Source organism: Cupriavidus sp. 01L43 (assembly GCF_056399925.1).
The window spans coordinates 621,596-677,923 of the sequence record NZ_JBFTSH010000002.1 but is presented as its reverse complement, the minus strand read 5'-3'; the positions used below and the strand labels follow the sequence as shown (position 1 = coordinate 677,923).

At 66.0% G+C, this 56,328-nt stretch carries 55 protein-coding genes, 1 tRNA gene and 1 riboswitch (2 of these 57 only partly in view); of the genes, 31 read left to right on the top strand and 25 right to left on the bottom strand.

What is annotated here, in order from left to right; translation table 11 throughout:
- Positions 1–1,944, top strand: the 3' portion of a protein-coding gene (locus AC1DP9_RS06260) for an NADP-dependent malic enzyme (protein WP_477106863.1). Its footprint begins 378 nt before the window's first position; the window shows 1,944 of its 2,322 coding nt (coding positions 379–2,322); its start codon lies beyond the left edge, outside the window; its stop codon occupies positions 1,942–1,944.
- A gap of 130 nt (positions 1,945–2,074) precedes the next feature.
- Here the strand turns inward: AC1DP9_RS06260 and AC1DP9_RS06255 are convergent, their stop codons facing one another.
- The 8 genes from AC1DP9_RS06255 to AC1DP9_RS06220 form a co-directional block, all read right to left on the bottom strand.
- Positions 2,075–2,320: a hypothetical protein gene (locus AC1DP9_RS06255; RefSeq protein WP_092292299.1), complete on the bottom strand. Its 246-nt coding sequence runs from the start codon at positions 2,318–2,320 to the stop codon at positions 2,075–2,077.
- A gap of 183 nt (positions 2,321–2,503) precedes the next feature.
- Positions 2,504–3,121 (bottom strand): hypothetical protein, encoded by a 618-nt coding sequence (locus tag AC1DP9_RS06250; RefSeq protein WP_255370738.1) that lies wholly within the window; start codon positions 3,119–3,121, stop codon positions 2,504–2,506.
- A 40-nt stretch (positions 3,122–3,161) separates the two neighbouring features.
- On the bottom strand, positions 3,162–3,839 hold the full coding sequence (locus tag AC1DP9_RS06245) for a VIT1/CCC1 transporter family protein (RefSeq protein WP_092292303.1): 678 nt from the start codon (positions 3,837–3,839) through the stop codon (positions 3,162–3,164).
- Between the two features lie 246 nt (positions 3,840–4,085).
- A complete protein-coding gene (locus AC1DP9_RS06240) occupies positions 4,086–5,201 on the bottom strand; it encodes a porin (protein ID WP_092292305.1) in 1,116 nt (371 codons plus the stop codon).
- A gap of 145 nt (positions 5,202–5,346) precedes the next feature.
- The gene (uraD, locus tag AC1DP9_RS06235) at positions 5,347–5,868 is read right to left on the bottom strand and encodes a 2-oxo-4-hydroxy-4-carboxy-5-ureidoimidazoline decarboxylase (RefSeq protein WP_477106862.1); all 522 of its coding nucleotides are present in this window, start codon (positions 5,866–5,868) and stop codon (positions 5,347–5,349) included.
- The gene (gene puuE / locus AC1DP9_RS06230) at positions 5,865–6,809 is read right to left on the bottom strand and encodes an allantoinase PuuE (RefSeq protein WP_477105065.1); all 945 of its coding nucleotides are present in this window, start codon (positions 6,807–6,809) and stop codon (positions 5,865–5,867) included. The genes uraD and puuE overlap by 4 nt, the downstream gene beginning before the upstream one ends.
- A gap of 228 nt (positions 6,810–7,037) precedes the next feature.
- Positions 7,038–8,444: a nucleobase:cation symporter-2 family protein gene (locus tag AC1DP9_RS06225; RefSeq protein ID WP_092292311.1), complete on the bottom strand. Its 1,407-nt coding sequence runs from the start codon at positions 8,442–8,444 to the stop codon at positions 7,038–7,040.
- A gap of 171 nt (positions 8,445–8,615) precedes the next feature.
- Positions 8,616–9,362, bottom strand: coding sequence for a GntR family transcriptional regulator (locus AC1DP9_RS06220; protein ID WP_441591938.1), 747 nt, complete (start codon positions 9,360–9,362; stop codon positions 8,616–8,618).
- 355 nt (positions 9,363–9,717) lie between these two features.
- Between AC1DP9_RS06220 and uraH the strand changes: the two genes are divergently transcribed.
- Together uraH and AC1DP9_RS06210 are read left to right on the top strand one after the other, a co-directional pair.
- On the top strand, positions 9,718–10,071 hold the full coding sequence (gene uraH / locus AC1DP9_RS06215; protein WP_092292315.1) for a hydroxyisourate hydrolase: 354 nt from the start codon (positions 9,718–9,720) through the stop codon (positions 10,069–10,071).
- A 31-nt stretch (positions 10,072–10,102) separates the two neighbouring features.
- Positions 10,103–11,311 carry a urate hydroxylase PuuD gene (locus AC1DP9_RS06210; protein WP_454756904.1) on the top strand — a complete coding sequence of 403 codons (1,209 nt, stop codon included), beginning with the start codon at positions 10,103–10,105 and terminating at the stop codon, positions 11,309–11,311.
- A gap of 128 nt (positions 11,312–11,439) precedes the next feature.
- On the opposite strand, the gene AC1DP9_RS06205 is transcribed toward AC1DP9_RS06210, so the two are convergent.
- The 7 genes from AC1DP9_RS06205 to xdhA form a co-directional block, all read right to left on the bottom strand.
- Entirely contained in the window at positions 11,440–12,018 is a 579-nt protein-coding gene (locus AC1DP9_RS06205) for a TMEM165/GDT1 family protein (protein ID WP_092292319.1), read from the bottom strand.
- A 63-nt stretch (positions 12,019–12,081) separates the two neighbouring features.
- Positions 12,082–12,289: riboswitch (yybP-ykoY riboswitch) on the bottom strand.
- Between the two features lie 68 nt (positions 12,290–12,357).
- Positions 12,358–13,527: a fatty acid desaturase gene (locus AC1DP9_RS06200; RefSeq protein WP_092292321.1), complete on the bottom strand. Its 1,170-nt coding sequence runs from the start codon at positions 13,525–13,527 to the stop codon at positions 12,358–12,360.
- A gap of 150 nt (positions 13,528–13,677) precedes the next feature.
- Complete coding sequence (gene guaD / locus AC1DP9_RS06195; RefSeq protein ID WP_477106861.1) at positions 13,678–15,000, bottom strand: guanine deaminase; 1,323 nt, start codon at positions 14,998–15,000, stop codon at positions 13,678–13,680.
- Positions 15,001–15,057: 57 nt separating this feature from the next.
- Positions 15,058–16,113: an adenosine deaminase gene (locus AC1DP9_RS06190; protein ID WP_477106860.1), complete on the bottom strand. Its 1,056-nt coding sequence runs from the start codon at positions 16,111–16,113 to the stop codon at positions 15,058–15,060.
- Between the two features lie 48 nt (positions 16,114–16,161).
- Positions 16,162–17,172, bottom strand: a complete 1,011-nt coding sequence (gene xdhC, locus AC1DP9_RS06185) for a xanthine dehydrogenase accessory protein XdhC (protein WP_477106859.1) — start codon at positions 17,170–17,172, stop codon at positions 16,162–16,164.
- Between the two features lie 13 nt (positions 17,173–17,185).
- Entirely contained in the window at positions 17,186–19,531 is a 2,346-nt protein-coding gene (gene xdhB, locus AC1DP9_RS06180) for a xanthine dehydrogenase molybdopterin binding subunit (RefSeq protein WP_477106858.1), read from the bottom strand.
- Positions 19,532–19,545: 14 nt separating this feature from the next.
- Positions 19,546–21,051 (bottom strand): xanthine dehydrogenase small subunit, encoded by a 1,506-nt coding sequence (gene xdhA / locus AC1DP9_RS06175; RefSeq protein WP_092292329.1) that lies wholly within the window; start codon positions 21,049–21,051, stop codon positions 19,546–19,548.
- A gap of 277 nt (positions 21,052–21,328) precedes the next feature.
- On the opposite strand from xdhA, the gene AC1DP9_RS06170 reads away from it, so the two are divergent.
- A complete protein-coding gene (locus AC1DP9_RS06170) occupies positions 21,329–22,276 on the top strand; it encodes a LysR substrate-binding domain-containing protein (RefSeq protein WP_092292331.1) in 948 nt (315 codons plus the stop codon).
- Positions 22,277–22,289: 13 nt separating this feature from the next.
- On the opposite strand, the gene AC1DP9_RS06165 is transcribed toward AC1DP9_RS06170, so the two are convergent.
- Entirely contained in the window at positions 22,290–23,120 is an 831-nt protein-coding gene (locus AC1DP9_RS06165) for an ABC transporter substrate-binding protein (protein WP_477106857.1), read from the bottom strand.
- 145 nt (positions 23,121–23,265) lie between these two features.
- Between AC1DP9_RS06165 and AC1DP9_RS06160 the strand changes: the two genes are divergently transcribed.
- The 7 genes from AC1DP9_RS06160 (at position 23,266) to AC1DP9_RS06130 (ending at position 30,061) form a co-directional block, all read left to right on the top strand.
- Complete coding sequence (locus AC1DP9_RS06160) at positions 23,266–24,363, top strand: substrate-binding domain-containing protein (protein ID WP_477106856.1); 1,098 nt, start codon at positions 23,266–23,268, stop codon at positions 24,361–24,363.
- A gap of 83 nt (positions 24,364–24,446) precedes the next feature.
- Positions 24,447–25,028, top strand: coding sequence for a DUF4126 domain-containing protein (locus tag AC1DP9_RS06155; protein WP_092292335.1), 582 nt, complete (start codon positions 24,447–24,449; stop codon positions 25,026–25,028).
- Positions 25,029–25,058: 30 nt separating this feature from the next.
- Complete coding sequence (locus AC1DP9_RS06150; RefSeq protein WP_477106855.1) at positions 25,059–27,623, top strand: ABC transporter permease; 2,565 nt, start codon at positions 25,059–25,061, stop codon at positions 27,621–27,623.
- Positions 27,624–27,653: 30 nt separating this feature from the next.
- Complete coding sequence (locus AC1DP9_RS06145; RefSeq protein ID WP_092292339.1) at positions 27,654–28,076, top strand: group II truncated hemoglobin; 423 nt, start codon at positions 27,654–27,656, stop codon at positions 28,074–28,076.
- The gene (locus tag AC1DP9_RS06140; RefSeq protein WP_477106854.1) at positions 28,063–28,662 is read left to right on the top strand and encodes a DUF924 family protein; all 600 of its coding nucleotides are present in this window, start codon (positions 28,063–28,065) and stop codon (positions 28,660–28,662) included. The genes AC1DP9_RS06145 and AC1DP9_RS06140 overlap by 14 nt, the downstream gene beginning before the upstream one ends.
- A 104-nt stretch (positions 28,663–28,766) precedes the next feature.
- Positions 28,767–29,480 (top strand): TetR/AcrR family transcriptional regulator, encoded by a 714-nt coding sequence (locus tag AC1DP9_RS06135; RefSeq protein ID WP_092292343.1) that lies wholly within the window; start codon positions 28,767–28,769, stop codon positions 29,478–29,480.
- Positions 29,477–30,061 carry an LOG family protein gene (locus AC1DP9_RS06130; protein WP_092292345.1) on the top strand — a complete coding sequence of 195 codons (585 nt, stop codon included), beginning with the start codon at positions 29,477–29,479 and terminating at the stop codon, positions 30,059–30,061. The genes AC1DP9_RS06135 and AC1DP9_RS06130 overlap by 4 nt, the downstream gene beginning before the upstream one ends.
- Before the next feature lie 47 nt (positions 30,062–30,108).
- On the opposite strand, the gene AC1DP9_RS06125 is transcribed toward AC1DP9_RS06130, so the two are convergent.
- The 8 genes from AC1DP9_RS06125 to AC1DP9_RS06090 all read right to left on the bottom strand — a co-directional run bounded on the left by AC1DP9_RS06125 (position 30,109) and on the right by AC1DP9_RS06090 (position 36,212).
- Positions 30,109–30,567: a diacylglycerol kinase gene (locus AC1DP9_RS06125; protein WP_477106853.1), complete on the bottom strand. Its 459-nt coding sequence runs from the start codon at positions 30,565–30,567 to the stop codon at positions 30,109–30,111.
- Positions 30,524–31,612 (bottom strand): glycosyltransferase family 4 protein, encoded by a 1,089-nt coding sequence (locus AC1DP9_RS06120; protein ID WP_092292349.1) that lies wholly within the window; start codon positions 31,610–31,612, stop codon positions 30,524–30,526. The genes AC1DP9_RS06125 and AC1DP9_RS06120 overlap by 44 nt, the downstream gene beginning before the upstream one ends.
- A 53-nt stretch (positions 31,613–31,665) precedes the next feature.
- Entirely contained in the window at positions 31,666–32,661 is a 996-nt protein-coding gene (locus AC1DP9_RS06115) for a UDP-2,3-diacylglucosamine diphosphatase (RefSeq protein ID WP_092292351.1), read from the bottom strand.
- Between the two features lie 72 nt (positions 32,662–32,733).
- Positions 32,734–33,750 (bottom strand): lipase family alpha/beta hydrolase, encoded by a 1,017-nt coding sequence (locus AC1DP9_RS06110; protein ID WP_477106852.1) that lies wholly within the window; start codon positions 33,748–33,750, stop codon positions 32,734–32,736.
- The gene (locus AC1DP9_RS06105) at positions 33,747–34,316 is read right to left on the bottom strand and encodes an RDD family protein (protein ID WP_477106851.1); all 570 of its coding nucleotides are present in this window, start codon (positions 34,314–34,316) and stop codon (positions 33,747–33,749) included. Before AC1DP9_RS06105 ends, AC1DP9_RS06110 begins: the two co-directional genes overlap by 4 nt.
- An 81-nt stretch (positions 34,317–34,397) precedes the next feature.
- Entirely contained in the window at positions 34,398–35,207 is an 810-nt protein-coding gene (locus tag AC1DP9_RS06100; RefSeq protein ID WP_441591965.1) for a DUF3106 domain-containing protein, read from the bottom strand.
- A 1-nt stretch (position 35,208) separates the two neighbouring features.
- A complete protein-coding gene (locus AC1DP9_RS06095; RefSeq protein WP_092292359.1) occupies positions 35,209–35,649 on the bottom strand; it encodes a DUF3619 family protein in 441 nt (146 codons plus the stop codon).
- The gene (locus AC1DP9_RS06090; RefSeq protein ID WP_092292361.1) at positions 35,646–36,212 is read right to left on the bottom strand and encodes an RNA polymerase sigma factor; all 567 of its coding nucleotides are present in this window, start codon (positions 36,210–36,212) and stop codon (positions 35,646–35,648) included. Before AC1DP9_RS06090 ends, AC1DP9_RS06095 begins: the two co-directional genes overlap by 4 nt.
- Before the next feature lie 348 nt (positions 36,213–36,560).
- Between AC1DP9_RS06090 and AC1DP9_RS06085 the strand changes: the two genes are divergently transcribed.
- The 7 genes from AC1DP9_RS06085 to AC1DP9_RS06055 all read left to right on the top strand — a co-directional run bounded on the left by AC1DP9_RS06085 (position 36,561) and on the right by AC1DP9_RS06055 (position 44,299).
- Positions 36,561–38,324 (top strand): acetolactate synthase 3 catalytic subunit, encoded by a 1,764-nt coding sequence (locus AC1DP9_RS06085; RefSeq protein ID WP_092292363.1) that lies wholly within the window; start codon positions 36,561–36,563, stop codon positions 38,322–38,324.
- Positions 38,324–38,815, top strand: coding sequence for an acetolactate synthase small subunit (gene ilvN / locus AC1DP9_RS06080; protein WP_008643328.1), 492 nt, complete (start codon positions 38,324–38,326; stop codon positions 38,813–38,815). The genes AC1DP9_RS06085 and ilvN overlap by 1 nt, the downstream gene beginning before the upstream one ends.
- A 128-nt stretch (positions 38,816–38,943) precedes the next feature.
- The gene (ilvC, locus tag AC1DP9_RS06075) at positions 38,944–39,960 is read left to right on the top strand and encodes a ketol-acid reductoisomerase (protein ID WP_092292365.1); all 1,017 of its coding nucleotides are present in this window, start codon (positions 38,944–38,946) and stop codon (positions 39,958–39,960) included.
- A 263-nt stretch (positions 39,961–40,223) separates the two neighbouring features.
- Positions 40,224–40,886 carry a phosphatidylserine decarboxylase gene (locus AC1DP9_RS06070; protein WP_477106850.1) on the top strand — a complete coding sequence of 221 codons (663 nt, stop codon included), beginning with the start codon at positions 40,224–40,226 and terminating at the stop codon, positions 40,884–40,886.
- A gap of 34 nt (positions 40,887–40,920) precedes the next feature.
- A complete protein-coding gene (gene pssA / locus AC1DP9_RS06065) occupies positions 40,921–41,826 on the top strand; it encodes a CDP-diacylglycerol--serine O-phosphatidyltransferase (RefSeq protein ID WP_144201580.1) in 906 nt (301 codons plus the stop codon).
- A gap of 113 nt (positions 41,827–41,939) precedes the next feature.
- Positions 41,940–42,443, top strand: a complete 504-nt coding sequence (gene lysM, locus AC1DP9_RS06060) for a peptidoglycan-binding protein LysM (RefSeq protein ID WP_477106849.1) — start codon at positions 41,940–41,942, stop codon at positions 42,441–42,443.
- A 317-nt stretch (positions 42,444–42,760) separates the two neighbouring features.
- Positions 42,761–44,299, top strand: coding sequence for a 2-isopropylmalate synthase (locus tag AC1DP9_RS06055; RefSeq protein WP_092292373.1), 1,539 nt, complete (start codon positions 42,761–42,763; stop codon positions 44,297–44,299).
- A 127-nt stretch (positions 44,300–44,426) separates the two neighbouring features.
- On the opposite strand, the gene AC1DP9_RS06050 is transcribed toward AC1DP9_RS06055, so the two are convergent.
- Positions 44,427–44,963: a hypothetical protein gene (locus AC1DP9_RS06050; protein ID WP_092292375.1), complete on the bottom strand. Its 537-nt coding sequence runs from the start codon at positions 44,961–44,963 to the stop codon at positions 44,427–44,429.
- A gap of 155 nt (positions 44,964–45,118) precedes the next feature.
- Between AC1DP9_RS06050 and AC1DP9_RS06045 the strand changes: the two genes are divergently transcribed.
- The 13 genes from AC1DP9_RS06045 to nuoF all read left to right on the top strand — a co-directional run.
- Positions 45,119–46,411 (top strand): branched-chain amino acid ABC transporter substrate-binding protein, encoded by a 1,293-nt coding sequence (locus AC1DP9_RS06045; RefSeq protein WP_441591969.1) that lies wholly within the window; start codon positions 45,119–45,121, stop codon positions 46,409–46,411.
- A 172-nt stretch (positions 46,412–46,583) separates the two neighbouring features.
- On the top strand, positions 46,584–46,847 hold the full coding sequence (rpsO, locus tag AC1DP9_RS06040; RefSeq protein WP_092292379.1) for a 30S ribosomal protein S15: 264 nt from the start codon (positions 46,584–46,586) through the stop codon (positions 46,845–46,847).
- A 442-nt stretch (positions 46,848–47,289) separates the two neighbouring features.
- Positions 47,290–49,452: a polyribonucleotide nucleotidyltransferase gene (gene pnp, locus AC1DP9_RS06035; RefSeq protein ID WP_092292381.1), complete on the top strand. Its 2,163-nt coding sequence runs from the start codon at positions 47,290–47,292 to the stop codon at positions 49,450–49,452.
- Between the two features lie 148 nt (positions 49,453–49,600).
- Complete coding sequence (locus AC1DP9_RS06030) at positions 49,601–50,605, top strand: NAD(P)H-quinone oxidoreductase (protein WP_477106848.1); 1,005 nt, start codon at positions 49,601–49,603, stop codon at positions 50,603–50,605.
- Between the two features lie 130 nt (positions 50,606–50,735).
- Complete coding sequence (tpiA, locus tag AC1DP9_RS06025; RefSeq protein WP_477106847.1) at positions 50,736–51,473, top strand: triose-phosphate isomerase; 738 nt, start codon at positions 50,736–50,738, stop codon at positions 51,471–51,473.
- A gap of 49 nt (positions 51,474–51,522) precedes the next feature.
- Entirely contained in the window at positions 51,523–51,888 is a 366-nt protein-coding gene (gene secG / locus AC1DP9_RS06020; protein ID WP_092292387.1) for a preprotein translocase subunit SecG, read from the top strand.
- 189 nt (positions 51,889–52,077) lie between these two features.
- Positions 52,078–52,162 (top strand) — tRNA-Leu (locus AC1DP9_RS06015).
- 173 nt (positions 52,163–52,335) lie between these two features.
- Positions 52,336–52,695: an NADH-quinone oxidoreductase subunit A gene (locus AC1DP9_RS06010; protein WP_092292389.1), complete on the top strand. Its 360-nt coding sequence runs from the start codon at positions 52,336–52,338 to the stop codon at positions 52,693–52,695.
- Positions 52,696–52,701: 6 nt separating this feature from the next.
- Positions 52,702–53,184: a NuoB/complex I 20 kDa subunit family protein gene (locus tag AC1DP9_RS06005; protein WP_008643342.1), complete on the top strand. Its 483-nt coding sequence runs from the start codon at positions 52,702–52,704 to the stop codon at positions 53,182–53,184.
- A 1-nt stretch (position 53,185) separates the two neighbouring features.
- Positions 53,186–53,788, top strand: a complete 603-nt coding sequence (locus AC1DP9_RS06000; RefSeq protein WP_092292391.1) for an NADH-quinone oxidoreductase subunit C — start codon at positions 53,186–53,188, stop codon at positions 53,786–53,788.
- Between the two features lie 10 nt (positions 53,789–53,798).
- Positions 53,799–55,052, top strand: coding sequence for an NADH-quinone oxidoreductase subunit D (locus tag AC1DP9_RS05995; protein WP_092292393.1), 1,254 nt, complete (start codon positions 53,799–53,801; stop codon positions 55,050–55,052).
- A 225-nt stretch (positions 55,053–55,277) separates the two neighbouring features.
- The gene (gene nuoE, locus AC1DP9_RS05990; protein ID WP_092293283.1) at positions 55,278–55,775 is read left to right on the top strand and encodes an NADH-quinone oxidoreductase subunit NuoE; all 498 of its coding nucleotides are present in this window, start codon (positions 55,278–55,280) and stop codon (positions 55,773–55,775) included.
- Between the two features lies 1 nt (position 55,776).
- Positions 55,777–56,328, top strand: the 5' end (the start) of a protein-coding gene (gene nuoF, locus AC1DP9_RS05985; RefSeq protein ID WP_092292395.1) for an NADH-quinone oxidoreductase subunit NuoF. 744 nt of this gene lie beyond the right edge of the window; only the first 552 of its 1,296 coding nucleotides appear in the window; its start codon is at positions 55,777–55,779; the stop codon falls past the right edge of the window.

Below are 56,328 nucleotides of genomic sequence, written 5' to 3'. Positions count from 1 at the left end.
CTCGATGCCCGCGACCCGGACAAGATCGTCGAGATCGTTGCCGCGCTGGAGCCTACGCTCGGCGGTGTGAACCTCGAGGACATCAAGGCGCCCGAGTGCTTCTATATCGAGAAGAAGCTGCGCGAGCGCATGAACATCCCCGTCTTCCACGACGACCAGCACGGTACGGCCATCATCTCGGCCGCGGCGCTGCTGAACGGCCTGAAGGTGGTGGGCAAGGAAATCGGCAGCGTGAAGGTGGCCGTGTCGGGCGCCGGCGCCGCTGCCATCGCCTGCCTGGACACCATGGTGAGCCTGGGCCTGAAGCGCGAGAACATCTCCGTGGTGGACTCGAAGGGCGTGATCTATGTGGGCCGCGACGCCAACATGGAAGTCAACAAGGCCCGCTACGCGCAGGACACGTCCAACCGCACGCTGGCCGACATCGTCAACAACGCCGATGTGTTCCTGGGCTGCTCCACCGCCGGCGTGCTGACCGGCGAGATGGTCAAGACCATGGCCAACAAGCCCATCATCCTGGCGCTGGCGAACCCGGAACCGGAAATCCGCCCGGAAGTGGCCAAGGCCGCGCGCCCGGACTGCATTATCGCGACGGGTCGGTCGGACTATCCGAACCAGGTCAACAACGTGCTTTGCTTCCCGTACATCTTCCGTGGCGCGCTGGACTGCGGCGCGACGAAGATCACCGAGGAAATGAAGCTGGCCTGCGTAAAGGCGATTGCCGAGCTGGCCGAAGCCGAGCTGAACGACGCCGTGGCCGCCGCCTACGGTGGCCGTGAGCTGAAGTTCGGCCCGGACTACATCATCCCGACGCCGTTCGACCAGCGCCTGATCGAGAAGATCGCGCCGGCCGTGGCGAAGGCCGCCGAGGAATCGGGCGTGGCGACGCGTCCGATCCAGGACCTGGAAGCCTATCGCCAGCAACTGACGCACTACGTCTACCACACCGGCCTGATCATGAAGCCGGTGTTCTCGGCCGCCAAGGCTGCGCCGAAGCGCGTGGCCTACGCCGAGGGCGAGGAAGAGCGCGTGCTGCGCGCCGTGCAGGGCGTGGTGGACGAGGGCCTGGCCAAGCCGATCCTGATCGGCCGTCCGCACGTGATCCAGATGCGCATCGAGAAGGCCGGCCTGCGCCTGCGCCCGGGCGTGGACTTCGAGCTGATCAACCCCGAGGATGATCCGCGCTACCGCGCCTATCACGAGGCCTACCACACGCTGCGCGGCCGCGATGGCGTGACGCCGGACATGGCCAAGGTGGCGCTGCGCCGCTCGAACACGCTGATCGGCACCATGCTGATGCATATGGGCGATGCCGATGCACTGCTGTGCGGCACCGTGGGCCGCTTCGAAGCCCACCTGGAGCACGTGCGCGACGTGATCGGCCTGGCGCCGGGCGCCAAGGTGTTCGCCGCGATGAACGCGCTGATGCTCGAGAAGTACACGCTGTTCATCACCGACACGTTCGTGAACGAGGATCCGACCGCCGAGGAACTGGCCGCCATCACGCAGCTGGCCGCCGAGGAAATCCAGCGTTTCGGCCTGCACCCGAAGGTGGCGATGATGTCGCACTCGATGTTCGGCTCGTCGAACCGCCCGTCGGCACGCAAGATGCGCGACGCCGCCGCGATCCTGGCCAAGGTGGCGCCGCAACTGGAAGTGGAAGGCGAGATGCAGGGCGACGCCGCGCTGGTCGAGGACGTGCGCCGTCACTTCCTGCCGAACACCAAGCTGGCCGGCAGCGCCAACCTGCTGGTCATGCCGACGCTGGATGCCGCCAACATCGCCTTCAACCTGCTCAAGATCACGGGCGGACAGGGCGTGACGGTGGGCCCGATCCTGCTGGGCGCGGCCAAGCCGGTGCACATCCTGAACCCGCAGGCCACCACGCGGCGTATCATCAACATGACGGCCGTGGCCGTCGCGGAGTCGAGCGCGGTGCGCTAAGCCGCGCTACCTGCCGAAACCGCCGGTACCAAAGAAAAACCGGGCCTGAGGAAACTCAGGCCCGGTTTTTTCATGTCGGTGCGCTGGCAGCGTCTGCCGGGGTTGCCAGCGCGTCGGCGGGGCGATTGCACTATTGCAGCACGTTGTACTGCTCCCGCATTACCACGATGATCGAGCGTGCCGCTGCCATGCGATGGGACAAATCGTCGAAGGTATCCTCGCGAAAATCAACCTCAGCGCTCCAGTTGCAACCCGTATGGTCCGGCTGGTGCACGCGCATCGCGTGAAGTTCCGCCTCGCCGCATTCAGGGTTGTTGTCCAGGCACTGGCTCAGGATAGCCATCAATTCCGACCGGGTCTTCGCATAGCGCCTCATGAGTCACCTCTTTGGTTCGCCGCGGGATTCGCGCTGGTTCGTGGTCCGGCCCACAGTCCGGACAATTAATCTATGCAGCGGGCGGGGCAGTCGCCAATTGAATCCGCCTATGGAGCGTCGGCTTCCGATCCTGGCATCTATCCCGCAGCGCAGCAATCGCCGCCGTCCTGGCCATCCGCTGCGCTAGAACGCGATTCCCATCGACACCACCACCACCTGCGCCGACGATGCAGGATTGAACCAGTACACGCCCGCGGTGACCCGCTTGAACGTCACCTGCGCAAACGGGCCGCGTTGAATGTCGCGATCCGACTGATAGGCGCGCGTCCGCTGCACCGCCAGGCCGAGCCGGAGCCAGTCCGCCGGCCGATAGGCGAGTTCGCTCCACGCGTAGACGTAGCTCGATTCGCGCTCGCGCTGGTCATGCACGTATTCGATCTCGATGTAGTAATCGAACTTCCGCCAGGCAAGACTGGCCTCCAGGCCGCCGATCGGGCCTCGGACGTCGCCGCCGACCCAGCCCACGATCGGCGTAGCGGAGTAGGTGAGGGCTTCGCCGCCGGCGAACGTCCACCCGACGAAGGCCGACATTGCGCGTCGCGCCTCGTAGTTGACCCGCGTCTCCAGACGCAGCGCGCCAACATTCGCGCCGACGATGCCGGTCACATACTGCTCGCCATGACGCGGTATGTTCCAGTAGGCCGTGGCGGCGAGGCTTTTCTCCGGGCCGCCGGCTTCCTTCTCGTTTTCCCCCGCTTCGGCATGCGCGTCCTGGCAGGCCATGGCGATTGCCATTGCCATGCCGACGCCGCCGACTATCGCCCGGCATCGGGGGCCCATGTCAGCCACCCAGTGCGATGACCGCCATGGTCAGCGCCAGACCCAGCGCCAGCATGCCGATGCCAGCGCGTATGGCGCCAAAGCCTGCATAGTGCCCGAGCGCCATGCCACCCACGAACAGCATGATCATCGAGAGCGCGCGTGAGATCAGCAGCGCAAGCGGCACGTGGTCGATCAGAACGAACGGCAGTGCCACCGGGAACGTCGACAGCACGACGATGAAGAAAATGCGCACCGCGCCAAGCCAGTCGGCGGCGTCGAGGGCGGGGCGCGACGGCAGGGTGGTCGCGCCGGCCAGCCGGGTGCGAATGGCTTCGAGTTCGGCGTCGTCGACCAGCGTCCTCATCACCGGCGGCAGCGTGTCGCGGATGATCCGCACGGCTTCCGCGGGATCGGCGGCGTGCTGTACCGCCAGCGCCAGCTTGATCCGCTGGCCGCGGTTGGCCAGCGTCCGCACGAGGAACATGACCGCGTCGACGAGCCCCCAGGCAAGGTTGCAGCCCAAGGCCGCGCGTAGCATCAGGTGCCCCGCGTCTGGACCGACCGAAGTGGAGACGGCGCCCACAAACGTCAGGGCCATGAACAGTCCAAACAACATCTCTGACACGCGATCGACGACATCGAGCACGGGCTCGCGTGTTTCCGCTGCGTTCTCGATGGCGATCTGATTCGGATTCATGAGGCGTCGTTCCTCGCAAAGTGCCGCCAGCCTGACCTATTTATAGGCGGATTTTTGCAAGGATTCGCTTGGCCGAAAGGCCCGATCGCGCCAATCGCCGCTGGTAGCCGGAACGAGGACGCGATGAGGACGCGATGGGGCGTGCATCATGATGCACCGTCCGTGTGCGGCCAAAAAAAATGCCGTCCAGCACCTGGCTGGACGGCATCGCCGCCGAAACGGCCTCTTACTGACCGGTGACCTGGATCAGAACTTGTGGCGCATGCCCACGCCAAAGGTATCGCCGTGCTCGAGGCCGGTGATCTTGTCGTAGAAATACGCGGCGTACACGTCGGTGCGCTTCGACAGGTTGTAGTCGTAGGCCACCGCGAACGTGTTGCGCTTGAAGCTGGCCACTTCGTTCAGCGTCTTCACGTAGCCGTACGACGCCAGCACGTTACCCGCGCCCACCGGCACCGAGACGCCGGCCTGGCCGTCCATGTGCTTGATGTCGCCGTTGACGTTGGCGTTGACGTCGCTCTTGATGTACTGGCCCTGGGCGAACACCTTCACGACCTTGAAGTCGTACGACAGGCCGACCTGCACGGCGTTCTGCTTGTCGAAGCCCTGGATGTACGGGCTGTTGGGGCTGCCGGTGGAGCCGGTCAGGTCGCCCGGCGTGCTGTCGAACTTGACCTGCTGGTAGGCCACCGTCGCGGCGAAGTTGCCGGCGAAGTACGTCAGGTTGGCGCCGAACTTGTTCTTGCTGTTGTTGCCGGCCGACTCACCCAGGCTGTAGATGAAGTTGGCGGTCAGGCCGCCGAACGTCGGCGTGGAGTAGACGATCGAGTTGTTCCAGCCCGAATCGCCGATGATGCCCGGATCGTACAGCCGKCCGTTGTTGACCGTGAAGTACGTGTGGAAGATCTGCGGCGAGAACACGTACGAGTCGACGAGCGGGTTGAACAGGATCGTCGAGACGAAGTACGGCGTGGTGTTGCGGCCGAGCTTGACCGAGCCGTAGGTGTTGTTCTGCAGGCCGACGTAGGCATTGCGGCTGAACATCGAGTCGCCGTTGAAGCGGCCCATCGAACCGGTGTCGGTGCGGAAGAAGCCGTTCAGGTCGAAGATGGCCTTGGTGCCCATGCCCAGGTCCTCGACACCCTTGATCCCCCAGTACGACGTCTGCATGCCGCCCGAATTGGCCACAAAGGCCCGGTCGCCGTTGCCCGGGCTCTTGACGCCACCGACGAACATGTCGGCCTGGCCGTACAGCGTGACGCTGGACTGGGCCATGGCCGCGCCGGAAAAGAGCATGGCGGCGACGGCCGCCAGCTTGATCGCCGGCTTGGACGCCGGCTTGTAGTTGTACTGCTTCTGCATGGTAAAGACCTCCGTGGTTGTGATGCCTGCTCAGAACGTTTCTTGTGTGTGCCGGAACCCTTCTGGGTCTCTCTGGTGTGCCGAACGTTGCTGCCTATCTTTCTCTCTCTCTTCTCCAGTTGCCGCGCGATGGGTGACGCGGCGACTAAGTCGCGGATACTAAGTCGTTCAGCCGGAACTGCGCAATGCGATGAATCTGATTGATGCAACTTTGCAACTCCACCTCGGGCGGGTTTTCGAGGCGGCTTGCAAAAGCGTCGATGATGCCGTGGCGGTCATAGCCGCGAACGGCCAGGATGAACGGGAAGCCGAACTTCTGGTTGTAGGCGGCGTTGAGCGCCTGCAGTCGTTCGAACTCCTCGGCCGTGCATTGGTCGAGTCCCGCGCCGGCCTGCTCGCGCGTGGATTCCGCAGTCAGCTCGCCGCGCACCGCGGCCTTGCCGGCCAGCTCCGGGTGGGCGCGCACCAGCTTGAGTTGGGCGGCCTCGCCCGCGGCATCGACGGCAGCGCGCAGCGCAGCGGCCAGCGCGGCGGCATCGGCGAACGGGCGCTGCCGTGCGGCCGTCTCGGCGAACCAGGGCGAATGCTCGTAGATCCCGCCTAGTACTTCGACGAATTCGGCCTCGGGCATCGCATTCAGTTGGGCGAGGGTGTAGGTCGTGCTCATGCCTGGCTCCCGTGCGGATGGGTCTCGATCCAGTGTCGGGCGATGTCCACGCGCCGGCAGATCCATACCTTGTCGTGCGCTTGCACGTAGTCGAGGAAGCGTTGCAGCGCGCGGAAGCGCCCCGGGCGGCCGAGCAGCCGGCAGTGCATGCCGATCGACAGCATCTTGGGACGGTCCTGGCCCTGGGGGTCGCCCTCGGTATAGAGCACGTCGAACGCGTCCTTCAGGTACTGGAAGAACTGGTCGCCCGTGTTGAAGCCCTGCGGCGTGGCGAAGCGCATGTCGTTCGAGTCGAGCGTGTACGGCACCACCAGATGCGGCTTCTTCTCGCCGCCGGTGACTTCCACCTCGGTCCAGAAGGGCAGGTCGTCGCCGTAGTAGTCGGCGTCGTACAGCAGGCCGCCGTGCTCCACTACCAGCCGGCGCGTGTTGGGGCTGTCCCGGCCTGTGTACCAGCCCAGCGGCATCTCGCCAGTCAATTCCTTGATGATTTCCATCCCGATGCGCATGTGCTCGCGCTCGGTGGCTTCGTCGATGTTCTGGTAGTGAATCCAGCGCCAGCCGTGGCAGGCGATCTCGTGGCCCAGCTCGACGAACGCGCGCGTCAGCTCAGGATGGCGCTGGAGCGCCATCGACACGCCGAAGATCGTCAGCGGCAGCTTGCGCTGCTCGAACTCGCGCAGGATGCGCCAGACCCCGGCGCGCGAGCCGTACTCATACACGCCTTCCATGCTCATGTGCCGCTCGGGATAGGCCGCGGCACCGATGATCTCGGACAGGAACTGCTCGGAGCCGGCGTCGCCGTGCAGCACGTTGTTCTCGCCGCCTTCCTCGTAATTGAGCACGAACTGCAGCGCGATGCGCGCGCCGCCCGGCCAGCGGGCGTGCGGCGGGTGGGCGCCGTAGCCGATGAGATCGCGTGGATAGTTATCGTGTGTCATCTCTTATATGTCTGCTTCAGGAGAAATCTGCTGCTCGCATGAGCGAAGGTTTCGATTGTTGTCATCGCCCCTGGCTGAAGCGACTTCACTTACGCAAAGCGCGTGCCAGAGGCGTCTCATGCGAGTCCGGCGTTGTTGACATGTTTTAGCGATGGTTGCGTGCCAAATACCGTCAAGAACTGTCGGACAAAAATGTTGAATACGATTGTTGGATCAGGATTGTCGGGCTCACTCCGTGCCGTGGGAGTTGGCCGCCGCGTTGCGCATGGCCTCGTCGGCGGACTGCATGCCGTTGAAGAACAGGTTCAGCACGACCGCGACGATGGTGCCCAGCACGATGCCGCTATGCGTGAACGGATCGGTCCACTTGGGCAGGTACTGGAACAGCGTGGGCGAGAGCGTCGGGATCATGCCGAAGCCGATGGAGATCGCCACGATGAACAGGTTGTGCCGGTTGCGCGTGAAGTCGCAGCTACCCAGGATGCGGATGCCCGATGCGGCCACCATGCCGAACATCACGATGCCGGCGCCGCCGAGCACGAACTGGGGCACCGACGCCACGATGTGCGCCATCTTCGGGAACAGGCCGAACGCGATCAGGATCACGCCGCCGGCCGCCGCCACGTAGCGCGAGCGCACGCCGGTCACGGTGACCAGGCCCACGTTCTGCGAGAACGAGGTGTACGGGAAGGTGTTGAAGATGCCGCCGATCACGGTGCCCAGGCCGTCGGCGCGCAGGCCGGCGGTCAGGTCGTTGCGGCTCAGCTTGCGGCCGGTGATGTCGGAGAGGGCCAGGAACATGCCGGTGGACTCCACCAGCGTGATCAGCATCACGATGCACATCGACAGGATGGCCGTGATCTCGAACGTCGGCATGCCGAAGTGGAACGGCGTGATGACGGCCACGAAGCTGGCGTCGCCCAGGCCCTCGAACGAGACCTTGCCGAACGCGGCCGCCACCACCGTGCCGATCACGATGCCGAGCAGCACCGCGCAGTTGGCGATCAGCCCCCGGCCATAGCGCGAGAGCAGCAGGATCACCAGCAGCACCAGGCCGGCGATGGCCAGGTTGCCGAGGTCGCCGTAGGCGAGGTTGGGCACGTCCTTGACCACGCCGTCGATCACGCTGCGCGTGGTCGGCTGCCCGCCGCCGGCCCAGTTGATGCCCACCCGCATCAGCGACACCCCGATCAGCGTGATCACCGTGCCGGTCACCACGGGCGGAAACAGCCCGAGCATGCGCCCCATCATCGGCGCAATCAGCACGCCGAACACCCCTGACGCGATCACCGCGCCGTAGATGCCGAGCAGGCCCACGTTGGGGTCGTTGCCGATGGCGATCATCGGCGCCACCGAGGCAAACGTCACGCCCATCATCACGGGCATGCGGATACCGAACTTCCAGAAGCCGATGGCCTGGATCAGCGTGGCGAGCCCGGCCGCGAACAGGTCGGCATTGATCAGGAACGCCAACTGGTCCTTGGGCAGCTTGAGCGCCCCGCCGACGATGAGGGGCACGGCAACGGTGCCGGCGTACATCACCAGCACGTGTTGCAGGCCCAGCGCCAGCAGGCGCCCGGAGGGCAGCCGCTCGTTGGTGAGGTCCGTGGGGACCGTGGTGCTTGCGGAAGTCATGGGTGTGTCTCCTCTCCTTTGGTTTTGATGGGAACGCGCGCCGGGGTCCATGGCCTCTTGTTGTTATGAGGGTCTCGCGCCGTGCCTCTGGCGGGCGTTGGGGGCGTCGAGATTTGTGGGCCTGGCATCGGCAACAGGGGTGTGCTGTTGTCCGGCGGCGGGAACATCGCGCTAGGTGGAGCGGCCCAGCACGCTGCGAAGATCGAAATTGCCGGGTTCGTCCGGCTGCACGCGGTCCGCGCAGGCGCCAAGGTGGTGCGCCATGCGTGACTGGGCGAGGGCGGCGTCGCCCTGTTCCAGTGCGTCGAGAATGTCGTCGTGTTCGTCGAACGAGCACGCGTTGTGGCCGGGGGCCTCCACGCTGGCGATCATCAGCGTGGTGCGCGAGACCAGCCGGCGCATCATCGTCACCAGCAGGGCATTGCCGGACAGCTCGGCCAGCGCGGTGTGGAATTCAGCCGAGAGCCGGATCCAGCGCGGGCGCTCATGCGTCAGGAAGGCCTGCCGCTCGGACTCCACCATCTTGCGCAGCGGGGCGATCACGGTGCGGACGTTGGGCAGGCTGGCGAGCTTCTCCAGCACGGCGCGCTCGAGCATCTGGCGCAGCTCGAACATGTCGTGCGCCTCGTCGGTGGACGGGCTGGCGATGAAGGCGCCCCGGTTCGGTTCGAGATCGACCATGCCGTCCGCGGCCAGCCGGGAGAGCACCTTGCGCACGGTGTGGCGCGCGGTGGCATAGATCTCGCAAAGCGAATGCTCGGTCAGCTTGGTGCGGGGCGGCAGCCGGTGCTCCATGATCGCGTCGTAGATCTCGTGGTACATGCGCTCCTCCACGGAGCCCTTGCGGGCTGGCTTGTTGTCGGAGGGGGTGGACTGGGCTTCGGCCACGGCGGCAATCAGTTTGAGATTCTTGGACATCCAGGGCACTCGCAAGGGAGACAGAGGGGATGATCGGGAGGCGCAACGATCCTGGCGAGTGGGTATCAAGCCGACATCAGGCGTCTTGATACTGGTCATGTCATCGCGTGGATCTAAAAATTGTTGACAATTATTTGGATATGCAAGCACTATTGTCAACAAAACCCGAGAAGGTTTTCGACAAGTACGGGAAATCCCCGAGTTGTCATCCGGGTTGGGCGGGCGCATTGTCGCCACGCACCAATCCAGCGCCGGGATGCGTTAAATGACGTACCGAGCGGGCATCATTCCCACAAATGGTGCTAGTGAAGGCAGCGGCGCCCCTCACAACCCACACCCGCAAAGGAAGAACAGGATGGGACGCTTGACCACTCACGTTCTCGACACGGCCGCCGGCACGCCCGGCAAGGCGATGTCGGTCACCCTTCATAAAATTGTCGACAATCGCCGCGAGACGCTCAAGCGCCTCGTGACCAACCACGATGGCCGTTGCGACCAGCCGCTGCTGGAAGGCGATGCGCTCGTGGCAGGCGTGTACGAACTCGAGTTCGGCGCCGGCGACTATTTCCGTGCCCAGGGCGTGCAGTTGCCCGAACCGGCATTCCTCGACGTGGTGACGCTGCGCTTTGGCATTGCCGACACCGCTGCGCACTACCACGTGCCCCTGCTGGTGTCGCCGTGGTCGTACTCGACCTACCGCGGCAGCTGAGTACCAGGCGGACGGGAAAAGGAGACAAGTCATGGAAGGTTACATTCTCGACTGGGCCAACATGCTGTTGCGCTGGGTGCACGTCATCACGGCCATCGCGTGGATCGGTTCCTCGTTCTATTTCGTCTGGCTCGACAACAGCCTGACGCCCCCCGGCGATCCGGCCCTGAAGGAGAAGGGCGTCGGCGGCGAACTTTGGGCCGTGCACGGCGGCGGGTTCTACAACCCGCAGAAGTACATGAGCGCGCCCAAGTCGCTGCCCGAGAACCTGCACTGGTTCTATTGGGAGTCCTACTCCACGTGGATGACCGGCTTCGGCCTGCTGGTGGTGCTGTACCTGTTCAACGCCAGCACCTACCTGATCGACAAGAACGTGTTCGACATGTCGCCCGGCGCGGCGGTCGGCTTCGCGGTCTCGTACCTGATCATCGGCTGGGTGGTCTACGACTCGATCTGCCGGCTGTTCGGCAAGAGCGACCGCCTGGTGGGCATCCTGGTGGCGGTGTTCGTGGGTGTGGCGGCGTACGCGGCCTGCCACATCTTCTCGGGCCGCGCGGCGTTCCTGCTGACCGGCGCGATGATCGCCACGATCATGAGCGGCAACGTGCTGATCTGGATCATCCCGGGCCAGCGCAAGGTCGTGGCGGCGCTGAAGGCCGGCCAGCCGGTGGACCCGATCCACGGCAAGCGCGGCAAGCAGCGTAGCGTGCACAACACCTACTTCACGCTGCCGGTGCTGTTCGCGATGCTGTCGAACCACTACAGCATGACGTACGCGCACAAGCAGAACTGGCTGGTGCTGATCCTGATCATGCTGGCCGGCGTGCTGATCCGCCAGTTCTTCATCCTGAAGCACAAGGGCAAGATCAACGTGGCGTGGCCGGCTGCCGGGGTGGCGCTGCTGGGTGTGGTGGCGGTGATGATTGCGCCGCAGCCGCGTCCGCAAGTGGCCAGCAACGCCGCGGGCGACGCCGCCAACGCGGTGAGCTTCGCCAAGGTGCAGGAAATCGTGAACGCCCGCTGCGTGCAGTGCCACGCGGAGGCGCCCAAGATGATGCCGACTGCCGCCAAGGGCATCAAGCTCGATACCGTCGACGAAATCAAGGCGCATGCGCAGCTGATCTACCAGCAGGCGGTGCAGCAGAAGGCCATGCCGCTGGGCAACGTCACGCAGATCACGGAAGACGAGCGCGCGCTGCTGGGCCAGTGGTTCGAGGGCGGCGCCAAGACCACCAACTGAATTTGACCGGGCATCGGTGATCGACGGTCCGGGGCTGTGCAGTCCCGGCGGCCGGCAGTACCGGACCGGCGAGGGTTTGAACGGGGCGCAAGCCCCGTTTTTTTATAGCGCGACGACTCTGGCTTGTCTCAGTGGCCGCCGACGTTGAACAGCGCCAGCAACCCGAGCACGAGGAAGATCACCGCGGCGATCTTGTGCACGAGGGCGATCGGCATCCGGTTGGCGAAACGGTCGCCGAGCAGCACGGCGGGCGCGTTGGCCAGCATCATGCCGAACGTGGTGCCTGCCACGACGGCCAGCACTTCGCCATGGAAGCGTGCTGCCAGGGCCACAGTGGCGATCTGCGTCTTGTCGCCCATTTCGGCGAAGAAGAAGGCGACGATCGTGGTGCCGAGGATGCTCAGGGCACCGTTGGCCGGCTTGGCTTCCTCTGCCTCGTCGAGCTTGTCCGGAATCAGCATCCAGCCGGCCATGGCGATAAAGCCGAGGCCGAGGATCCAGCGCAGCAGGTTGGCGCCGAGCACCTGCGTAATCCAGCCGCCGAGCGCGCCGGCGAAGCCATGGTTGACGAGGGTGGCGATCAGGATGCCGGCGATGATCGGCAGGGGTTTGCGATAGCGTGCGGCCAGCACGAGCGACAGCAATTGCGTCTTGTCGCCCATTTCTGCGAGCGCGACGATACCTGTGGAGACGAGGAACGATTCCATTCTTATAGGATTGATACCGGGCCGCACACGCATCGCGAGATGCCAATGACGCACACCTTTCCCGGCCCGGCCAGAAAGGTATGGTCATCGGTCTCGCCAGGCGTTGGACATAGGAGTCAGGCACGAAGCCCGCTCGGGTCCTGCGCTGCGTACGCCATAACCGTTGATGCTGGACACCACGGTCAAGTCTGTTGACGTACGCCCCTGTCTGCCGTGTGCCGCATTGCGCGGCGCGGTGAGACGAGGGCGGCTACTCCCCAATGGAAGTCGTAATTGTACTAAAAGGCGGCGGACACTGTCCACCGCCTTTGGCATGGCTGTTGGGAAATGCGGGTCAGGTCAGACCGGCACGGGCGAGTTGTCGCTGGTCTGGCGGCCGCGGAAGTCGGTCCAGCACAGGGCCTTGAAGTCGTACAGCTTGCAGCGGCGCGCCGTGCGGAAGTACCAGCGCCACGAGAAGTTCTCGATGATGATGCGGCCCGGCAGCGCATGCTCCAGCAGGGCCTGGGCGCGCTTGAGCCGGTACAGCGGCACGCTCATGTCCACGTGGTGCGCGGTGTGCTCCATGATGTGGTGGAGCGCGGCGCCGATGCCGAAGCGGAAGCGCAGGTGCACGGTGGTCGAGACGAACGGCTGGGCCTTGGCCCACATCGGCTTGGTGTCGTACCACGCCACGCTCGTGTGCGTGTGGTGGACATACAGCACGAAGCCCACGGTCAGGTTCCAGATCAGGAAGGGCAGCACGAAGCCGGCGCCGACCAGCCCCAGGACCGACTGGTCCGTGGCCACGGCCAGCCAGGCCAGCGCACCGATCCAGATGGCGCCGAAGGTGGCCACCAGCGTGCAGTCCCACATGAAGATCGCGCGGCGCGTGGCCATCTGGCGCTTGCTCGGGAAGAACAGCTTGAACCACCAGATCTCGATCAGGTAATAGAGTCCGGCGCCGAAGCCATTGCGGTAGACCCGCTCCATCACCCGGCGCCAGCGCGGCAGCGCGCGGAATTCCTCCAGCGAGTAGGGCGCCCAGACGAAGTCGAAGCCCTTGAGGTTGGTGTACCCATGGTGGACCACGTTGTGGCCGACTTCCCACAGGCTGTAGGGCGTGAGCGACGGCAGGAACGTCAGCCGGCCGAGCCATTTGTTCAGGCCACGGCGGTCCGTCAGGCTCTGGTGGCAGGCATCGTGGCCGATGATGAACAGCCGGGCGATCACCAGACCCAGCAGCACGCCGAGGCCGAGCTTGGCCCACCACTGCGGCGCCAGGACCACGCCGGCCAGCACCGCGGCGAAGATCGCGTAGTCGAGCGCGAACAGCGTCAGCGCGCGTGCCACGCTGCGCTCGCCGAGCGGAATCAGCCAGCCACGGATGGTCTTGCGGTTAGGGAAGGGGGCCTCGAAGGCGATGGGTTCCGGCAGGGGAACGCCGGCGAGCTTGCGGGGCGGGTGGGCAGGGTGGGAAGCCGGCTCAGCAGTCTGGGCCGGCGATACATCCAGAGATCGGGCAGTCATGTCAGTCTTTTTGGGTCTGTCTTGGCGCACCCGATAGCCGGGGGCGGGCAATGCGACAGCCTAGAAGGCTTTGATGACGGTTGTGTTGATGCTGGTCAAGGCGGACGGGCGACAACACGTATTTGCCTGCCGTCCGTCGCCCAAAAGCGATCAACCCGCCAGTTCCCGCGTGGCTTCGCCCATGATGTAGACGTTGTCCACTACGCGGTCGTCGCCGAGCATGGCGAAGGCGAACAACTGCTCTTCGAGCGTCTCGGAGCGGCTGCTGCGGCGGGCGATCAGCGGCGTGGCCTCGGGGTCCAGCACCAGGAAATCGGCCTCGCAGCCCACGGAGAAGCTGCCGATGCGGTCCGCCCAGCCCAGCGCCTCGGCCGCGCCGCGCGTGGCCAGGTAGAACATGCGCAGGGCGGTCAGGTGGTAGCCGCCCATGCGCGCCACCTTGTGTGCCGCGTTCATGGTGCGGAACATCGAGAACGAGGTGCCGCCACCCACGTCGGTGGCCAGCGTCACGTTCAGGCGGTGGGCATCGGACTGGTGGAAGTCATAGAAGCCGCTGCCCAGGAACAGGTTCGAGGTGGGGCAGTGCGCCACGGCGGCGCCGCTGTCGGCCAGCCGGCGGCGGTCGTCCTGGTCGAGGTAGATCGCGTGGCCGTAGAACGCGCCGGGGCGCAACAGGCTGTAGCGGTCGTACACGTCCAGGTAGCTGCGGGCGTCGGGGAACAGCTCGGCCACCCATTTCACCTCGTCGCGGTTCTCGGCCACGTGGGTCTGGATGAAGGCGTCCGGATGCGCGCGCGCCAGTTCGCCGCAGGCCGCCAGTTGCGCCTCGGTGGAGGTCGGCGCGAAGCGCGGCGTGATCGCGTAGGCGAGCCGGCCCTTGTTGTGCCACTTCGAGATCAGGTCGGCGGAGTCCCGCGCGCCGCTCTCGGCCGTATCGCGCAGGAAGTCCGGGCAGTTGCGGTCCATCATCACCTTGCCCGTGATCATGCGCAGGTTGCGGTCCTGGCTCGCGGCGAACAGGGCGTCGGCGGAGGTGGCGTGCACCGTGCTCCAGACCATCGCCGTGGTGGTGCCGTTGCGCAGCAGTTCGTCGGCGAAGAACTCGGCCACGGCCCGCGCGTAGGCGGGCTCGCTGAAGCGGCGTTCCTCGGGGAAGGTGTAGGTGTCGAGCCAGTGCAGCAGGCCCGGCGACGGCGACGCGATGATGTCGGTCTGCGGATAGTGCACGTGCGTGTCGATGAACCCCGGCACGAGCAGCTTGCCGCGATGGTCGACCACCTCGGCACCGGCCGGGATGTCGCGCGCCAGGTCCTCGTACAGCCCCACGGCGGCGATGCGGCCGTCCGTGACGAGCATCAGGCCGTCTTCCCAATATTGATACGCCTCCTCATGGAACTGCGGATCGCGCAGGAAGTGGAGGATGCGGCCGCGAATGGCGCGGGTCTTGGCGGGATTGGGGGAAGTGGTGGTCATCTTCTCGTCTCAGGGGCGGCCGGACCTGGGGGTCCGGCGTCTTGTTTATGCGCCCGGTCAGGTCGTGGGAGCCGTCGCGGGCGGGTTCTCGGGCGTGGCGGACCAGAAATGGTCCACCTCGGCCAGGTAGTCGGCCTTCTGCTTGGCGGGCAGGAAGGCCGCTTCGAAGCTGTTGCGGGCCAGCTTGTAGGCGTCGGCGGCGTCCAGCGGCAGCGCGGCGAACGAGGCTTCCCAGTTGGCGTTCATGTAGCCGCCGAAATAGGCTGGATCGTCCGAATGCAGCGTCACGGCCACGCCGGCATCGAGCAGGCGCTTCATCGGATGGTCGCGCAGGTCGGGGTAGACCATCAGCTTCTGGTTCGACAGCGGGCATACCGTCAGCGCGATGCGCTCGCGCGCCAGCCGCTGCACCAGGGCCTCGTCCTCGACGGCGCGCACGCCATGGTCGATCCGCTCCACACCGAGGATGTCGAGCGCATTGATCACGTACTGCGGCGGGCCCTCCTCGCCGGCATGGGCCACGCGATGCAGGCCGAGCGCCTTGGCGCGGGCGAACACGCGCGCGAATTTCTCGGGCGGATGGCCCTTTTCGGACGAATCCAGCCCCACGCCGACAAAGCGGTCGCGGTAGGGCAGGGCCGCCTCGAGCGTCTCCAGCGCGGCGTCTTCGGACAGGTGGCGCAGGAAACAGAGGATCAGGCTGCTGGAGAAGTCGTACTGGGTGCGGGCCTGGGCCAGCGCGTCGGCAATGCCGTCGATGATCACGCCCATCGGCACGCCGCGCTCGGTATGGGTCTGCGGATCGAAGAAGATCTCAGCATGGCGGACGTTGTCGGCGGCGGCGCGCTTGACGTAGTCCATCGTCATGTCGAAGAAGTCTTCCTCGGTCAGCAGCACGCTGGCGCCGGCGTAGTAGATGTCGAGGAAGGACTGGAGATCGGTGAACGCGTAGGCTGCGCGCAGCGCCTCCACGTCGGGGTAGGCCAGCTTGACCTGGTTGCGCTGGGCCAGCCGGAAGATCAGCTCGGGTTCGAGCGTGCCTTCGATATGCACGTGCAGTTCGGCCTTGGGAGTACGGCGGATGCTGTCCGCGAGCGCGGCATCGATGGTCATGGGGCCTCTTTTATGTCTTGGGCGGCTGCCGGATCGCGGCGGCCGAAGTTACGGATGCATCGCTTCCGCCTGGCTGGCGGCCAGCGCCGCAGCGCGCTGGTCGCGCACCTGAAGCAGCTGGGCGACGATGGCTACCGCAATCATAGCCGGTGCCTTGTCCGTAATGCCGGAGACTCCCATGGGACACGTCATTTCCGGGAAGCGGGCCGGGTCGATCCCGTGCTCCGCCATCCGGTGTTCGAACTTCGCGCGCTTGGTTTTCGAGCCGATCAGGCCGAAGTAGGCGTAGTCCGTGCGGCGGAAGATGCGCTCGCAGAGCGCCTGGTCCAGCGCGTGGCTGTGGGTCATGACCAGGAAATACGCGCCGGGCGGGGCCTGGTCGGCCACGGCCTCGGGGGTATCGGAAGCCTCGGCCTCGACGTTCTCGGGCAGGCCGCCCGGGAACAGCGTGTCGCGCTCGTCCACCCAATGCACGCGGCAGGGCAGCGTGGCGAGCACCTTGACCAGCGCATGGCCGACGTGGCCGGCGCCGAACAGCACCACGTGCATGTCGTCGGGCACCAGCGTGTCGATCCAGGCGCCGTCGGGGCGCAGGGTCACGGACGGCAGCAGCGCGCGGCTCGGCGCCACGGTGACGGGACCGGCGGCCGGCACGGTCCGCTCCAGCGCCTTGCCACTGGGGAAGGCGGCCTCCACGGCCTCGAGCCAGCCCAAGTCCTCGGCGTCGAGCACCTCGAACGCCAACTGCACCACGCCGCCGCAGCACTGGCCCAGCGACGGGCCGAGCGGAATCCGCTCGATGCGGCGGGCGGCGGTGCCGGCGCCATGGGCACCCTCGCCGGCCATCATCGACCGGGCGATGTCCATCCCGCGCCATTCAAGGTGCCCGCCGCCGATCGTGCCGACCAGATCGCCGGCCGTGACCAGCATGCGGATGCCGGGCTCGCGCGGCGCGGAGCCCTTGACCTCGACGATGGTGACCATCGTCACAGGCACGCCGGCGCGCACCCAGCGGGCGGCGTCGGCGAAGCGGAAGGGTTTGAGCGGGGCGTCCTGCATGATGATGACCGCCTCAGGCGCGCGCCGCCTGCACCGCTTCCACGGCATCGAGGATGGCCTCGCTCGTGGCCGGGGCGCGCAGCGGCGGGTTGATGCGATAGTCGCCTACCGCCGCGATGGCGTCGCGGATCGCGAAGAACACCGAGAACGGCAGCAGCAGAGGCGGCTCGCCGACGGCCTTCGAGCGGTGGATGCTGTCCTCCACGTTGCTGTTCTGGAACAGCCGCACGTTGAAGTCCTCCGGGCAGTCGTTGATGGTCGGGATCTTGTAGGTGGACGGCGCGTGCGTCATCAGCTTGCCGTTCGGGTTCCACCACAGCTCCTCGGTGGTCAGCCAGCCCATGCCCTGGATGAATGCGCCCTCCACCTGGCCGATGTCGATGGCCGGGTTCAGGGACTTGCCGGCGTCGTGCAGCGCATCGGCGCGCAGCAGCTTCCATTCGCCAGTCAGCGTATCGACGAGCACTTCCGAGCATGCCGCGCCGTAGGCGTAGTAATAGAACGGCCGGCCCTGCAGGGCCTTCTGGTCCCAGTGCAGCTTGGGCGTGGTGTAGAAGCCATCCGACCAGAGCTGCACGCGGGCCACGTAGGCTTCGCGGGCCAGGTCGCCGAAGGACAGGCGCAGCTCGCCGGCGACCACGAGGTCATCGCCGAAGCGCACCGCGTCGGCCTCCACGCCGGCCTTGCGCGCCGCGAAGGCGGCCAGCCGCTCGCGGATCTGGCGCGCGGCGTCCTGCGCGGCCTTGCCGTTCAGGTCGGCCCCGGTGGAGGCGGCCGTCGCCGAGGTGTTGGCCACCTTGCTGGTATCGGTGGCGGTCACGCGCACGCGTTCCAGGCGGATGCCCAGCTCGTGCGCCACCACCATCGCCACCTTGGTGTTCAGGCCCTGGCCCATCTCCGTGCCGCCGTGGTTCACCAGCACCGAGCCGTCGTTGTACACGTGCACCAGCGCGCCGGCCTGGTTGAAGTGCGCCACGTTGAACGAGATGCCGAACTTCACCGGCGTGATGGCGATGCCCTTCTTGAGCACCGGGCTCGTCGCGTTGAACGTGCGCGTGGTGGCGCGCCGGGCCTGGTACTCGCTTGATGCCACCAGCTCGTCGATCAGCTCGTGGATCACGTTGTCTTCCACGGTCTGGCCGTACGGCGTGACGTTGCGCTCGCCCTTGCCGTAGAAGTTGGCGCGGCGCACGTCCAGCGAGTCCTTGCCGACGTTGCGGGCGATGTTGTCGAGGATGTATTCCACCGCGAACGCGCCCTGCGGGCCGCCGAAGCCACGGAAGGCGGTGTTGCTCTGCGTGTTGGTCTTGCCGCAGTAGCCGTCGATCTGCACGTTCGGCAGCCAGTAGGCATTGTCGAAGTGGCAGATCGCGCGGGTCATCACCGGGCCGGACAGGTCCGCCGAGAAGCCGGCACGCGACACCATCTCCACCTGCACGCCCTCGATGCGGCCCGCGTCGTCGTGGCCGACCTCGAAGTCGAACACGAAGTCATGGCGCTTGCCGGTGATCATCATGTCGTCGTCGCGGTCAGGACGCAGCTTCACCGGGCACAGCAGCTTCCAGGCCGCCAGCGCGGCGCAGCAGGCGAACATGGCCGACTGCGACTCCTTGCCGCCGAAACCGCCGCCCATGCGCCGGCACTCCACCAGCACCTGGTGCGCGTGCCAGTTGAGCATATGCGCCACGGCGTGCTGCATTTCGGTGGGGTGTTGCGTCGAGCACCAGACGTGCATGCCGTCGTTCTCGCGCGGCGCGGCGTAGGCGATCTGGCCTTCGAGGTAGAACTGCTCCTGCCCGCCGAGCTGGATCTTGCCGGCATCGCGATGGGTGGCCCCGTCGATGTGCGCGCGCGGCGCGCCACGCGTCAGGTGCATCGGCGGCAGCACATAGCTGCCGGCGGCGTGGGCGGCCTCGGGCGAGAGCACCGGCGGCAGATCTTCGTAGTCGATCTCGGCCAGGCGGGCGGCGCGGCGCGCGGCGTCGTGCGACGACGCCACCACCACGAAGATCGGCTGGCCGATGAACTGCACCACGTCGCGCGCCAGGATCGGGTCGTCGTGGATGATCGGGCCGCAGTCGTTCACGCCGGGGATGTCGTCCACGGTCAGCACGGCCACCACGCCGGGCGCGGCGCGCACCTTGTCGAGCGACATGGCGCGCAGCCTGGCATGGGCGCGGGCGCTCATGCCCAGCGCGGCGTGCAGCGTGCCGGCCAGCTCGGGGATGTCGTCGGTATAGGTGGCGGTGCCGGCCACGTGCAGGTGGGCGGATTCGTGCGGGCGCGAGATGCCGACTTGCGGCGAGGCTTCGGCGGCCACGCTGGCGTCGAGCAGGAAGGGTTCGGTCTGCTTGTTCATGGTGCGGGCTCTCCTCAGGCGCTCACGGGTTCGCCGGCGCCGAGGGCGCGGACGTTGACCACGGCGGCGGGCAGCGCGTCGGCGCGCGTTTCCAGCCAGAAGCGATAGAGCAGGTTGGCGGCGCCGCGCGCGCGGTAGGCGGCGGTGGCGCGCATATCGGTCAGCGGCTGGTAGTCCTGGCCGAGTGCGGCCATGCCGGCGCGGGCGGTGGCTTCGTTCCACGGCTGGCCGACCAGGGCGGCTTCGGTGAGGGCGCCGCGCTTGGGCGTGGCGGCCATGCCGCCGAAGGCGACGCACGCCGCCGTGACGATGCCGCCTTCCACGGTGATGGCAAACGCGGCGCAGACGGCCGAGATGTCCTCGTCGAACCGCTTCGACAGCTTGTACGTCCGGAAATGCTGCGGGCCCCGGGAGCCCTTCGTCGGCACGCGCAGCCCGGCAACGAACTCGCCCTCGGCCATCGCCGTCTTCTGGTAGGCGAGGTAGAGGTCCTCGAGCGGCATGGTGCGGCGCGTCTCGCCGCGCTGGAGCACCACCTCCGTGCCGAGCGCGATCAGCGCCGGCATCGAGTCGCCGATCGGCGAGCCGTTGGCGATATTCCCGCCCAGCGTGCCGGCATTGCGGATCGGCAGCGAGGCAAAGCGCTTCCACATCTCGTCGAGTTCCGGGTGGGCGGCGGTCAGCGCCGCGTAGGCGCGCTCCAGCGTCACGGCGGCGCCGATCTCGAGGAAGCCGTCGCGCTCGGCCACGGTGTTCAGGTCTTCCACCTGCCCCACGTAGAGCAGGTTGCCGAGTTCACGGAACTGCTTGGTTACCCAGAGACCCACGTCGGTGCTGCCGGCCAGGATGCGGATGCCGGGCTCGGCGGCCTTGATCGCCCCGAATTCGGCGGCGGTGCGCGGGGCGTAGAAATGCTGGCCGCGCACGCTGTAGTGGAAGGTCTCGCCGCGCTTGAGGTTGCGCAGCGTGTCGGCGATCTGCTTCGGATTGAGCTTGCTGGCGGCGGGCGCGGGCAGCGCCATCATGCGCTGGCCGGCGTCGATGATCGGCCGGTAGCCGGTGCAGCGGCACAGGTTGCCGGTCAGGGCGTCGCAGATCTCCTGGCGCGCCGGGGGCTCGCCGCCGGGCGTGTGCTGCTGGTACAGCGCCCACAGTGACATCACGAAGCCGGGCGTGCAGAACCCGCACTGGGAGCCGTGGCACTCCACCATGGCCTCCTGCACCGGGTGGAGCGTGCCGTCCGCCTGGCGCAGGTCTTCCACGGTGATCAGGGCCTTGCCGTCGAGCGTGGGCAGGAACTGGATGCAGGCGTTCACGGCCTTGAAGGCCACGTCGCCGCCATCCTGCAACTCGCCGATCACGACGGTGCAGGCACCGCAGTCACCTTCGGCGCAGCCTTCCTTGGTGCCGGTGCAGCGCACGTCCTCGCGCAGGTACTGCAGGACCGTGCGGGTCACCGGGGCGTCGGACACTTCCTGGACCTGGCCGCGGTGGAAAAAGCGGATGGTTTGCGTCTCCATGGTCTTCTCTCTTTCGGGGATGGCGGAAACATAGCACCGGCCACTTTCATGCAATATTCGGCCCAGGTGATATGCCCCATCAATGCGCGACCGCTGGCGCGGTCCGGCGCCGTCTTCCCCGCCTGGAACCCAGCGCGGGCGCGGCTTGCCGGCGGACTCCGGGTCTTCCCGTAGTGCGCCGGCATTTGACCGCCCGTGGGGTGCCTGACATACACTATGCGCCGTTCCCATCCCCCACGCCAGCCACGCCCGCCCCCGGGTGCCGCCGGTTCTCGCCATGCACGGACGCGACCATCTCGATACCTATTTGCTGCGGGTGCTGCACACCCTGCTCACCGAGCAGAGCGTGACCCGCACCGCCGTGCGCCTGGGCCAGTCGCAGCCAGCCATCAGCAACACGCTGAAGCGGCTGCGCGAGATCACCGGCGACGCCATTCTGGTGCGCGGCAAGAGCGGCATGGTGCCGACCGAGCGCGGCCGCGAGCTGCTGGCGCTGGCCGAGCAGAGCCTGGCGGCGATGGACCGCATCGCCCGGCCGCCGCAGCAGTTCGACCCCGCCACCACCACGCGCACCTTCCACCTCGGCGCGCCGGATTATCTGGATGCCTTCTTCCTGCCGAATATCGTCGAGCGGGTGCGGCGGCTGGCGCCGGGGGCCAAGCTGTTCGTGCATCCGATGACGCAGGCGAGCGATTTCCTCGATGCGCTGGAGCAGGGCCATCTGGACATCGTGGTCGGCAACTGGCTGTCGCCGCCCGAGCACCTCCATATCTCGCCGCTGTTCGACGACGAAGTGGTCTGCATGCTCGGCGCCCAGCACCCGCTGGCCCGCAACGGGCTGACGCTGCGCCACTACCTGGAGATGCCGCACCTGGCCCCGGCGCCGTACGCGTCGATGCAGCGCAGCATGATCGACCAGGCGCTGGCCGAGCAGGGCTACAAGCGCAACATCCAGGTCACGCTGCCGTACTTCGGCCTGGTGCCCTACGTGCTGATGAAGACGGATATGGTGTTCACCACGGGCCGCCAGTTCGCCGCGCATTACGCGCAGTACCTGCCGATCCGGATGGTGGCGTCGCCGGTGCCGTTCCCGCGCATGCGGTTCTACCAGCTATGGCACGAGCGCTGCCACGCAGCGCCCGATGTGATGTGGATGCGGCGGATGATCGCCGAGGTGGCCGCCGACCTGCCGCAGCTGCCGCGGCTGGAGGCCACGGCAGTCTGAGCAATGGGTGGGTTTACTTCCCTTCGTAGCTCGGGAAGAACAACTGTTCGCCGTCCACCTTGTAGCTGGCGATGGTCTGCTGGCCTTCCTTCGATGTGACCCACTCCACGAACTTCATCGCGTCCGTGTAGTTCGTGCCCGGGTGCTTGGCCGGGTTCACGGCGATCACGCCGTACGGGTTGAACATCTTCGGATCGCCCTCGATGGCAATCGCCAGCCCGGTCTTGGCGCGATAGGCGCCATAGGTGGCGCGGTCGCTCAGGGTGTAGCCGGGCATCTGCGCCGCCATGGTCAGCACCTCGCCCATGCCCAGGCCGGCATTCACGTACCACGGCTGGCCCTTCGGCTCGATGCCGGCACGCTTCCAGTAGTCCTTTTCCATCACATCGGTGCCCGAGTTGTCACCGCGCGAGATGAACTTGCTGCCGCTGGCGGCCAGTTTCTTGAACCCGGCGATGACGTCCTTGCCGCCCTTGACGTGGGCCGGGTCGCTGGCCGGGCCCACGACGATGAAGTCGTTGTACATCACGTCGCGCCGGTTCACGCCGTAGCCGGCGGCCACGAATTCATCCTCCATCTTGCGGGCGTGCACCAGCAGCACGTCCACGTCGCCCATCTCGCCCATCTTCATCGCCTTGCCGGAGCCGACCGCGATGACCTTTACGTTGACGCCGGACTTCTGCTCGAACTTCGGCAGCAGGTATTTCAGCAGGCCGGAATTCTCGGTACTGGTGGTGGTGGCCATCTTGAGTTCGCCGGCCTGTGCAGCGGAAAGTGCCGACGCCAGCACAAGCACGGCGGCGACGTGGATCGCGCGGGGGAGGGGGAAGCCAGTGCGGGACATCGATCGTTCCTTTATTATGTTTTCGAAAACATAATTGCCACGACGCTGATGCTTCGTGGAGAATGCGTGGACAAACATCGTGAAACACAGGGCACACGATTGTTATCCGGCCACATTGTTCCTGTAAATATGCAAGGTATTTCATATGACGTTCAGGTTTGACCTGTTCCCGGTCATTGCCGCCGATGACAATCCGCGTGCCAACGGCAAGGTGTTCCAGTTGCTGAAGGCCGTACGCGAGACCGGCTCGCTGCACCGCGCCGCGCAGGAGATCGGGCTGTCGTACCGGCACGCCTGGGGCGTGATGCGTAACTGGGAAGAGATGCTGGGCCGCAGCATGCTCGACATGGAGCGCGGGCGGGGCGCCTCGCTGACGCGCTTCGGGGAGCGGCTGCTGCGCGCCGAATCGCGGCTGCGGGAGACTATCGATCCCGCCGTGCAGAAGGCCATGGCCGATTTCCTGCTCGAACTCGACGACGCCGTGCAGCCGCAAACCGTGGTGCATTTCTCCGGCAGCCACGATCCGGCCATGGAAGTGCTGTCGACGGCACTAAAGGACGCGCCGAGCGCGCTCCAGCTCGACACCGTGTTCTGCGGCAGCGTGGAAGGGCTGATCTGCCTCCAGGAGCGCCAGTCGGAATTGGCCGGCTTCTATGTCTCGCCGATCCAGACCGCCGGGTCGGTCGCCCATGTGACGCTGCGCAAATGGCTGCGGCCCGCCACGGTGCGGCTGGTGCGGCTGGCGTGGCGCGAGCAGGGGCTGATCGTGGCGCCCGAGGTGGCGCGCGAGATCCGCGACCTGCGCGACCTCGTCCGCACCGGTGCACGCTTTATCAACCGCCAGCGCAGTTCGGGCACGCGCATGCTGTTCGACCAGCTGCTGGCCGCGCAGGGGCTCTATCCGGACCAGATCACCGGCTATGAAGACCCCGAGTTCAGCAATGACAAGGTGGCCGAGGCCGTGCAGGCCGGCCGCGCGCAGGTGGGTTTCGGGCTGCGGATGAACGCCGAGCAGCACGGGCTGGGCTTCGTGCCGCTCACGCGCGAGGCGTACTACCTGGCCCTGCGCAAGAACGATGCGACCGCGCCGTGGATGGGCGCGCTGCTGGCGCTGCTGGCCGATCCGGCCTTCGCGCGCCGCATCGAGGCGCTGCCCGGCTACACGGCTGCCGAGCCGGCCGGCATCCTCACCCCGCAGGAAGCGCTGCCCTGGTTCGGCGCGGACGGCAAGGAAGGCGCCTGAGCGGGGCCATCGCCCGGTCCGCCGATCCCCATTCCCCGACCGTATTACACTCCTCCCCAATTACCCACGAGGAGTCCCGCCCCATGCTGGAAACCGCCGCGCTGGCTGCAGGCATGTCCTGGGCCAGCGGCCTGCGTCTCTACCTGGCCGTGCTGGCGGCCGGGGTACTGGCGCGCCTGGGCTGGCTGGACCTGCCCACGGGGCTCCAGGTGCTGTCGTCGTGGTGGGTCATCGGCGTGGCCGGCGTGCTGGCCCTGGCCGAGTTCATCGCCGACAAGGTACCCGGCTTCGATACCGCCTGGGACGGCATCCAGACCTTCATCCGCATTCCCGCCGGCGCGATCCTGGCCGCCGCGGCGTTCGGCGAACTCGATCCCCAGTGGATGGTGGCCGCCGGGCTCGTGGGCGGCACGCTGGCCGGGGCGGCGCATGCCACCAAGGCTGGCACGCGGGCGCTGATCAATGTCTCGCCGGAGCCGTTCTCGAACTGGGCGGCCTCGTTCACCGAGGACGTCGGCACCATAAGCGGCCTGCTGCTGGCATTTTTCCTGCCCGTGGTGTTCCTGATCCTGCTGGGCGTGTTCCTGATCCTGGCGATCTGGCTGATCCCGAAACTCTGGCGCGGCGTGCGACGCCTGCACGCCAGCCTGCGCGGCCCGCGCTGACTCCCTCTCTGCCTCCTTAGCGATTTTCCGATGCCGACCGACTCCCCCGCCGTGCCCGCCGCTCACCGTTTCTCCGCCTGGCACCATGCGCTGCGCATGGCCCGGCGCGACTGGCTGGCCGGCGAGCTGACGCTGCTGCTGTTCGCGCTGGTGCTGGCCGTGGCCGCGCTGACCAGCGTCGGCTTCCTCGCGGATCGCATGCGGCTGGGCTTGGAGCGCGACGCGCGCCAGATGATCGGCGCCGATGTGCTGCTGGTATCCGACCAGCCCTTCGACCCCGCATTTGCCGAGCGGGCCCGGCGCGACGGCCTGCGCGTGGCGCAGACGGTAACGTTCCCCAGCATGGCCACCGCCCGCATCAACGGTGCACCCACGAACGGGGAGGCACCGAGCCAGCTTGGCGCCCTGAAGGCGGTGACCGATGGCTATCCGCTGCGCGGACGGCTCAAGGTGCTGCCGCCCGATGGCGGTCCGGAGCAGGAGGCCGAAGGCATCCCCGCGCCGGGCACGGTCTGGGCGGATCAGGCGCTGCTGGACGGCCTCGGCTTGCGCCTGGGCGATAGCGTCCAACTCGGCAGCAAGACCTTCCGCATCGAGCGCGTGATCACGCAGGAGCTGGACCGTGGCGCGGGCTTCATGAACTTCGCGCCGCGCGTGATGCTGCCGCTGTCCGATCTCGACGCCACCAAGCTGATCGGCTGGGGCAGCCGCGTGACCTACCGCCTGCTCGTGGCCGGCCCGGACGCCGGTGCCGCCGCCTACCAGCGCTGGGCGACCGACGAGATCGAGCGGCGCCACCTGCGCAACACGCGCGTGGAATCGCTTGATTCCGGCCAGCCGCAGATGCGCGCCACGCTGGATCGTGYCGAGCGCTTCCTGTCGCTGGTGGCGGTGTTGTCTTCGATGATCGCGGCGGTGGCCATCGCCATGTCTGCGCGCCGATACATGCAGCGTCATACCGATGCGTGTGCTGTATACAAATGCCTGGGTCTGTCGCGTGCGCAGCTGCTGGCCGCGTTCGGCATCGAATTCCTCCTGCTTGGCGCCGGGGGCGCGCTCGTCGGCGTGGCGCTGGGCTACCTCGCGCATTACGGGCTGCTGCTGTCGCTGGGCGGATTGCTGCGCGTGTCGCTGCCGCAACCCTCGGTCATTCCGGCGCTGACCGGCGTGGCGGCGGGGCTGGTGCTGCTGGTGGGCTTCGCGCTGCCGCCGCTGCTGGCGCTGACGCGCGTGGCGCCGCTGCGCGTGCTTCGGCGCGACATCGGCCTGCCGCCGATCTCGGCCTGGGTGGCCTACGCGCTGGGGCTGGGCGCCTTTGTGGCGTTGTTGATGGTGGCCGCGCGCGACCTGAAGCTCGGCCTGACCACGGCAGGCGGGTTTGTCGGCGCGGGGGTGGCCTTCGCGGTGCTGGCCCTTGGGCTGCTGCTGGCGCTCTCGCGCGGCATGCGCGGCCGGGCGCGCGGCAGTGTGGGATGGCGCTTCGCGCTGGCCGTGCTCGAACGCCGGCGCGGCGTGACCGTGCTCCAGACCGTGGCGCTGGCCGTGGGGCTGATGGCGCTGCTGCTGCTCGGCATGACGCGCAACGATCTGGTCGATTCCTGGCGCAACGCCACGCCGGCCGACGCGCCCAATCGCTTCATCATCAATATCCAGCCCGACCAGCGCGACCCGCTACGCGCGATGCTGGCCACCAATGGCATCCGCGACCTGCTCTACCCGATGGTGCGCGGCCGGCTGACGCATATCGACGATCGCCCGATCCAGGCCAGCACCTACCCGGACGGCCGGGCGCGCAATCTGGTCGAGCGCGAATTCAACCTCTCGTATACAGACAAGCTGCCCGAGGGCAACGAAGTGATTGCCGGGCGCTGGACCGGCGACGCCGGCGGGGCATCGGTGGAGGAGGGCATCGCCAAGACGCTCCATATCAAGCTGGGCGATACGCTGCGCTTCGACGTGGCCGGCCAGAGCGTGGAGGCGCCGGTCACCTCGCTGCGCAAGCTGGATTGGGGCTCGATGCGCGTGAACTTCTTCGTGATCCTGCCCACGGACAAGATGCAGGGCCTGCCCGAGACCTACATCACCGCCTTCCACCTGCCGCCGGCCAAGGCGGCGCTCGGCAACCGGCTCACGGCCAGCTTCCCGAACATCACCGTGGTCAACACGGATTTGATCCTGCGGCAGATCCAGGCCGTGCTCGATCAGGTGATCGCCGCCGTGGAGTTCCTGTTCGTCTTCACGCTGCTGGCTGGGGTAACGGTGCTGTATGCGGCGCTTTCCGGTGCGCGCGACGAGCGCAGGCGCGATGCCGGCCTGCTCAAGGCCCTCGGCGCGACGGCCGCCACGGTGCGCCAGACGCAATACGCCGAATTCCTGGTCGTGGGCGGGCTGGCGGGGCTGCTGGCCAGCTTCGGCGCCATCGTGGTGGGCTGGGCGCTATCCCAGTTCGTGTTCGACTTCCCCTACCGCTTCAACCTGTGGATCGTACCGGTGGGGGTGGTTTCTGGCATGCTGTGCGCTTTTGCCGGCGGCTACCTGGGCCTGCGCGAGGTGCTGCGGCAGCCTGCGCTGGCCACGCTGCGCGATGTGCAGTGACCGCCGAGCCGCGAATTCTCTCGAATTGACATGATTACCGAACCTTCCGAACCCACCGACGCCACGACCCAGGAGGTGACCGCCTACGAACTGGTCGGCGGCGAGGCCCGCGTGCGCGAGCTGGTGGACCGCTTCTATGACCTGATGGACCTGGAGCCCGAGTTCAAGCAGCTCCGCTCCATCCATCCGCCGTCACTCGATGGCTCCCGCGACAAGCTGTTCTGGTTCCTGTGTGGCTGGCTGGGCGGCCCGAACCACTTTATCGAGCGCTTTGGCCACCCGCGCCTGCGCGCGCGCCACATGCCGTTCGAGATCGGCACGACGGAGCGCGACCAGTGGATGCGTGCCATGGCGCTGGCGATGCAGGACATCGGCCTGCCCGAAGACCTGCAGATGCGGCTGATGCAGGCGTTCTTCCAGACCGCCGACTGGATGCGTAATGTGCAGCGATAGGCGCATTTTGGGCGCGCGGGATGTACTGGACTTCTGGTTCGGCACGCCCGACGCGGCCATCTGGAAGACGTCGCGGCGCGAATGGTTCACCAAGCGCGACGCCTTCGACGCCACCGTCCGCGACACCTTCCTGCCGACCTGGCAGGCCGCACATGAGGGCGCGCCGGACGACTGGTCCGCCACGCCCGAAGGCACCTGCGCCCGCCTGATCCTGCTCGACCAGTTCCCCCGCAACATGTTCCGGGGCGATCCGCGCAGCTTCGCCACGGACGCGCAGGCCCAGGCGCTGGCCCGCCGGATGCTCGCCCAGGGCTGGGACCGCGAACTGCCCACGCCGTGGCATCGCATGTTCTGCTACCTGCCGTTCGAGCACGCCGAGTCGCCCGAGGCGCAGGACATCGCCGTGCGCGAATACACCGCGCTGCGCGAAGACACCGGCGGCGAGGTCGATGGCATGGAGTGGGCCATCAAGCATCAGGAAATCATCGCGCGCTTCGGCCGATTTCCGCATCGCAATGCCGTACTGGGCCGCGCCAGCACGGACGACGAACTGGCGTTCCTGAAGCAGCCCGGTTCCTCGTTTTGAGGGGTGCCGGCCCCCCAGTGGCGTTTTCGCCGCTTGGCGGGTCGGCCGCCCGACCCGATTGCTTATAATCCCAATCCTGCCGATTCGAGAGTCCGCCCGACCCCATGGAAGCCAAACCGCAAGCCGGCCCGCGCCGAACCCGAGACCGCATCCTCGACGTCTCGCTGCGCCTGTTCAATGAGCTTGGCGAGCCCAACGTCACCACCACGACGATCGCGGAAGCCATGGAGATCAGCCCCGGCAATCTCTACTACCACTTCCGCAACAAGGACGACATCATCAACTCCATCTTCGTGCGCTTCGAGCAGGAGATGGAGCGCCGCCTGAAGATGCCGGAGGACCACAAGGCCACGCTGGGCGAAAGCTGGGGCTACCTCCAGTACATGTCCGAGTTCCTGTGGAACTACCGCTTCCTGTACCGCGACATCAACGACCTGCTGGCGCGCAACCGGATGCTGGAAACCAACTTCAAGCGCATCGTGGAGCAGAAGAAGCGCTTCGCGCTGGAGATCTGCCGCCAGTTCCAGGAAGACGGCGACATGGAAGCCACGCCGGAGCAGGTGGACGCGATTTGTACCAATATTGTTGTGATTGCCACGTACTGGCTGTCGTTCCAGTTCGTGCAGCATCCGCGCCAGTACAACGATCCCGATCAGATCCGGGGCTACCTGCACGGCTCGAGCTATCACATCTTCTCGATCCTGGCCCCGTACCTGCGCGGCAAGGCGCGCGAGGCATTCGATCAACTGGCGCGCGAATATGCCGTCACCAAGGCGGAGGCCGAGGCCGCCGCTGCCGCGAAGAAGGAAAGACAGTGAAATCGGTTTGTGTCTATTGCGGGTCCAGCCCCGGCTTCCGTCCGGAATACGCCGAGGCGGCCCGTGCGCTGGGCGCCACCATGGTTGAACAGGGGCTGGCGCTGGTCTACGGCGGCGGCAAGGTCGGGCTGATGGGGATCGTGGCGGACAGCGTGCTGGCGCACGGCGGCACGGCCATCGGCGTGATTCCCGATGCGTTGATGCAGAAGGAAGTCGGCCATCGCGGCCTGACCGAACTGCACGTGGTGCGTAACATGCACGAGCGCAAGCAGATGATGGCGGACCGCTCGGACGCGTTCATAGCCATGCCGGGCGGCGTCGGCACGTTCGAAGAGCTGTTTGAAACGTTCACCTGGGCCCAGCTCGGCTACCACGACAAGCCCGTGGGCCTGCTGAACGTGGCCGGCTTCTACGACGGCATGCTGGCTTTCCTGAACCACGCCGTGGGCGAAGGGTTCCTGAAGCAGGTGCACGCCGACATGCTGCACGTGTCCGACACGCCCAACACGCTGCTCGGCAAGCTGGTCGCCGCGCCGCGCGTACGCGTGGACAAGTGGATCGAGAAGCGCGAAGAGACCTGACCCGTCGGGACTGGCGCCCGCCAGCCCCGACTCGCCCTGATTAGCGGCTAACTACCCAGCCAGCCGCCGATCCACCGCACCACGTGCGGCCCGCCGATGGCGATCCAGGTGCCGCCGCAAAGCACGAGCGCCAGCATGACCGCCGCGCTGCCAAAGTCCTTGGCGCGCTTCGACAGGCTGTGCCGCTCGAGCGAAATCCGGTCCACGGCGGCCTCCACGCTGGAATTCAGCAATTCCACGATCAGCACCAGCAGCAGCGTCCCCAGCAGCAATATCCGTTCGACCGCCGAGATCGGCAGCAGGAACGCGCATGGCGTGAAAATCACCACCAGCGTCAGTTCCTGCCGGAACGCGCTCTCTTCGAGCACCGCGTAGCGCAGGCCGGACAGCGAGTTGATCGCCGCGTGCCAGGCGCGGCGGATACCGCGATTGCCCTTGTGGGGGTTGTTCTCGACCGAGTACTCAGTCTCCGGAGCGGACGGCAGCGGGGGATGCGGTTTTGGCATGATCGTGCGCAGCGGTGGGAGCCGTGGTGTCTTGGGGGGCTGCCGACGCTGGCAACGGCCGCAGGTGAGCGAGGAACTGCTCGGACGCCGCGCGCCACGAGAACTTCTCGGCGTGGGCGCGAGCGGTGACGCGGTCGATGCGCAGCGCCTCGAGGCAGGCTTCGCGCAAATCCTCGTGCATCACGCCGGCCGGGCTGTCGCCCAGCACATCGATCGGCCCGGTAACCGGGTACGCCGCCACGGGCAGGCCGCTCGCCAGCGCTTCCAGCAGCACCAACCCGAAGGTATCGGTGCGGCTCGGGAACACGAAGACATCGGCAGAAGCATACACCTTGGCCAGATCGGGCTGCTCGAGCACGCCGAGATAGCTGGCGGACGGATAGCGCGCCTTCAGGCCGGCCAGCGCCGGGCCATCGCCCACCACCCATTTCGAGCCGGGCAAGTCGAGTTGGAGGAAGGCCTCGACGTTCTTCTCCACGGCCACGCGGCCCACGTAGAGGAAGATCGGGTGGGCGGTGTTGAGCACGTTGGCGCGCTCGGCGGTGAAGACGTCGAGGTCCACGCCGCGCGTCCACAGCACGCCGTGGGTGATGCCGTACTGGTGCAGGTCGTGCAGCACCACCGGCGTGGGCGCCATCACAGCACGCGCTGGACCATGGAACCAGCGCAGGAAGCGGTAGGTCCAGGCCAGCGGAACGCCGAAGCGGGCCTGCACGTACTCCGGGAAGCGCGTGTGGTAGGCCGTGGTGAACGGCAGGCCGTGGCGCATGGCGTAGCGGCGCGCGGCCAGGCCGAGCGGGCCTTCGGTGGCGATGTGCAGGGCCTCCGGGCGGAAGGCGTCGATGCGGGCGCGTACCTTGGCCGTCGGCAGCAGCGACAGGCGGATTTCCGGGTACGTCGGGCATGGCACGGTGCGGAATTCCAGCGGCGTCAGCAGGTCCACCGTGTGGCCCATCGCCTCCAGTTCGCGGCGCGTGGACTTGAGCGTGCGCACCACGCCGTTGACCTGGGGCTCCCAGGCATCCGTGACAATCATGACTCGCATCGAATCTCCTTGCGGCAGTGTGGCCGGGTGAGGTGTCGTGGGGGCGGGGCGTGTCAAAGCGCCATCTCGGTGGCGCGGCGGCGCCGGCGTCCCACTGGCTCGGGCGGATCGAGCAGCGTGGTCCAGTAGACGATCTTGAGCTCGCCTTCCATGGTCTCGACCAGCGCCGAGAGGCTTTCCACCCAGTCGCCGTCGTTGCAGTAGAGCTGGCCGTCCACCTCGCGGATCTCCGCCTTGTGGATGTGGCCGCAGACCACGCCGTCGCAGCCGCGCCGGCGCGCCTCGTCCACCATCGCGTGCTCGAACGAGTTGATGTAGCTGACCGCGTTCTTGACCTGATGCTTCAGGAATTGCGAGATCGACCAGTACTCGAAGCCGAGCCGGGTGCGGATGCGGTTGAAATGGCGATTCAGCGCCAGGATCATCGTGTACAGCGAGTCGCCCAGGTACGCCAGCCAGCGCGCGTGCTGCACCACGCCGTCGAACAAATCGCCATGCACCACCCAGAGCCGGCGGCCGGTGGCGGTCACGTGGATGGCGTCCTCGCGCACGGTGATGTCGCCGAAGGCCATGCCGTCGAACTGGCGCGCCACTTCGTCGTGGTTGCCGGGCACGTAGATCACTTCCGTGCCCTTGCGCGCCTTGCGCAGCAGCTTCTGCACCACGTCGTTGTGGCTCTGCGGCCAGTACCAGCCACGGCGCAGCTGCCAGCCGTCGATGATGTCGCCCACCAGATAGAGCACGTCGGACTCGTTGTGCTTCAGGAAATCGAGCAGATACGTGGCCTGGCAACCGGGCGTGCCGAGATGGATATCGGACAGCCAGATGGCGCGGTAGCGATGTGTGGGAGGTTCCGAAGCGGAGGCGGGGCGGTTGCCCGATTCGGCGTGGAAGGCTGGGGCGGCGGGAGCGGCCGGTGACAGTTCCGTCGGCGGCGGCATGAAGGCCGCCAGTGCGGCGGACAGCGAGAGCGTGGTGTCAGGCTTGCCGCGCAGGCGTTGCGCGGCCCTCGACAGACGCCCCCGAGCAAACTGGAGAGCTTGAACCATGGCGGCCCCGGTATCGGCGATGGGTGCATTGAGCCCTTGCCGCGTGACGGTGCCGTGACGGAAACATGAATGTCACATGAAGATCGAGGTGCGCTGCGGGGTTTGTTGTGGGGTTTGTTGTGGCGCCGGGGTGCGTAGCGAGGCGAGGGCGGCCAGCGTGGCGTCCACGGCGCGCGGGTGGCGCAGCAGGGAAACATGGCCGATGCCGGCCAGCGGCACGTTGCGCGCGCCGTCGAGCCAGGAGGTGCCCGGCGGCCCGGCGATGGAGTCATGCCAGCTGAACACCGAGACGATGCGCGCGCGCAAGGCCGGCGTCTCAGCCAGCGCCAACGCCTTCAGCCACGGGCTGTGCCAGCGCATCTGCCGCGCATTGCGGCCGCCGCCGAAGCGGGCGAGGGCGCAGCCGTGATGGGGCGAGCCAAGGGTGACGATGCCTGAGCAGGGCGGATCATCGCTCTCCCGCAACGCTAGCACCTGCGCGGCCCGTGCGGCGAGTCCGCCCATGCTGTGGCAGACCACGAGCGGCGCCTGGCCCGTGCGCGCGGCGATCTCGTGCATGCGGGCGAGCAGGGTCGGCGCGTAGTCGTCGATATCGCCCAGCACGGGTTCGAGGTCGATCCCTTCGCAGCGATAGCCGGCGGCGGCCAGCGTGGGCGCCATGTCAAGCCAGATCGCGTGATTGCAGCCGTAGCCGTGTACGAGCAGCACCGTCGGCGCGTCGGCATTGGCGGGCGAGTCAAAGGTGATGCGCGAGCGGAATGGCTGGAGCCAGTTGAACATGCGGAAGACCGCGCGGCATTCCGAGAGATAGCAGGCGAGCGCGCCGGAGAGGCCGAGCGGCTGGCGCGGGGGCGTGTCGGAGGGATGGGGAAGGCGTGCATCCAGCGCGATGCCGGCGCCGCCCAGCGTGGCGATAAAAGCAATCCCGACGCCGATACCGAAGCCCACCAGCACGGCCAGCAGCGCCGCGCCGATGGCGAGCGGCCAGGGACAGCCGGCCCCTTCGGCCAACCCTGCCGCGATGCCGCCGGCCGCCAGCGTCTGCGCGGCCACAGCCACGCGGCGCAGGGCGGCCGCCGTCAGGCTCATGACTTCGCGGCCGGGCGCGGGTCGCGCAGATCACGCAGGTCAATCAGGCGCGTGCCGGCCAGCCGGTCATGCAGGAACTGGCGGCGCGGGTCGAGCCACGCCAGCGCAATCCACACCAGCAGACCGGCCACCAGCGCGCCGACGAACGGCCCGCGCGTGAGCCCGAGCGCATGGCCGACCGCCGCCGCGGGCGGCAGCCACAGCCACGCCAGCACATAGCGCGACAGCGCGCGGGTCCAGTGCGGCGGCTGGCCGGCAGCTGTCTCGAGGCGGATGCGCCACGTCTGCATCGCCAGCGTCTGGCCGTTGCGCTGCCAGAACCACGTGAAATAGCAGGCCAGTACGACGAACATCCAGGCCTGATCGACATAGGGCTGGTCGATACCGAGGCGCTGGAGCAGCGGGCGCGCCAGCAGATAGACCGCGCTGGCGGCCATCAGCACGCCGAACAGCAGCACGCCCTCATAGAGCATGCAGGTCAGGCGGCGGCGCAGCGTGGGCGTGCGCGGGGCGCGCGACGGCATGGAAGCGGGAGAAGCGGGGGAGGCAGGGCTGGCGGCAGGCATGGCGCGGGTTCCGGGTGAGCGGCAATTATGCCAAATCCGGGGCGGCGCGCCGCGCGGCCGGGAAGGTGGCCGGGAAAGGTGTTACTGGCGGGGGGAGTCGGGCGGACTGATCGGGATGTCGGTCGCCGCCTCGCCGGTGACCGGCGGCGAAAGCGACTCGGTGGCCGGTTGTGCTGCGGGTGCCGAAGCCGCAACTTCCGGCGGCGTTGCGGGCGTGACCGGCACGGGTGCGGCGGCGACCGGTGCCGAGGCCGGCGACGCCGGTGTCGATGCTGTCAGCGCTGGGGGCAGCGCGGCGGCACCGCTGGCGGGTTTATTGACGCGGATCTGGTGGCCGGAATCGGTCGGCAGACGCTTGCCGGAAGGCAGGCCGCTCACTGCGCCGGGGCGGCGCGGCACCTTCTCGGCTGCCGCCAGTTCCTTCTTCTGCGCCTCGGGAAGCTGTTGATAGCGATCCCACGCATCGGCCTTCTTCTCGGCCGGCACCGTACGGGTGATCTGGTAGTTCTCGCGCGCCACGCGGCGTTCCTGCGGCGTCATCTTGACCCATTCGGCCATCCGTTCCTGCAGCCGGGCCTGTTCCTCGGGCTTCAGCGACGGGTAGCGATCGGCAATACGCTGCCACTTGCGGCGGTTGAGTTCGGGGATGGTGTCCCAGAGCGGGCGCAGCGGGGCGAGGATCTGCTGGTGCGTCGGGGTCAGTTCGACCCAGGTCGGATGCACATGGACCACGGCCGGCGCCGAGGCGCCCGCACGGACCTCGTGGGCTTCGGCGGCCTGCGTCAACTCGCCCGAGGCCAGCGCAACCACGGCGCCAAGGCTGGCGCACAGCGCGGTGAATCGGGCCAGCCGGCGCGGGGCGGCGTCGGAGCGGAAGTGAGCGCGCGCCATCCTATTGATCGCGGTCGTGCTTGAGGAACACGTGGAAGCCCTGGTCGGCGTAGGCCGTGGGCGGCAGGTCGTCCAGCAGCATGGCGGCGTCCACGTCGGCCAGCTCCTCCACGCGCTTCTGCTGCTGCCACTGGTAGATGCCGGTCACGCCGACCACCAGCGCCACCAGCGTCCAAAGCAGGGCGAGCCGGCGCAACCATGCGCCAGCGCGGTGCAGCGGCGAGTCGTCTTCATCGTCGAAGATGGCGCCATGGCCGCCGGGCAGGGCGAATTGCGGCACCGTGGCCGGTGCGGCGGCTTTCTTCGCGGCCAGCGCCATGCGCCGCGCGGCGGCGAGCCGTTCGGCAATGTCCGCCGGCACGGCATCCGCCGAGGCATCGAGTGCCGAGCGGATCTCGCGGGCGAAGCGGCGTTCCTGTATATCTCGTTCGTTTCGGCTCATAGTCGGACCCCCCGTGCGCGCAAGGCCTGCGCCAGTGTGTGCGTTGCACGGGAACAGTGCGTCTTGACGCTGCCTTCCGAGCAGCCCATCGCGGCTGCCGTCTCGGCCACGTCCATATCCTCCCAGTAACGCATCAGGAAAGCTTCGCGTTGACGCGTGGGCAGACGCTGGATTTCCTGCTCGATGATGTGCATGACCTGTGCCCGCTCGACCTTGTCAGCGCTGCTTTCGGCGGATTCTGACCCAGCCTGGGCCTCGAGAGTTTCCAGCAGGTCGTTGTCATCGCCTTCGCGGTCGTCGCGCAGGTTCGAGAACAGGGTTACCCACGTGTTGCGTACTTTCTGGCGGCGGAAATAGTCGTGGATCGTGTTCTGCAGGATGCGCTGGAACAGCGGCGCCAGCTCGGCGGCATGCTTGTCGCCGTACTTTTCGGCCAGCTTGATCATGGCGTCCTGCACGATGTCCAGCGCGGCTTCGTCATCCCGCACGGCGAATACGGCCTGCTTGAAGGCACGTCGTTCCACGCTGGAGAGAAAGTCTGAGAGTTCCTGGTCAGTGGCCATGCAGGCAGGAATGTGCCGCGAAAGTCGCGCGGCGGGTCGCAAATGTCTGCGATGCTAGCAAAAAACAGCCGGCTTGGGCGATGCTGTATTAGTTTGCAGACAATATGACGGAGGGGTCGCTTGCGGCCGTTGCGCCATCGTGGTGCGTCTGCAAAAAAGTCTCCAGGGGGCCATAGACCACGCTGGTGCATTGCAGTATCATCATCGGTTCACACGACATCAGTGGTTGTCTCATCAGACCGCTTATAAGGCGGTCTCTTCATGCAGACGCGCACCGCTTGAACCCGAGCCACAAGCCCGGCAGAGAGCATCCAAACAATTTTTTGCCGAAAATTGCAAAGGACTGAAATGAACATGCCCAGCGCGGAATTCTCCCACGCAGACAGCAATTCATCTGCCGCACCCGAAATGATCGGTGCGGAAATTCTCTGTCACGCACTCGCCGAAGAAGGCGTCGAATACGTCTGGGGCTACCCCGGCGGCGCGGTGCTGTACATCTACGACGAACTCCACAAGCAAAAGAAGTTCGAGCACATCCTGGTGCGCCACGAGCAGGCTGCGGTCCATGCCGCGGATGGTTACGCGCGCGCCACGGGCAAGGTCGGCGTCGCCCTGGTGACTTCCGGCCCGGGCGTGACCAATGCCGTGACCGGCATCGCCACCGCCTACCTGGACTCGATCCCGATGGTGGTGATCACCGGCAACGTGCCGACCCATGCCATCGGCCAGGATGCCTTCCAGGAATGCGACACCGTCGGCATCACGCGCCCGATCGTCAAGCACAACTTCCTCGTGAAGGATGTGCGCGACCTCGCCGCGACGATCAAGAAGGCGTTCTTCATCGCCGCCACCGGCCGTCCCGGCCCCGTGGTGGTCGACATTCCGAAGGACGTGTCGCGGAACTCGTGTAAGTACGAGTACCCGAAGACGATCGACATGCGCTCGTACAACCCCGTGAACAAGGGGCACTCGGGCCAGATCCGCAAGGCTGTCGCGCTGCTGCAGGGCGCCGAGCGTCCGTATATCTATACGGGCGGCGGCGTGGTGCTGGCCAATGCCAGCGACGAGCTGCGCCAGTTGGCCGCCATCACGGGCCATCCGGTCACCAACACGCTGATGGGCCTGGGCGCGTTCCCGGGCACGCACAAGCAGTTCCTCGGCATGCTCGGCATGCACGGGACGTATGAAGCCAACATGGCCATGCAGAACTGCGACGTGCTGATCGCCATCGGCGCCCGCTTCGACGACCGCGTGATCGGCAACCCGGCGCACTTCACCGCGCAGGCGCGCAAGATCATCCATATCGATATCGACCCCTCGTCGATCTCGAAGCGCGTGAAGGTCGACATTCCCATCGTCGGCAACGTCAAGGACGTGCTCCAGGAACTGATCGCCCAGCTGCAGGCCAGCGACGTCAAGCCCAAGCGCGAGGCCCTGGCCAAGTGGTGGGACCAGATTGAGCAATGGCGCTCGGTGGACTGCCTCAAGTACGACCGCAAGAGCGAGATCATCAAGCCGCAGTACGTGGTGGAAAAGATCTGGGAACTGACCAAGGGCGACGCCTTCATCTGCTCCGACGTGGGCCAGCATCAGATGTGGGCCGCGCAGTTCTACAAGTTCAACGAGCCGCGCCGCTGGATCAACTCCGGCGGCCTGGGCACGATGGGCGTGGGCCTGCCGTACGCCATGGGCATCAAGAAGGCGTTCCCGGACAAGGAAGTGGTGACCATCACGGGCGAAGGCTCGATCCAGATGTGCATCCAGGAACTGTCCACCTGCCTCCAGTACGACACCCCGGTCAAGATCTGCTCGCTGAACAACGGCTACCTGGGCATGGTGCGCCAGTGGCAGGAGATCGAGTACGACAACCGCTACTCGCACTCCTACATGACCGCGCTGCCTGACTTCGTCAAGCTGGCCGAGGCCTTCGGCCACGTGGGTATCCGCGTGGAAAAGACGGCCGATGTGGAGCCGGCGCTGCGCGAGGCGTTCCGCCTCAAGGACCGCACCGTGTTCCTGGACTTCCAGACCGACCCCACGGAAAACGTGTGGCCGATGGTCCAGGCCGGCAAGGGCATCTCCGAAATGCTGCTCGGCGCGGAGGACCTGTAATGCGACACATTATTTCGGTCCTGCTGGAAAACGAACCCGGCGCGCTGTCGCGCGTGGTGGGGCTGTTTTCGGCGCGCGGCTACAACATCGAGACGCTCACGGTGGCCCCCACCGAGGATGCGTCGCTGTCGCGGATGACCATTGTCACCACCGGTTCGGACGACGTGATCGAACAGATCACCAAGCACCTGAACCGCCTGGTGGAAGTGGTCAAGGTGGTGGACCTGACGGAAGGCGCGCATATCGAGCGCGAGCTGATGCTCGTGAAGGTGCGCGCGGTGGGCAAGGAGCGCGAGGAAATGAAGCGCACCGCCGACATCTTCCGGGGCCGCATCATCGACGTGACCGAGAAGACGTACACCATCGAGCTGACCGGCAACGGCGGCAAGCTGGATGCGTTCCTCGATGCCATCGACCGCACCGCGATCCTGGAAACCGTCCGTACGGGCGGTTCCGGCATCGGCCGCGGCGAACGCATCCTGAAGGTCTGACCGGCGCACCCGGCAGCGGCCACAAGCCAATCGCAGTATCCCCGGCGGCGCGACGCGTGAATCGGAACCAACGCCCGCGCCACGCCGCCACCCCTTATACGCAGACTTAGAAAATCGAAGGAATCATCATGAAAGTGTTTTACGACAAGGACGCCGACCTCTCCCTGATCAAGGGCAAGAACGTCACCATCATCGGCTACGGCTCGCAAGGCCACGCCCACGCACTGAACCTGAAGGATTCGGGCGTGAACGTGACGGTCGGTCTGCGCAAGAGCGGCGCGTCGTGGAACAAGGCCGTCAACGCCGGCCTGCAGGTCAAGGAAGTGGGCGAGGCCGTCAAGAACGCCGACGTGGTCATGATCCTGCTGCCGGACGAGCAGATCGCCGACGTGTACAAGAACGAAGTGCACGGCAACATCAAGGAAGGCGCCGCCCTGGCCTTCGCGCACGGCTTCAACGTGCACTACGGCGCCGTGATCCCGCGTGCCGACCTGGACGTGATCATGATCGCCCCGAAGGCCCCGGGCCATACGGTGCGCTCGACGTACTCGCAAGGTGGCGGCGTGCCGCACCTGATCGCCGTGCATCAGAACAAGTCCGGCGCCGCCCGTGACATCGCGCTGTCGTACGCTACCGCCAACGGCGGCGGCCGTGCCGGCATCATCGAGACCAACTTCCGCGAAGAAACCGAAACCGACCTGTTCGGCGAGCAGGCCGTGCTGTGCGGCGGTACCGTCGAGCTGATCAAGGCTGGCTTCGAAACGCTGGTGGAAGCCGGCTACGCGCCAGAAATGGCCTACTTCGAGTGCCTGCACGAGCTGAAGCTGATCGTCGACCTGATCTACGAAGGCGGCATCGCCAACATGAACTACTCGATCTCGAACAACGCCGAATATGGCGAATACGTCACCGGCCCGCGCGTCGTGACGGAAGAGACCAAGAAGGCCATGAAGCAATGCCTGACCGACATCCAGACCGGCGAATACGCCAAGAGCTTCCTGCTCGAGAACAAGGCCGGCGCCCCGACCCTGATCTCGCGCCGTCGCCTGACGTCCGAGCACCAGATCGAGGAAGTGGGTGCCAAGCTGCGCGCGATGATGCCGTGGATTGCCAAGAACAAGCTGGTCGACCAGTCGAAGAACTAAGCTGCCGACAGCTGGCAGGGCGGGGCCCCCGGGCCCGCCGCCCTCGGCCGTCCAGCCCGCCGCCGGCCCCGCGCAGTGTTGCGTGAGGCATTTTGGCGGAGGCTGGACGGCTTTTTGTTATCCTTGTCGGACTTTTTTCGGGCGTTGGCTCGAATCTTTCTTATTATTCGCGGCGATACCCCTGAAATGCCCACGGCGGCCAGCCCCTGGCGCCGGCGCGGCATGGCGTATCGTTTCTACCTGAACTTCAGACCAAGTCTTGCATGAACTATCCTCATCCGCTGATCGCCCGTGAAGGCTGGCCATTCCTGGCCGGCGCATTCGTCATCTCGCTGCTGGTGCATGTCAGCGCAGGTTTCTGGTGGGCGCTGCCGCTGTGGATTCTCACGATCTTCGTGCTCCAGTTCTTCCGCGATCCGCCCCGGCCGATTCCGTCGGCGCCCAACGCCGTGCTGGCACCCGCCGACGGCCGCATCGTCGTGGTCGAGAAGACCCAGGACCCGTACGCCGGGCGCGAGGCGCTGAAGATCAGCGTGTTCATGAACGTGTTCAACGTGCATTCGAACCGCGCGTCGGTGGATGGCAAAGTCGAGAAGCTCGAGTACTTCCCGGGCAAGTTCGTCAATGCCGATCTGGACAAGGCGTCGGTGGAGAACGAGCGCAACGCCATCGTGATCCGCCGCGCGCAGGACGGCCAGGTGGTCACACTGGTCCAGGTGGCCGGGCTGGTGGCGCGCCGGATCCTGTGCTACACCAAGGTGGGCGACGCGATCTCGCGTGGCCAGCGCTACGGCTTCATCCGCTTCGGCTCGCGCGTGGACGTGTACCTGCCCGTGGATGCCCGGCCGCGCGTGACGATTGGCGAGAAGGTGTCCGCCTCGTCGACCGTGCTGGCCGAACTGGACGTGCAGGGCGCGCAGCAGTAAGCCGCCGCCATCCACACTGATAGGAGAGGCTGGCATGGGTGCCTTCAATCGACGGAACAAGCGCGTCAGCATCGGCAACGTAACGCATCTGCGACCGTTCCGCCGCAACCAGTTGCGCAACGACCCTGGCTACGACGAGGCCGAGGAAGGGCCGGACATCGAGTACGTGCGCCCGCGCCGGCGCGGCATCTACCTGCTGCCCAATGCGTTCACCACGGCCGCGCTGTTCGCCGGCTTCTACGCCATCGTGGCGGCGATGAACGGCCATTTCGACTCGGCCGCCATCGCCATCTTCGCGGCCATGGTGCTGGACGGCATGGATGGCCGCGTGGCGCGCATCACCAACACGCAGAGCGCATTCGGCGAGCAGTACGACTCGCTCTCGGACATGACCTCGTTCGGCGTGGCGCCGGCGCTGGTCATGTACACCTGGATCCTGCGCGACCTCGGCAAGTGGGGCTGGATCGCCGCGTTCGTCTACTGCACCTGCGCGGCGCTGCGCCTGGCGCGCTTCAACGCCAATATCGGCGTGGTGGACAAGCGCTTCTTCCAGGGCCTGCCGAGCCCGGCCGCGGCGGCCCTGGTGGCCGGCTTTGTCTGGCTGGTCATCGATAACAAGCTGCCGGTCAGGGAGCTGTGGATGCCGTGGGTCGCCTTTGCGATCACGCTCTATGCGGGCCTGTCGATGGTCTCCAACGCCCCGTTCTACAGCGGCAAGGCGCTGGACGTGCGCTACCGCGTGCCCTTCGGCATGATGGTGCTCGTGCTGGTGCTGTTCGTGGTGGTTTCCACCGATCCGCCGGTAGCGCTGTTCGGGCTGTTCGTGGCCTATGCCGTGTCGGGCTACCTGCTGTGGGCCTGGCGCGCGCTGCACGGCGAGCCGGGCGGGGTACGCAAGGCACGCGCCGGCGGACCCGACGGTCTCGGCGGCGGTAACTAGCAAGCATGGCAACAGGGCGTCTTCGGGCGCCCTGTGTCGTTCCAGCGGTATCCCAATCCGCATCACGCATCACGCGTTACGCATTACGTTCCACTCACCGTCAGGAGAATGTCATGGGTATGTTTGACTTCATCAAGGAAGCGGGCGAAAAGCTGTTCGGCAAGGGCGAGGCCAAGGCTGCGCAGGATGCGGCCAAGGCGGATGCCTCGACAGAGAAGCTGGAGGCCGCCAACCGCGCCGCCGGCGATGCCATCGAAAATTACATCAAGCAGATGGGGCTCGACGCCACCGGGCTGATGGTCCAGGTGGATGGCTCGCAGGGCAAGGCGACGGTGTTCGGCGTGGCGCCGGACCAGGCCACCCGGGAGAAAATCATCCTGTGCGCCGGCAATGTGGAGGGCGTGGAGTCGGTGGAGGACAAGATGTCCGTCAACGTGGAGTCCACCGAATCGCAGTGGCATACCGTGGTCAAGGGAGACACGCTCTGGGCCATTGCCCAGGCCGCCTACGGCAACGGTGCGGACTACAACAAGATCTTCGAAGCGAACAAGCCGATGCTTTCGCACCCGGACAAGATCTACCCGGGTCAGAAACTGCGGATTCCGCCGAAGGGCTGAAACCGGCCCGGGTCAGCCCGCCTTGCACGCGCGCGCCAAACCGGATATAGTCCCCGACATGATTTCGCGCCAGTCCCTACTCGCCCGCACCACCCTAGGTGGCCTACTAGGCCATCGGGTCGGGACGCGCGCGCGCTAAGGGACGCTATCGCCCTAGCGCGGAATCACCAGGAATTTTCCTAGTTTTCAAACGCCCCGGCCTGCAACCATGCACGCCGGGGCGTTTTGCATTTCGATTTCGAGGACTGCGACGCCCGACGGCAAGAAGGACGGGACGGCACGGCACACAACAAGGTACAGCCCAGGAGCTCCACAAAATGTCTGACAAACTCATCATTTTCGATACCACCTTGCGTGACGGCGAGCAGTCGCCCGGCGCCTCGATGACCCGCGAAGAGAAGATTCGCATCGCGCGCCAGCTGGAACGCCTGAGGGTCGATGTGATCGAGGCCGGCTTTGCGGCCAGTTCCAATGGTGACTTCGAAGCCATCCGCTCGATCGCCCAGGTGATCAAGGATTCGACGATCTGCTCGCTGGCCCGCGCCAACGACAAGGACATCGCCCGTGCCGCGGAGGCCCTCAAGCCCGCCAACTCGTTCCGGATCCACACGTTCATCGCCACCTCGGCGCTGCACATGGAGAAGAAGCTGCGCATGACGCCGGACCAGGTGTACGAGCAGGCGCGCCTGGCCGTGCGCTTCGCGCGCCAGTTCACCGACGACATCGAATTTTCGCCAGAAGACGGCAGCCGTTCGGACATGGACTTCCTCTGCCGCGTGCTCGAGGGCGTGATTGCCGAAGGCGCGACCACGATCAACCTGCCCGATACGGTGGGCTACGCGGTGCCGGAAGGCTACGCGGACCTGATCCGCTCGGTGCGCGAGCGCATCCCCAACTCGGACAAGGCTGTCTGGTCGGTGCACTGCCATAACGACCTGGGCATGGCCGTGGCCAACTCGCTGGCCGCCGTGAAGCTGGGTGGCGCGCGCCAGATCGAGTGCACGATCAACGGCCTCGGCGAGCGGGCCGGCAACACGAGCCTGGAAGAGGTGGTAATGGCCGTGAAGACGCGCCGCGACTACTTCGATATGGACGTGAACATCGACACCACGCAGATCGTGCCGGCATCCAAGTTGGTATCGCAGATCACCGGTTTCGTGGTGCAGCCGAACAAGGCCGTGGTGGGCGCCAACGCCTTCGCGCATGCCTCCGGGATCCACCAGGATGGCGTGCTCAAGGCGCGTGACACCTACGAGATCATGCGCGCGGAGGACGTGGGCTGGAGCGCCAACAAGATCGTGCTGGGCAAGCTCTCGGGCCGCAATGCGTTCAAGCAGCGCCTGCAGGAGCTGGGCATCGAACTCGAGAGCGAGAGCGAAGTCAACGCCGCCTTCGGCCGCTTCAAGGAACTGGCCGACCAAAAGGCCGAGATCTTCGACGAAGACATCATGGCCATCGTCTCGGATGAGGCGCACGACGTGAACGAGCACTACCGCTTCGTGTCGCTGTCGCAGCGCTCCGAGACCGGCGAGCGCCCGCATGCGCGCGTGGTATTCAATATGGATGGCAGCGAGCAGACCGGCGAAGCCGAGGGCAATGGCCCGGTGGACGCCACCATGCACGCCATCGAAGGCAAGGTCAACAGCGGCGCGGAACTGGTGCTGTACTCGGTGAACGCGATCACCACCGGCACCCAGGCGCAGGGCGAAGTGACCGTGCGCCTGTCGAAGGCCGGCCGCATCGTCAACGGCGTGGGCACCGATCCGGACATCGTCGCGGCATCGGCCAAGGCCTACCTGGCCGCCTTGAACAAGCTGCACGACAAGGCCGTACAGAAGATCAACCCGCAGATCTGATCCCCGATCCGCGTGCCGGCGCCGGGGGCTCACAAGGCCTCCGCGACCATCAACCGCCCGTCAGTCGCCTATCCCGCGACGACGGGCGGTTTTTCGTTGGATTGCGATGTATCGCAAGCGATGCGGGTCAGCGACGATCGGAGCGGTCGTACAGCGGATCGGGCGTGATCTGGGTCTGGCGCAGCACGCCGGCGTCATCGAAATAGAAGTTGAACAGCGAGTACCACTGGTCCTCGTGACGGAACCGGTAGCTCCACACCTCGCGTTTCATCAGCGGAAAGTACTGGTTTGGCTCGCGCGGGGCGCCGAAGTGCTCCAGCACGTCTTTCTTGGTCCAGACATTGACCTGCGCCTTGTACAGTTCCGGCGTTCGGAGCATCTGGCGGAAATTCGTCAGATTGCCATTCTTGTCGAAGTCAGCGGCGTACGATTCCTGGCCCAGCGGCTGTTTCGAATAGAACCAGCGCACGGTGCCGTCGTCGAGCTTAAAGATGTCGGTGGGCTTGCCGAAGGTGGCCATCACGGCGCTCTCGGGCTGGCCGACCAGTTTCAGGCCGGTATCGACCGGGGCGAGGGCGGAACAGGCGGCGAGCAGGGCGGCACCCAGGCCCAGGGCCACGGTCTGGGCCAGCCGGCGGCCGGCGAAGCGGAGGGGGGAGGTCATGGGATTTCTCGACTGGCAATCGTACGAATGCTGGAAGTGTAGTCCGCTCGGGCGCTGGTGTGCATCACACGCTGCTTTTTTGGTGGGATTGCCGCCATCGGCCCCACTGCCGTACCATCCACGCCTTTGTTGTGCGATGTAGAACAGGAGTGAGGATGTCCGGAGCGGAAAAAGGGCGGCGGCGCGGCCCGTGGCGTGCATGGCTGGCGGCGACGCTGCTGTGCCTGGCGGGGAGCGGGCATGCCCAGGGCGAGGCTGGCGCGCCGATCCGGCTTGGCATGATCGAGGGGCTGTCCGGCCCGTTCGCCAACGCAGGGGACGCCGTGGCGCGCAACCTGCGCATCGCCATCGACCGCGTGAACGCGCGGGGCGGGGTGAAGACCGCCGAGGGCGCCCGGCCGCTGGAATTGGTCACGTTCGACAGCAAGGGCAATGTCGATGAGAGCCTGATCCAGTTCCGCTCGCTGGTGGACAAGCGCATCCCGTTTGTACTGCAGGGCAACAGCTCGGCCGTGGCCGGGGCGCTCGTGGCGGCGATCAACCGCCACAACATGCGCCAGCCGGACGCGCGCGTGCTGTTCCTCAACTACTCGGCCGTCGATCCCGCGCTGACCAACGAGAATTGCAGTTTCTGGCATTTCCGCTTCGACGCGAGTTCGGACATGCGCATGCAGGCGCTGACCGAGGCGATTCGCGGCGAACACGCGGTGCGGAAGGTCTATCTGATCGACCAGGACTACAGCTTTGGCCATCAAGTTGCGAAATCGGCACGTGAGATGCTGGCGGCCAAGCGGCCGGACATCCAGATCGTGGGCGACGAATTCCACCCGATCGGCAAGATCAAGGATTTCGCGCCGTACATCGCCAAGATCAAGGCCAGTGGCGCCGACGCGGTGATCACCGGCAACTGGGGCAATGACCTGACGCTGATGGTCAAGGCCGCGCGCGAGGGTGGGCTGGGCGCCCGCTTCTATACCTTCTATGGCAACGGCCTGGGCGCGCCGGCGGCGATGGGCGATGCCGGCGTGGGCCGTGTGCTGGCGGTGGCCGAATGGCATCCGAACGTGGGCGGCGCGGCGTCCGACGCCTTCTACCAGGCGTTCCGCACCCGCTACCCCGAGCCGCGCGACGACTACGTGCACCTGCGCATGCAGATGATGGTGGAAATGCTGGCGCGGGCCATCACCCAGGCTGGTACCACGGAGGCGGTCAAGGTGGCGCTGGCGCTCGAGAACATGCGCTTCACCAACGATTTCCACGACGCCACCGTGCGCGCGGACGACCACCAGGTGCTGCAACCGCTCTATGTCTCGGTCATGGCGAAGCAGGGCGGGGACGTGCGCTTCGACAACGAAGGCTCTGGCTACGGCTTCCGCACGGTAAAGAAGCTCAAGACGGCCCAGACCACGCTGCCCACCACGTGCCGTATGGAGCGCCCGGCGGGCTGATCAGGCAGGCCGCGAGGATGAATTTCGCCGCGCCGGCAAATTCGGCTATAATCCGCGGCTGTCGTGCAAGGACCCCTGCGCACGGCACATGCCTCAGTCCATACCAGGCTTCAAGGCACGACGCAGGTGGCGCATTCCGCGCTGCAGCGTTCGCAAGTGAAAGGAAACCATCATGGCAATCGCCAACAAGTCCGAAGTTATCAAGCAGTTCGCCCGCGGCACCAACGACACGGGTAGCCCCGAAGTTCAGGTCGCTCTGTTGACCACCCGCATCAACGAACTGACCCCCCACTTCAAGGCCAACATGAAGGATCACCACAGCCGCCGCGGTCTGCTGCGCATGGTGAGCCGTCGTCGCCGCCTGCTGGACTACCTCAAGGCCAACGACGCCGACCGTTACCGCACCCTGATCGAAAAGCTGGGCCTGCGTAAGTAAGGTCTGCGGATGGCAGCACGAATCCTGCACAAGTTGTTCCTGCACGATTTCACGTGAGGCCGCGATGCCTGCGTCAGCTCTGCTGAGGCAGGCATTTTGCTTTTCTGGCCCAGCGGCACACCCGCTGGGTCGGCGTTGATTGTGATGTTTGCTTCACTAAATTGTCCTGGCCAAGCGGCCCGGACGCCCGTTGCGCCAAGACGTGTAACGGAGTAAGTTACCTCGCTCTTTATATTGCTCTGTGACCGGAGTCGGCCAAGGAACCGGGGTTTTGTGTCATTCCATCGCCGCATCGCCAGCCTGGTGGTGCCGCGATGGAATGGCATAGCACTTCCCTGAGACTGCGACCGGCATGAATCCGGCAGTTCGCCTGCCGCTGTGAGCGCAGGCGTCGCGGGACGCGCGTGTGTGCGCCCCGCATGCATGTATCAAGGAAACGCTCATGACCATGTTCAACAAGATCGTCAAGGAATTCCAATGGGGCCAGCATACGGTCCGCATGGAAACCGGCGAAGTCGCCCGCCAGGCTGGCGGTGCCGTGATCGTCGACGTGGAAGACACCGTGGTGCTGGCCACCGTGGTGGCCGCCAAGAGCCCGAAGGCGGGCCAGGACTTCTTCCCGCTGACCGTCGACTACATCGAAAAGACCTACGCTGCGGGCAAGATCCCCGGTGGCTTCTTCAAGCGTGAAGGCCGTCCGTCGGAAAACGAGACGCTGACCTCGCGCCTGATCGACCGTCCGCTGCGCCCGCTGTTCCCGGAAGGCTTCTACAACGAAGTGCAGGTGGTGATCCACGTGCTGTCGATCAACCCGGAAGTGCCGGCCGACATCCCCGCGCTGATCGGCGCGTCCGCCGCGCTGGCCGTGTCGGGCATCCCCTTCAATGGCCCGGTGGGCGCCGCCCGCGTGGGCTACAAGGATGGCCAGTACCTGCTGAACCCGACCCGCTCGCAGATCGCCGCGTCCGACCTGGACCTGGTGGTGGCCGGTACCGAGCGTGCCGTGCTGATGGTGGAATCGGAAGCGCAACAGCTGTCGGAAGAAGTGATGCTGGGCGCCGTCGTGTACGGCCATGAGCAGATGCAGATCGCCATCAACGCGATCCACGACCTGGTGCGCGACGGCGGCAAGCCCGAGTGGGACTGGGCCCCGGCAGCCAAGAACGAGCCGCTGATCGCCAAGGTTGGCGAGATCGGCCTGCCGCTGCTGCAGGAAGCCTACCAGCTGCGCCAGAAGTCGGCCCGCAGCCAGAAGCTGAAGGAAGTCTACGCCTCGGTGACGGCTGGTCTGGCCGAAGCTGGCGTGGAAGCCGAGAAGGTGGAAGTCGGCAACATCCTGTTCGACCTCGAAGCGAAGATCGTCCGTGGCCAGATCCTGGCCGGCGAGCCGCGCATCGACGGCCGCGACACGCGCACCGTGCGCCCGATCGAGATCCGCTCGTCGGTGCTGCCGCGCGCGCACGGCTCCGCCCTGTTCACGCGTGGGGAAACCCAGGCGCTGGTGGTGGCCACGCTGGGTACCAAGAGCGACGAGCAGATCATCGACGCGCTGGCTGGCGAATACCGCGACCGCTTCATGCTCCACTACAACATGCCCCCGTTCGCCACTGGCGAGACGGGCCGCGTGGGTAGCCCGAAGCGTCGTGAAATCGGTCACGGCCGTCTGGCCAAGCGCGCGCTGATTCCGGTCCTGCCGAAGGACGACGAGTTCGCGTACACGATCCGCCTGGTGTCGGAAATCACCGAATCGAACGGTTCGTCGTCGATGGCTTCGGTCTGCGGCGGCTGCCTGGCACTGATGGACGCCGGCGTTCCGGTCAAGGCACACGTGGCCGGCGTGGCCATGGGCCTGATCCTGGAAGGCAACAAGTTTGCCGTGCTGACCGACATCCTGGGTGATGAAGATCACCTGGGCGACATGGACTTCAAGGTGGCCGGCACCGACGCGGGCATTACCGCGCTGCAGATGGACATCAAGGTCCAGGGCATCACGAAGGAAATCATGCAGGTGGCGCTGGCGCAAGCCCGCGAAGGCCGCATCCACATCCTGCAGAACATGCAGGGCGCGATGGGCCATGCGCGTACCGAACTGTCGGCACACGCACCGCGCATGATCACGATGAAGATCCATCCGGACAAGATCCGCGAAGTCATCGGCAAGGGCGGCTCGACCATCCAGGCCCTGACCAAGGAAACCGGTACGACCATCGACATCGGCGAAGACGGCACGATCACGATCGCGTCGACCTCGACCGAAGGCATGGCGGAAGCCAAGCGCCGCATCGAGGGCATCACCGCGGAAGCCGAAGTGGGCAAGATCTACGCCGGTACCGTGCTGAAGCTGCTGGACTTCGGCGCCATCGTGAACATCCTGCCGGGCAAGGACGGTCTGCTGCACATCAGCGAGATCGTCAATGAGCGCGTGAAGGACATCAAGGACTGGCTGAAGGAAGGCCAACAGGTGCGCGTGAAGCTGATCCAGGCCGACGAGAAGGGTCGTCTGCGCCTGTCGCTGAAGGCAGCGCTGGCGGAAGAGGGCGGCAGCATCAGCCCGATCGTCCAGAGCGACGCCCCGGCGGCGCCGGCCTCGCCCGACCAGCAGTAAGCCGGTTCGGCAGTATCCGTAGTCCTCGTAGTACCAAAAAAGCGGCTGGCGATGTCCAGCCGCTTTTTTGTTTACACTGCCGGTCATTCCATGCGGAAGGGTTTGCCCAGGCCGCATGCCACGCACGACACACTGATGAGGAACGATCATGAAAGCCATCGAGATCCGTGAATACGGCGCGCCCGAAGTCCTGCAACTGGCCGAGCGCCCCGATCCGGAGCCGAAGGCGGGCGAGATCCTGATCCGCGTGGCGGCGGCCGGCATCAATCGTCCCGATGTGTTCCAGCGCACCGGCAACTATCCGGTGCCGCCGGGTGCTTCTGACCTGCCCGGCCTGGAAGTGGCGGGCGTGGTGGTGGGCGGCGACCTGTCGCACGCCGACAATCGCTTCGGCCTGAAGGTGGGCGACCGCGTCTGCGCGCTGGTGCAGGGCGGCGGCTACGCCGAGCTGTGCACGGCCCCGGTGGCGCAATGCCTGCCGGTGCCGGCGGGCCTGTCCGATATCGAGGCCGCCGCGCTGCCCGAGACCTTCTTCACGGTCTGGAGCAATGTGTTCGACCGTGGCCTGCTGGGTCAGGGCCCGCGCGGCAAGGACGAGACGCTGCTGATCCAGGGCGGCTCGAGCGGTATCGGCACGACCGCCATCCAGATCGCCAAGGCGCTCGGCTTCAAGGTCTTCGTGACGGCTGGCAGCGACGAGAAGTGCAAGGCCTGCGAGGACTTGGGCGCCGATCGCGCGATCAACTACAAGACCCAGGACTTCGTGGCCGAGGTCAAGGCGCTGACGGAAGGCAAGGGCGTGGACGTGATCCTCGACATGGTGGCCGGCTCGTACCTGGCGCGCGAGTTGTCGTGCATCGCCGATGACGGCCGCATCGTCATCATCGCCCTGCTGGGCGGCGGCAAGGCCGAGATTCCGCTGGGCGACATCCTGCGCCGCCGGATCACCGTGACGGGCTCGACGCTGCGGCCCCGCCCGTCGTCGTTCAAGGGCAAGATTGCCGAAGCGCTGCACCAGCAGGTGTGGCCGCTGCTGGCGGCCGGCAAGATCAAGCCGGTGATCCACCAGGTCTTCCCGGCCGCGCAGGCTGCCGACGCCCATCGCCTGATGGAGTCGAGCGAGCATATCGGCAAGATCGTGCTGACCTGGTAACGGACGGCCGATCGGCGCGACGGGGCGTCCTGTTGCGCCGGATCGGCGGCGTGTATGCAATTGTCCGCCCGTTGTGGCGGACCCCTTCCGGCCACGCTACAATAGCGGGTTTATTTCAGAGGGGGCGCTTGTGAGACAAAAGCTGGTCATCGGCAACTGGAAGATGCACGGCAGCCTGGCCGCCAATGCGGCGCTGCTCGACGGTATCAAGGCGGCTTCGGCCCGCGCGACGCTGGCTGTTTGCGCACCGTTCCCCTATCTTGCCCAGTGCCAGATGCTGTTGTCGGGCTCGCAAGTGGCCTGGGGTGCCCAGGATGTGTCGGCTGAAGCACGTGGCGCCTTCACGGGCGAGGTCGCGGCATCGATGCTGGCCGAGTTCGGGGTGAGCTACGCGCTGGTCGGCCATTCCGAGCGTCGCACCTATCACGGCGAAACCGACACCACCGTGGCGGCCAAGGCGCTACGGGCGCTCGAATTTGGCATCGTGCCCGTGGTCTGCGTCGGTGAGACGCTGGCCGAGCGCGAGGCCGGGCAGACCGAGGCCGTGGTCGGTCGTCAGTTGCAAGCCGTGCTGGATGCGCTGTCTATCGAGCAGCTGGGTCGGATTGTTCTGGCCTATGAGCCCGTCTGGGCGATCGGCACCGGCAAGACCGCCACCAGCGCCCAGGCGCAAGCCGTGCATGCCGTCCTGCGTGGGCAGGTGGCAGGCAAGGACGCTGGCGTGGCATCGCGCATGGCCATCCTGTACGGCGGTAGCGTGAAGCCGGACAATGCGGCCGAACTGTTTTCCATGTCCGACATCGACGGGGGCCTGATTGGTGGCGCCTCGCTGAAGGCGGATGATTTCCTCGCGATCGGCAACGCCTGATGCCGGTTCCGATCGTCTGATCAGGCAAGTTCGAAACGAATTCAACCAAATGGCAATCTTCAAGACTTTGTTGGTAATCGTGCAGGTCCTGTCCGCGCTGGGCGTGATCGCACTGGTCCTGCTGCAGCACGGCAAGGGCGCCGATGTCGGTGCGGCGTTCGGCTCCGGTGCGTCGGGCAGCCTGTTCGGCGCCTCGGGCTCCGCGAACTTCCTGTCGCGTACCACGGCCGTGCTCGCATCGTTGTTCTTTGTCTGCACGCTGGGCCTGACGCTGCTGGGCAACTACAAGCCCAGCGCTTCGCTGGGCGTGATGGGTGCCGCGCAGCAGCCCACGCCGGCCTCCGCGCCGGCTGGTGCATCGGCGCCCGCGGCCGCTGCGGCCTCGGCTCCGGCAGGTCCTGCTGTACCGAAATAATCCGCCTGTGTTCTGGCTGATTCCTGAGTTTTTTTAAAGTTGTGCGTTGAACAATTCAGGGATCTTGGGTTAGAATGCAAGGCTTGAAACGATTCCCCAGCGACGGGGCCCAAAGCGGAAGAAAGCTTCTTCCACGCAGGCTCCGGAGGGTGTAAAAACCCGGCGCAAGGCAATATTGTTTCTCCCCCAGCCGACGTGGTGAAATTGGTAGACACGCTATCTTGAGGGGGTAGTGGCGAAAGCTGTGCGAGTTCGAGTCTCGCCGTCGGCACCAAACAACTTGATCGGCGTCCGTCCGGAGCCGGCCCTCGGGCCATGCTTTGGATTGCGGCGCCGGCAGTCCGCAAGGCGGCGCCGTAGCTAAGACGGGATGGCGCTTGGGGTGGGCAACAGGACGCCGCTTCAGCTGGTGCTGTTGACAACATTCCAGATAAGGCTGGCCGTATCTTGACTCTCGAAGCCTACTTCCCCGTCCTCATCTTCATCCTCTTTGGCGTCGTGCTCGGTGTGGCACTGATGTCCATTGGTCGGATACTCGGTCCCAACAATCCTGATACCGCGAAGCTGTCGCCCTACGAGTGCGGCTTCGAAGCGTTCGAGGACGCGCGCATGAAGTTCGACGTGCGCTACTACCTCATCGCCATCCTCTTTATCCTGTTCGATCTCGAAACTGCCTTCCTGTTTCCGTGGGGTGTCGCCCTCAAGGAAATCGGTTGGCCGGGATTCATCGCCATGGGCGTGTTTCTGCTGGAATTCATCGTGGGCTTCGTCTACATCTGGAAAAAGGGCGCGCTCGATTGGGAGTGATGTGAAATGGCAATCGAAGGCGTTCTCAACGAAGGTTTTGTCACGACTACCGCTGACAAGCTGATCAACTGGACCCGCACGGGCTCGCTCTGGCCGATGACGTTCGGCCTGGCCTGCTGTGCCGTGGAAATGATGCATGCCGGCGCCGCGCGCTACGACATGGACCGGTTCGGCGTGATTTTCCGCCCGTCGCCGCGTCAGTCGGACGTGATGATCGTGGCCGGCACGCTGTGCAACAAGATGGCCCCCGCGCTCCGCAAGGTCTACGACCAGATGGCCGAGCCGCGTTGGGTGATCTCGATGGGCTCGTGCGCCAATGGCGGCGGCTACTACCACTACTCGTATTCGGTGGTGCGTGGCTGCGACCGCATCGTGCCGGTCGACATCTATGTTCCGGGCTGCCCGCCGACGGCGGAAGCGCTGATCTACGGCGTGATCCAGCTCCAGAACAAGATCAAGCGTACCAACACCATTGCGCGCAAGGGCTGACATGGCGAATAACCTGGACACCCTCAAGGCCGCGCTCGAAAAGGTTCTCGGCAAGCGCGTGCAGAGCCTGGTCGAAGCGGTTGGCGAACTGACGCTGATCGTCAAGGCCGACGACTACCTCGACGTGGCCCGGCTGCTGCGCGACGAACCGTCGCTGCGCTTCGAGCAGCTGCTGGATATCTGCGGCGTCGACTATTCCGATTACGCCGATGGCGCCTGGGACGGCCTGCGCTTCGCGGCCGTGTCGCACCTGATCTCGATCACGCACAACTGGCGCCTGCGCCTGCGCGTGTTCGCGCCGGATGACGACCTGCCCGTGGTGCCGTCGCTGATCGACGTGTGGAACTCGGCCAACTGGTTCGAGCGCGAAGCCTTCGATTTCTACGGCATCGTGTTCGAAGGCCATCCGGACCTGCGCCGCATCCTGACCGACTATGGTTTCGTCGGCCACCCGTTCCGCAAGGATTTCCCGGTTTCTGGTTTCGTAGAAATGCGCTACGACCCGGAACAGAAGCGGGTGATCTACCAGCCGGTGACGATCGAGCCGCGCGAAGTCACGCCTCGCGTGATTCGCGAGGAAAACTACGGCGGCGTGCAGCACTGAGATCGACGTCATGGCAGATATCAAGAACTACACCCTGAACTTCGGCCCGCAACACCCGGCAGCGCACGGCGTGCTGCGCCTGGTGCTCGAGCTGGACGGCGAAGTCATCCAGCGTGCCGACCCCCACATCGGCCTGCTGCACCGTGCCACCGAGAAGCTGGCCGAACAGAAGACCTGGATCCAGAGCGTGCCGTACATGGACCGTCTCGACTACGTGTCGATGATGGTCAACGAACACGCCTACGTGATGGCCATCGAGCGCCTGCTGGGCCTCGAGGTGCCGGTGCGTGCGCAGTACATCCGCGTGATGTTCGACGAAATCACCCGCCTGCTGAACCACCTGATGTGGATCGGCTCGCACGCGCTCGACGTGGGCGCGATGGCGGTGTTCCTCTACGCGTTCCGTGAGCGCGAGGACATGTTCGACATGTACGAGGCGGTGTCGGGCGCGCGGATGCACGCGGCCTACTACCGTCCGGGCGGCGTCTACCGCGACCTGCCTGACACGATGCCGCAATACCGGGCGTCGAAGATCCACAACGAGCGTGCCATCAAGGTGATGAACGAAGCCCGTTCGGGCTCGCTGCTGGACTTCATCGAGGACTTCACGAATCGTTTTCCGACGTACGTGGATGAATATGAGACGCTTCTGACCGATAACCGTATCTGGAAGCAGCGTCTGGTAGACATCGGCGTGGTCAGCCCCGAGCGGGCACTGCAGATGGGCTTTACCGGCCCGATGCTGCGCGGCTCGGGCATCGAGTGGGATCTGCGCAAGAAGCAGCCCTACGAGGTGTACGACCAGCTCGACTTCGACATCCCCATTGGCACCGGCGGCGACTGCTACGCGCGCTACCTGGTGCGCGTGGAAGAGATGCGCCAGTCGAACCGGATCATCAAGCAGTGCGTGGACTGGCTGCGCCGCAACCCGGGCCCGGTGATCACCGAGAACCACAAGGTGGCGCCGCCCTCGCGCGTGGACATGAAGTCCAACATGGAAGAGCTGATCCACCACTTCAAGCTGTTCACCGAAGGCATTCACGTGCCGGCTGGCGAGGCTTACGCGGCGGTGGAGCACCCGAAGGGCGAGTTCGGTATCTATGCGATCTCGGACGGCGCGAACAAGCCGTACCGTCTGAAGATCCGTGCACCTGGCTTTGCCCACCTGGCCGCGCTGGACGAAATGGCCAGGGGACACATGATCGCCGATGCCGTGACGATCATCGGGACGCAGGACATCGTGTTCGGCGAGATCGACCGCTAAGTCGATCGAGAATCCGGAGACGGGGAGTCTCCACCCAGGCGTAAAGGCCGTCACCCGGACGACGATTCGGGTTCATGCGGCCGGCCCCGCGAGTGACGGGGGCGGCAGGCGATGCCTGCGACGGACCGGCGAGGCGCAGTGCGACCTGGCCGGCGGAACATGGCAGCGACGGCTGCAAACCAGCGGAGGCCGCGAGCCGGCGTCCGCCGTATTACTGCAATGACCATGCTATCAGCAGAAGCTCTCAAGGAAATCGATCGCGCGATCGCGAAGTATCCGACCGACCAGAAACAGTCGGCCGTGATGGCGGCACTCGCCGTGGCACAGGGCGAGGTGGGCTGGGTTTCCCCCGAAGTCATGCAGTTCGTCGCCAGCTACCTCGACATGCCGCCCGTGTGGGTGGAAGAGGTGGCCACGTTCTACAACATGTATGACACCAAGCCGGTGGGCAAGTACAAGCTCACCGTCTGCACCAACCTGCCGTGCGCACTGTCCGGCGGCGACCGCGCGGGCGACTACCTGAAGCGCAAGCTCGGCATCGACTATAACGAGACCACCGCCGACGGCTGCTTCACCCTGAAAGAGGGTGAATGCATGGGCGCCTGCGGCGATGCACCGGTGATGATCGTGAACAACACCCGTATGTGCAGCTTCATGAGCAATGACAAGCTCGACGCGCTGGTCGACGAGCTGAAGACCGAAGCTGCCAAGGGAGCCAAGTAACATGACCTCTCTGCACGACCGTCACATCAAGCCGCTGATCCTGGCCGGCCTGGACGGCAAGAACTGGCACCTCGAAGACTACGTCAAGCGCGGCGGCTACAAGCAGCTGCGCCGGATCCTGACCGAAAAGATTCCGCCCGAGCAGGTGATTGCGGACGTCAAGGCGTCTGGCCTGCGCGGCCGTGGCGGCGCTGGCTTCCCCACGGGCCTGAAGTGGAGCTTCATGCCGCGTGCGTTCCCGGGCCAGAAGTACCTCGTCTGCAATACGGACGAGGGTGAGCCGGGCACGTTCAAGGACCGCGACATCATCCGCTACAACCCGCATTCGCTGATCGAGGGCATGGCCATCGGCGCGTATGCGATGGGCATCACCGTGGGTTACAACTACATCCACGGCGAGATCTGGAACGAGTACAAGATCTTCGAGGAAGCCCTCGAGGAAGCGCGTGCGGCCGGGTTCCTCGGCGACAAGATCATGGGCTCGGACTTCGACTTCCAGCTCCATGCGCACCATGGCTACGGCGCCTACATCTGCGGCGAGGAAACGGCGCTG

Coding starts and splice junctions, on each gene's coding strand:
- AC1DP9_RS06255 (WP_092292299.1), bottom strand. CDS start 2,320: ATGAGGCGCTATGCGAAGACCCGGTCGGAATTGATGGCTATCCTGAGC.
- AC1DP9_RS06250 (WP_255370738.1), bottom strand. CDS start 3,121: ATGGCAATGGCAATCGCCATGGCCTGCCAGGACGCGCATGCCGAAGCG.
- AC1DP9_RS06245 (WP_092292303.1), bottom strand. CDS start 3,839: ATGAATCCGAATCAGATCGCCATCGAGAACGCAGCGGAAACACGCGAG.
- uraD (WP_477106862.1), bottom strand. CDS start 5,868: ATGAGCACGACCTACACCCTCGCCCAACTGAATGCGATGCCCGAGGCC.
- puuE (WP_477105065.1), bottom strand. CDS start 6,809: ATGACACACGATAACTATCCACGCGATCTCATCGGCTACGGCGCCCAC.
- AC1DP9_RS06225 (WP_092292311.1), bottom strand. CDS start 8,444: ATGACTTCCGCAAGCACCACGGTCCCCACGGACCTCACCAACGAGCGG.
- AC1DP9_RS06220 (WP_441591938.1), bottom strand. CDS start 9,362: ATGTCCAAGAATCTCAAACTGATTGCCGCCGTGGCCGAAGCCCAGTCC.
- uraH (WP_092292315.1), top strand. CDS start 9,718: ATGGGACGCTTGACCACTCACGTTCTCGACACGGCCGCCGGCACGCCC.
- AC1DP9_RS06210 (WP_454756904.1), top strand. CDS start 10,103: ATGGAAGGTTACATTCTCGACTGGGCCAACATGCTGTTGCGCTGGGTG.
- AC1DP9_RS06205 (WP_092292319.1), bottom strand. CDS start 12,018: ATGGAATCGTTCCTCGTCTCCACAGGTATCGTCGCGCTCGCAGAAATG.
- AC1DP9_RS06200 (WP_092292321.1), bottom strand. CDS start 13,527: ATGACTGCCCGATCTCTGGATGTATCGCCGGCCCAGACTGCTGAGCCG.
- guaD (WP_477106861.1), bottom strand. CDS start 15,000: ATGACCACCACTTCCCCCAATCCCGCCAAGACCCGCGCCATTCGCGGC.
- AC1DP9_RS06190 (WP_477106860.1), bottom strand. CDS start 16,113: ATGACCATCGATGCCGCGCTCGCGGACAGCATCCGCCGTACTCCCAAG.
- xdhC (WP_477106859.1), bottom strand. CDS start 17,172: ATGCAGGACGCCCCGCTCAAACCCTTCCGCTTCGCCGACGCCGCCCGC.
- xdhB (WP_477106858.1), bottom strand. CDS start 19,531: ATGAACAAGCAGACCGAACCCTTCCTGCTCGACGCCAGCGTGGCCGCC.
- xdhA (WP_092292329.1), bottom strand. CDS start 21,051: ATGGAGACGCAAACCATCCGCTTTTTCCACCGCGGCCAGGTCCAGGAA.
- AC1DP9_RS06170 (WP_092292331.1), top strand. CDS start 21,329: ATGCACGGACGCGACCATCTCGATACCTATTTGCTGCGGGTGCTGCAC.
- AC1DP9_RS06165 (WP_477106857.1), bottom strand. CDS start 23,120: ATGTCCCGCACTGGCTTCCCCCTCCCCCGCGCGATCCACGTCGCCGCC.
- AC1DP9_RS06160 (WP_477106856.1), top strand. CDS start 23,266: ATGACGTTCAGGTTTGACCTGTTCCCGGTCATTGCCGCCGATGACAAT.
- AC1DP9_RS06155 (WP_092292335.1), top strand. CDS start 24,447: ATGCTGGAAACCGCCGCGCTGGCTGCAGGCATGTCCTGGGCCAGCGGC.
- AC1DP9_RS06145 (WP_092292339.1), top strand. CDS start 27,654: ATGATTACCGAACCTTCCGAACCCACCGACGCCACGACCCAGGAGGTG.
- AC1DP9_RS06140 (WP_477106854.1), top strand. CDS start 28,063: ATGTGCAGCGATAGGCGCATTTTGGGCGCGCGGGATGTACTGGACTTC.
- AC1DP9_RS06135 (WP_092292343.1), top strand. CDS start 28,767: ATGGAAGCCAAACCGCAAGCCGGCCCGCGCCGAACCCGAGACCGCATC.
- AC1DP9_RS06125 (WP_477106853.1), bottom strand. CDS start 30,567: ATGCCAAAACCGCATCCCCCGCTGCCGTCCGCTCCGGAGACTGAGTAC.
- AC1DP9_RS06120 (WP_092292349.1), bottom strand. CDS start 31,612: ATGCGAGTCATGATTGTCACGGATGCCTGGGAGCCCCAGGTCAACGGC.
- AC1DP9_RS06115 (WP_092292351.1), bottom strand. CDS start 32,661: ATGGTTCAAGCTCTCCAGTTTGCTCGGGGGCGTCTGTCGAGGGCCGCG.
- AC1DP9_RS06110 (WP_477106852.1), bottom strand. CDS start 33,750: ATGAGCCTGACGGCGGCCGCCCTGCGCCGCGTGGCTGTGGCCGCGCAG.
- AC1DP9_RS06105 (WP_477106851.1), bottom strand. CDS start 34,316: ATGCCTGCCGCCAGCCCTGCCTCCCCCGCTTCTCCCGCTTCCATGCCG.
- AC1DP9_RS06100 (WP_441591965.1), bottom strand. CDS start 35,207: ATGGCGCGCGCTCACTTCCGCTCCGACGCCGCCCCGCGCCGGCTGGCC.
- AC1DP9_RS06095 (WP_092292359.1), bottom strand. CDS start 35,649: ATGAGCCGAAACGAACGAGATATACAGGAACGCCGCTTCGCCCGCGAG.
- AC1DP9_RS06090 (WP_092292361.1), bottom strand. CDS start 36,212: ATGGCCACTGACCAGGAACTCTCAGACTTTCTCTCCAGCGTGGAACGA.
- AC1DP9_RS06085 (WP_092292363.1), top strand. CDS start 36,561: ATGAACATGCCCAGCGCGGAATTCTCCCACGCAGACAGCAATTCATCT.
- ilvN (WP_008643328.1), top strand. CDS start 38,324: ATGCGACACATTATTTCGGTCCTGCTGGAAAACGAACCCGGCGCGCTG.
- ilvC (WP_092292365.1), top strand. CDS start 38,944: ATGAAAGTGTTTTACGACAAGGACGCCGACCTCTCCCTGATCAAGGGC.
- AC1DP9_RS06070 (WP_477106850.1), top strand. CDS start 40,224: ATGAACTATCCTCATCCGCTGATCGCCCGTGAAGGCTGGCCATTCCTG.
- pssA (WP_144201580.1), top strand. CDS start 40,921: ATGGGTGCCTTCAATCGACGGAACAAGCGCGTCAGCATCGGCAACGTA.
- lysM (WP_477106849.1), top strand. CDS start 41,940: ATGGGTATGTTTGACTTCATCAAGGAAGCGGGCGAAAAGCTGTTCGGC.
- AC1DP9_RS06055 (WP_092292373.1), top strand. CDS start 42,761: ATGTCTGACAAACTCATCATTTTCGATACCACCTTGCGTGACGGCGAG.
- AC1DP9_RS06050 (WP_092292375.1), bottom strand. CDS start 44,963: ATGACCTCCCCCCTCCGCTTCGCCGGCCGCCGGCTGGCCCAGACCGTG.
- AC1DP9_RS06045 (WP_441591969.1), top strand. CDS start 45,119: ATGTCCGGAGCGGAAAAAGGGCGGCGGCGCGGCCCGTGGCGTGCATGG.
- rpsO (WP_092292379.1), top strand. CDS start 46,584: ATGGCAATCGCCAACAAGTCCGAAGTTATCAAGCAGTTCGCCCGCGGC.
- pnp (WP_092292381.1), top strand. CDS start 47,290: ATGACCATGTTCAACAAGATCGTCAAGGAATTCCAATGGGGCCAGCAT.
- AC1DP9_RS06030 (WP_477106848.1), top strand. CDS start 49,601: ATGAAAGCCATCGAGATCCGTGAATACGGCGCGCCCGAAGTCCTGCAA.
- secG (WP_092292387.1), top strand. CDS start 51,523: ATGGCAATCTTCAAGACTTTGTTGGTAATCGTGCAGGTCCTGTCCGCG.
- AC1DP9_RS06005 (WP_008643342.1), top strand. CDS start 52,702: ATGGCAATCGAAGGCGTTCTCAACGAAGGTTTTGTCACGACTACCGCT.
- AC1DP9_RS06000 (WP_092292391.1), top strand. CDS start 53,186: ATGGCGAATAACCTGGACACCCTCAAGGCCGCGCTCGAAAAGGTTCTC.
- AC1DP9_RS05995 (WP_092292393.1), top strand. CDS start 53,799: ATGGCAGATATCAAGAACTACACCCTGAACTTCGGCCCGCAACACCCG.
- nuoE (WP_092293283.1), top strand. CDS start 55,278: ATGCTATCAGCAGAAGCTCTCAAGGAAATCGATCGCGCGATCGCGAAG.